Annotated in this window: 46 protein-coding genes, 6 tRNA genes and 1 riboswitch (1 of these 53 running past the window's edge); of the genes, 16 read left to right on the plus strand and 36 right to left on the minus strand. The window is 60.6% G+C overall.

All coding sequences use genetic code 11. The features are described from left to right. Positions 1–152: 152 nt before the first annotated feature. Positions 153–1,337 (plus strand): IS256-like element IS3503 family transposase, encoded by a 1,185-nt coding sequence (locus tag ADB08_RS08505; RefSeq protein ID WP_015382061.1) that lies wholly within the window; start codon positions 153–155, stop codon positions 1,335–1,337. Positions 1,338–1,450: 113 nt separating this feature from the next. Here ADB08_RS08505 and ADB08_RS08510 read toward each other — a convergent pair. The 11 genes from ADB08_RS08510 to ADB08_RS08560 form a co-directional block, all read right to left on the minus strand. After that, positions 1,451–1,536: transfer RNA gene (locus tag ADB08_RS08510), tRNA-Ser, on the minus strand. Between the two features lie 180 nt (positions 1,537–1,716). Next, a complete protein-coding gene (locus ADB08_RS08515) occupies positions 1,717–2,064 on the minus strand; it encodes a metal-sensitive transcriptional regulator (RefSeq protein WP_065421667.1) in 348 nt (115 codons plus the stop codon). Beyond that, on the minus strand, positions 2,057–4,267 hold the full coding sequence (locus ADB08_RS08520) for a heavy metal translocating P-type ATPase (protein WP_049172420.1): 2,211 nt from the start codon (positions 4,265–4,267) through the stop codon (positions 2,057–2,059). The genes ADB08_RS08515 and ADB08_RS08520 overlap by 8 nt, the downstream gene beginning before the upstream one ends. 20 nt (positions 4,268–4,287) lie before the next feature. Continuing rightward, positions 4,288–4,497, minus strand: a complete 210-nt coding sequence (locus ADB08_RS08525; RefSeq protein WP_049172422.1) for a heavy-metal-associated domain-containing protein — start codon at positions 4,495–4,497, stop codon at positions 4,288–4,290. A gap of 37 nt (positions 4,498–4,534) precedes the next feature. Then, on the minus strand, positions 4,535–5,713 hold the full coding sequence (locus ADB08_RS08530; RefSeq protein ID WP_049172423.1) for an HNH endonuclease signature motif containing protein: 1,179 nt from the start codon (positions 5,711–5,713) through the stop codon (positions 4,535–4,537). Positions 5,714–5,833: 120 nt separating this feature from the next. After that, positions 5,834–7,354 carry an AMP nucleosidase gene (locus ADB08_RS08535; protein WP_049172425.1) on the minus strand — a complete coding sequence of 507 codons (1,521 nt, stop codon included), beginning with the start codon at positions 7,352–7,354 and terminating at the stop codon, positions 5,834–5,836. 80 nt (positions 7,355–7,434) lie between these two features. Continuing rightward, on the minus strand, positions 7,435–7,788 hold the full coding sequence (locus ADB08_RS11405) for a hypothetical protein (RefSeq protein ID WP_080971506.1): 354 nt from the start codon (positions 7,786–7,788) through the stop codon (positions 7,435–7,437). Positions 7,789–7,798: 10 nt separating this feature from the next. Continuing rightward, positions 7,799–7,919: riboswitch (SAM riboswitch) on the minus strand. A gap of 116 nt (positions 7,920–8,035) precedes the next feature. Further along, complete coding sequence (locus tag ADB08_RS08545) at positions 8,036–9,274, minus strand: Nramp family divalent metal transporter (protein ID WP_049172430.1); 1,239 nt, start codon at positions 9,272–9,274, stop codon at positions 8,036–8,038. Positions 9,275–9,342: 68 nt separating this feature from the next. Next, entirely contained in the window at positions 9,343–9,795 is a 453-nt protein-coding gene (locus ADB08_RS08550) for a flavodoxin family protein (protein ID WP_016421860.1), read from the minus strand. Positions 9,796–9,819: 24 nt separating this feature from the next. Next, on the minus strand, positions 9,820–10,761 hold the full coding sequence (gluQRS, locus tag ADB08_RS08555; protein WP_053087324.1) for a tRNA glutamyl-Q(34) synthetase GluQRS: 942 nt from the start codon (positions 10,759–10,761) through the stop codon (positions 9,820–9,822). Positions 10,762–11,449: 688 nt separating this feature from the next. Continuing rightward, positions 11,450–12,727, minus strand: coding sequence for an MFS transporter (locus ADB08_RS08560; RefSeq protein ID WP_161798519.1), 1,278 nt, complete (start codon positions 12,725–12,727; stop codon positions 11,450–11,452). A gap of 201 nt (positions 12,728–12,928) precedes the next feature. Between ADB08_RS08560 and ADB08_RS08565 the strand changes: the two genes are divergently transcribed. Then, entirely contained in the window at positions 12,929–13,621 is a 693-nt protein-coding gene (locus ADB08_RS08565; protein WP_049172434.1) for an ArsR/SmtB family transcription factor, read from the plus strand. A gap of 22 nt (positions 13,622–13,643) precedes the next feature. Next, complete coding sequence (locus ADB08_RS08570; protein WP_049172436.1) at positions 13,644–14,420, plus strand: queuosine precursor transporter; 777 nt, start codon at positions 13,644–13,646, stop codon at positions 14,418–14,420. Positions 14,421–14,479: 59 nt separating this feature from the next. Here ADB08_RS08570 and ADB08_RS08575 read toward each other — a convergent pair whose 3' ends face one another. The 5 genes from ADB08_RS08575 to ADB08_RS08595 form a co-directional block, all read right to left on the minus strand. Next, positions 14,480–15,259, minus strand: coding sequence for an ABc transport system integral membrane protein (locus ADB08_RS08575; protein WP_049172602.1), 780 nt, complete (start codon positions 15,257–15,259; stop codon positions 14,480–14,482). A 13-nt stretch (positions 15,260–15,272) separates the two neighbouring features. Beyond that, positions 15,273–16,226, minus strand: a complete 954-nt coding sequence (locus ADB08_RS08580) for an ABC transporter ATP-binding protein (protein ID WP_049172437.1) — start codon at positions 16,224–16,226, stop codon at positions 15,273–15,275. A 266-nt stretch (positions 16,227–16,492) separates the two neighbouring features. Then, positions 16,493–17,794, minus strand: a complete 1,302-nt coding sequence (gene tgt / locus ADB08_RS08585; RefSeq protein WP_049172440.1) for a tRNA guanosine(34) transglycosylase Tgt — start codon at positions 17,792–17,794, stop codon at positions 16,493–16,495. 61 nt (positions 17,795–17,855) lie between these two features. Continuing rightward, positions 17,856–20,858, minus strand: coding sequence for an MMPL family transporter (locus ADB08_RS08590; RefSeq protein ID WP_049172441.1), 3,003 nt, complete (start codon positions 20,856–20,858; stop codon positions 17,856–17,858). Positions 20,859–21,279: 421 nt separating this feature from the next. After that, positions 21,280–21,370 (minus strand) — tRNA-Ser (locus ADB08_RS08595). 276 nt (positions 21,371–21,646) lie between these two features. Between ADB08_RS08595 and ADB08_RS08600 the strand changes: the two genes are divergently transcribed. Next, positions 21,647–22,627, plus strand: a complete 981-nt coding sequence (locus tag ADB08_RS08600; RefSeq protein ID WP_049172444.1) for a diaminopimelate dehydrogenase — start codon at positions 21,647–21,649, stop codon at positions 22,625–22,627. A 108-nt stretch (positions 22,628–22,735) separates the two neighbouring features. On the opposite strand, the gene ADB08_RS08605 is transcribed toward ADB08_RS08600, so the two are convergent. The 3 genes from ADB08_RS08605 to ADB08_RS08615 form a co-directional block, all read right to left on the minus strand. Then, the gene (locus tag ADB08_RS08605) at positions 22,736–22,924 is read right to left on the minus strand and encodes a CsbD family protein (RefSeq protein ID WP_048759178.1); all 189 of its coding nucleotides are present in this window, start codon (positions 22,922–22,924) and stop codon (positions 22,736–22,738) included. A 137-nt stretch (positions 22,925–23,061) separates the two neighbouring features. After that, entirely contained in the window at positions 23,062–23,505 is a 444-nt protein-coding gene (locus tag ADB08_RS08610; RefSeq protein ID WP_187403902.1) for a nucleoside deaminase, read from the minus strand. 112 nt (positions 23,506–23,617) lie between these two features. Beyond that, positions 23,618–24,175 (minus strand): tRNA adenosine deaminase-associated protein, encoded by a 558-nt coding sequence (locus ADB08_RS08615; protein ID WP_049172449.1) that lies wholly within the window; start codon positions 24,173–24,175, stop codon positions 23,618–23,620. 38 nt (positions 24,176–24,213) lie between these two features. Here ADB08_RS08615 and ADB08_RS08620 point away from each other — a divergent pair, with 38 nt between their 5' ends. Further along, entirely contained in the window at positions 24,214–25,239 is a 1,026-nt protein-coding gene (locus ADB08_RS08620) for a prephenate dehydrogenase (protein WP_049172451.1), read from the plus strand. 9 nt (positions 25,240–25,248) lie between these two features. Beyond that, a complete protein-coding gene (locus tag ADB08_RS08625; protein WP_049172453.1) occupies positions 25,249–26,097 on the plus strand; it encodes a CoA transferase in 849 nt (282 codons plus the stop codon). Between the two features lie 49 nt (positions 26,098–26,146). Here ADB08_RS08625 and ADB08_RS08630 read toward each other — a convergent pair whose 3' ends face one another. The 5 genes from ADB08_RS08630 to ADB08_RS08650 all read right to left on the minus strand — a co-directional run bounded on the left by ADB08_RS08630 (position 26,147) and on the right by ADB08_RS08650 (position 32,200). After that, the gene (locus tag ADB08_RS08630) at positions 26,147–27,136 is read right to left on the minus strand and encodes an LLM class flavin-dependent oxidoreductase (protein ID WP_049172455.1); all 990 of its coding nucleotides are present in this window, start codon (positions 27,134–27,136) and stop codon (positions 26,147–26,149) included. Positions 27,137–27,481: 345 nt separating this feature from the next. Then, positions 27,482–27,554: transfer RNA gene (locus ADB08_RS08635), tRNA-Arg, on the minus strand. Between the two features lie 232 nt (positions 27,555–27,786). Further along, positions 27,787–31,446 (minus strand): phosphoribosylformylglycinamidine synthase, encoded by a 3,660-nt coding sequence (locus ADB08_RS08640; RefSeq protein WP_049172456.1) that lies wholly within the window; start codon positions 31,444–31,446, stop codon positions 27,787–27,789. 583 nt (positions 31,447–32,029) lie between these two features. After that, positions 32,030–32,105, minus strand: a tRNA-Arg gene (locus ADB08_RS08645). Between the two features lie 3 nt (positions 32,106–32,108). Beyond that, positions 32,109–32,200: transfer RNA gene (locus ADB08_RS08650), tRNA-Ser, on the minus strand. Positions 32,201–32,411: 211 nt separating this feature from the next. On the opposite strand from ADB08_RS08650, the gene ADB08_RS08655 reads away from it, so the two are divergent. Continuing rightward, positions 32,412–33,551 carry a histidinol-phosphate transaminase gene (locus tag ADB08_RS08655; RefSeq protein ID WP_049172459.1) on the plus strand — a complete coding sequence of 380 codons (1,140 nt, stop codon included), beginning with the start codon at positions 32,412–32,414 and terminating at the stop codon, positions 33,549–33,551. 14 nt (positions 33,552–33,565) lie between these two features. On the opposite strand, the gene ADB08_RS08660 is transcribed toward ADB08_RS08655, so the two are convergent. From ADB08_RS08660 to ADB08_RS08680, 5 genes are all read right to left on the minus strand, one after another. After that, entirely contained in the window at positions 33,566–34,459 is an 894-nt protein-coding gene (locus tag ADB08_RS08660) for a hypothetical protein (RefSeq protein WP_239660051.1), read from the minus strand. Beyond that, positions 34,452–35,225, minus strand: a complete 774-nt coding sequence (locus tag ADB08_RS08665) for a hypothetical protein (protein WP_049172604.1) — start codon at positions 35,223–35,225, stop codon at positions 34,452–34,454. The genes ADB08_RS08660 and ADB08_RS08665 overlap by 8 nt, the downstream gene beginning before the upstream one ends. 290 nt (positions 35,226–35,515) lie before the next feature. Then, positions 35,516–36,244 carry a hypothetical protein gene (locus ADB08_RS08670; RefSeq protein WP_049172462.1) on the minus strand — a complete coding sequence of 243 codons (729 nt, stop codon included), beginning with the start codon at positions 36,242–36,244 and terminating at the stop codon, positions 35,516–35,518. 58 nt (positions 36,245–36,302) lie between these two features. Continuing rightward, a complete protein-coding gene (locus tag ADB08_RS08675) occupies positions 36,303–37,094 on the minus strand; it encodes a DUF11 domain-containing protein (RefSeq protein ID WP_049172464.1) in 792 nt (263 codons plus the stop codon). A 541-nt stretch (positions 37,095–37,635) separates the two neighbouring features. Further along, positions 37,636–37,720 (minus strand) — tRNA-Ser (locus tag ADB08_RS08680). A gap of 197 nt (positions 37,721–37,917) precedes the next feature. Between ADB08_RS08680 and ADB08_RS08685 the strand changes: the two genes are divergently transcribed. Then, the gene (locus ADB08_RS08685; protein ID WP_048732059.1) at positions 37,918–38,886 is read left to right on the plus strand and encodes an NAD(P)H-quinone oxidoreductase; all 969 of its coding nucleotides are present in this window, start codon (positions 37,918–37,920) and stop codon (positions 38,884–38,886) included. A 16-nt stretch (positions 38,887–38,902) separates the two neighbouring features. On the opposite strand, the gene ADB08_RS08690 is transcribed toward ADB08_RS08685, so the two are convergent. Continuing rightward, positions 38,903–40,171, minus strand: coding sequence for an aminotransferase class V-fold PLP-dependent enzyme (locus ADB08_RS08690; RefSeq protein WP_049172466.1), 1,269 nt, complete (start codon positions 40,169–40,171; stop codon positions 38,903–38,905). A 471-nt stretch (positions 40,172–40,642) separates the two neighbouring features. Here ADB08_RS08690 and ADB08_RS08695 point away from each other — a divergent pair, with 471 nt between their 5' ends. The 3 genes from ADB08_RS08695 to ADB08_RS08705 all read left to right on the plus strand — a co-directional run bounded on the left by ADB08_RS08695 (position 40,643) and on the right by ADB08_RS08705 (position 43,715). Then, entirely contained in the window at positions 40,643–41,611 is a 969-nt protein-coding gene (locus ADB08_RS08695) for an ABC transporter permease (RefSeq protein WP_080971508.1), read from the plus strand. 46 nt (positions 41,612–41,657) lie between these two features. Continuing rightward, positions 41,658–42,440 (plus strand): ABC transporter ATP-binding protein, encoded by a 783-nt coding sequence (locus ADB08_RS08700; RefSeq protein ID WP_005510871.1) that lies wholly within the window; start codon positions 41,658–41,660, stop codon positions 42,438–42,440. A gap of 168 nt (positions 42,441–42,608) precedes the next feature. Beyond that, a complete protein-coding gene (locus ADB08_RS08705; protein WP_049172468.1) occupies positions 42,609–43,715 on the plus strand; it encodes a glycosyltransferase in 1,107 nt (368 codons plus the stop codon). Between the two features lie 363 nt (positions 43,716–44,078). Here ADB08_RS08705 and ADB08_RS08710 read toward each other — a convergent pair whose 3' ends face one another. The 6 genes from ADB08_RS08710 to ADB08_RS08735 form a co-directional block, all read right to left on the minus strand. After that, a complete protein-coding gene (locus ADB08_RS08710; RefSeq protein WP_049172470.1) occupies positions 44,079–45,209 on the minus strand; it encodes a hypothetical protein in 1,131 nt (376 codons plus the stop codon). A gap of 174 nt (positions 45,210–45,383) precedes the next feature. Continuing rightward, a complete protein-coding gene (locus ADB08_RS08715; protein ID WP_049172472.1) occupies positions 45,384–46,580 on the minus strand; it encodes a hypothetical protein in 1,197 nt (398 codons plus the stop codon). A gap of 10 nt (positions 46,581–46,590) precedes the next feature. Then, on the minus strand, positions 46,591–48,513 hold the full coding sequence (locus ADB08_RS08720) for a glycosyltransferase (RefSeq protein WP_016421829.1): 1,923 nt from the start codon (positions 48,511–48,513) through the stop codon (positions 46,591–46,593). 18 nt (positions 48,514–48,531) lie between these two features. Continuing rightward, entirely contained in the window at positions 48,532–49,065 is a 534-nt protein-coding gene (locus ADB08_RS08725) for a GtrA family protein (RefSeq protein WP_053087276.1), read from the minus strand. 78 nt (positions 49,066–49,143) lie between these two features. Then, positions 49,144–50,127, minus strand: a complete 984-nt coding sequence (locus ADB08_RS08730) for a hypothetical protein (RefSeq protein ID WP_049172474.1) — start codon at positions 50,125–50,127, stop codon at positions 49,144–49,146. A gap of 51 nt (positions 50,128–50,178) precedes the next feature. After that, positions 50,179–50,832 (minus strand): hypothetical protein, encoded by a 654-nt coding sequence (locus tag ADB08_RS08735; protein ID WP_048732041.1) that lies wholly within the window; start codon positions 50,830–50,832, stop codon positions 50,179–50,181. Positions 50,833–50,851: 19 nt separating this feature from the next. Between ADB08_RS08735 and ADB08_RS08740 the strand changes: the two genes are divergently transcribed. From ADB08_RS08740 to ADB08_RS08760, 5 genes are all read left to right on the plus strand, one after another. Further along, positions 50,852–51,079 (plus strand): hypothetical protein, encoded by a 228-nt coding sequence (locus ADB08_RS08740; protein WP_005510976.1) that lies wholly within the window; start codon positions 50,852–50,854, stop codon positions 51,077–51,079. 113 nt (positions 51,080–51,192) lie between these two features. Next, on the plus strand, positions 51,193–52,662 hold the full coding sequence (locus ADB08_RS08745) for an FAD-binding oxidoreductase (RefSeq protein ID WP_049172477.1): 1,470 nt from the start codon (positions 51,193–51,195) through the stop codon (positions 52,660–52,662). 25 nt (positions 52,663–52,687) lie between these two features. Beyond that, positions 52,688–53,449 carry a decaprenylphospho-beta-D-erythro-pentofuranosid-2-ulose 2-reductase gene (locus ADB08_RS08750; protein ID WP_049172479.1) on the plus strand — a complete coding sequence of 254 codons (762 nt, stop codon included), beginning with the start codon at positions 52,688–52,690 and terminating at the stop codon, positions 53,447–53,449. Positions 53,450–53,559: 110 nt separating this feature from the next. Then, positions 53,560–55,581 carry a galactan 5-O-arabinofuranosyltransferase gene (locus ADB08_RS08755; RefSeq protein ID WP_049172480.1) on the plus strand — a complete coding sequence of 674 codons (2,022 nt, stop codon included), beginning with the start codon at positions 53,560–53,562 and terminating at the stop codon, positions 55,579–55,581. Positions 55,582–55,713: 132 nt separating this feature from the next. Beyond that, on the plus strand, positions 55,714–57,671 hold the 5' portion of the coding sequence (locus tag ADB08_RS08760; protein WP_049172482.1) for an arabinosyltransferase domain-containing protein. It continues 1,441 nt past the right edge of the window; the window shows 1,958 of its 3,399 coding nt (coding positions 1–1,958); it begins with the start codon at positions 55,714–55,716; its stop codon lies off the right edge, out of view.

The following is a 57,671-nucleotide window of genomic DNA, read 5'->3' on the forward strand; positions in this document are numbered from 1 at the left end:
GGGTTAAGTAAAGAAAAGTGTGTCCGCATGCCACCATAACCCCAGACCACACACCACAAATCACCAAAGAATAGCTCCCCGAAAGCTATTACCCACACCATCCCACACCTCCGGCCACATTTGTGCTAACCGCACACCGGTTGGATTAAAGGATGACCACCAACCGCCCCAGCTGCCCACTATGCGGCAACAACACAAAGAAAAACGGCACCACCAGCAAATCAACCACCCGTTGGCGCTGCACCCACTGCGGACACTCCTTTACCCGCAACACCCAAACCCACAACAAAAACACCGCCACCATGGCTTTGTTCATCCAATGGGCCACCGGCACCCAATCTCTAACCACCTTCGCCGCACACCATGGCGTAACCAGGCAAACCATGCACCACCGATTCCGATGGTGCTGGTGGATCATCCCCACACCCACCATCGACTCATTCCGCATCCATGACCAAATCTTCCTCGACGCGACCTATCTAAAGTCCGGATGCCTCCTGATCGCAGCCAGTAAAACCCACGTCATCAACTGGACCTGGGCCAGACACGAAACCACCGCCGCCTACACCGAACTCCTACGCCCCATTGCCGCACCACTAATCGCAGTCACAGACGGCGGACAAGGTGCCCAATCAGCCATCCACCACTGCTGGCCAACAACACGCATCCAACGCTGCCTCGTCCACGCCCAACGAACAGTCCGCCGCCACACCACCAGCAACCCCCGCACCGATGCCGGCAAAACCCTCTACCGCCTAGCCCTGAAACTCACTCGCATCACCGACCTTGACCAAGCATCCACATGGGTCGCCCACCTGCACGAATTCGACCACACCTACCGGGAATGGATGAACGAGAAAACCACCATCAAAGACCCCGTTACCGGCGCCTACACCAAGGTCTACACCCACCAACGCGTCCGAGCGGCCTATCAATCATTGCTATCTCTGCACCGCAGAGACCTGCTGTTTACCTACCTGCAACCCCCACCAACAACCATCGACCCCGACAACCTTGCAGCAACAACAAACAGCCTCGAAGGTGGCATCAACGCCCCCATAAAAGAACTAGCCCGCAGACACCGCGGACTATCACTACCGCATCAACGCACAGTGATGGATTGGTGGCTGTATCTACATACAGAAGTCCCTGACGATCCGGTCAAGATCGCCAGGGACCAACGATGGGGTCAAGACGCACTTTCCACAGCAACAGACCTGATCACCCACAACACCACAGCCACTACCAATGACATCGGTGCACCAGCAGAATACGACACCGCCATCGACACCAGCTACCAACACAACCTCGGCATCCAAAAAGGCTGGATCAAATAACCGCAACACGCCCGGAAAAGACACACTTTTCTTTACTTAACCCTACACTGCAAATCCACTCACCTGCATAAATACAAGAAAACCCCCGGCGTAAACCGGGGGTTTTCACTCTGCGGAGGATGTGGGATTTGAACCCACGAGGGATGTGACTCCCGCACGCGTTCCAGGCGTGTGACATAGGCCGCTAGTCGAATCCTCCAACGTCGTTAAAGACTACCCAACAAACCTCATTTTCCCAAAACGCGCCCCCTACCTGGGAAAACGAGGCATTTAAGCGACACTTCCGCGCAACCGGTGCCACCAACAGCAACCAACTCCGGTTGCCGGCTGCCGGCTGCCGACTGCTGTTTCGCCCCCACTCCCGGAATTTTTCCGGGAGTTACTTAGCCAGCCGAGCAATCGCCGCCGAGGCCTCCTCCAGCTTGGCGTCCAACTCCTCCGGGCCGCCCTCAGCCGCATGCACCACACAGTGATGGAGGTGAGCATCCAGAAGAGTTAACGCCAACGACTTCAACGCCGAATTCACCGCCGAAATCTGGGTCAAAACATCGATACAGTACTCTTCGTTCTCAATCATCCGACCAATGCCACGAACCTGCCCCTCAATGCGACGGATACGGGATTCATAACGCCGCTTCTCCACGAGATAACCGGGATCAGTGGTGTCATGGCAGCAAGAATCGTCGTCAAGCGAATGCGATTGCGACGAACAACAAGACTCACTCATGAGTTACTCCTTTTTGAATAGCTGGTTGACTCGGAGAAAAACCGCGCAGACGCAGACTGTTGCCGACCACAAAAACCGACGAAAACGCCATCGCAGCGCCAGCCAACATCGGATTCAACAACCCCAGCGCGGCGACAGGAATTGCCAAAACGTTGTAGAAAAACGCCCAAAAAAGATTCGAACGAATCGTGCGGAGCGTCCGGCGTGACAACCGCAGCGCATCCGCAGCCGCCAACAGATCACCACGCACCAGCGTGATATCCGCAGCCTCCATCGCCACATCGGTGCCCGTGCCCATCGCCATGCCCAAATCCGCCTGCGCAAGAGCCGCAGCATCATTGATGCCATCGCCGACCATCGCCACACACGCGCCGCCAGCCTGCAACTTCTCAATCGTCGCGACCTTATCCTCCGGCATCACTCCCGAAATCACATCCTCGCGAGCAATACCGACCTCATCTGCGACCCGAAACGCCGGGCCGGCGGCGTCGCCGGTCAGCAGAATCGGCCGCACCCCCCACTCCCGGAATTTCGCGACCGCAGCCGCCGACGTCGGCTTCACCGAATCCGACACCTCCAACGTGCCCAGGAGCTCGCCGTCGCGGCGCACCGCAACCACCGTCCCCCCACTCCCGGAATTTTCCCCGGAGCGGCCGACCTCGATGCGGTGGCCGTCTACGGTGCCCTCAACCCCCACTCCCGGAATATCCCGGAAATCAGAAACCGGGAGTAGAGAATCCGGATCCGCCGCGCGCACAATCGCCTGCGCAATCGGGTGGTGCGACGCCGCTTCCACCGAAGCGGCAAGTGGCAGCAGATTTTCGGGAGTGGGAGGGACCTCCGTCACCTCCATCACACCCGTAGTCACCGTGCCGGTCTTATCCAGCACAACCGTGTCGACCTTCCGCGCCGACTCCAGCACCTCCGGGCCGCGCAGCAACACACCCGCCTTGGCACCTTCACTCGTGCCGACCAGGAGCGCTGTGGGCGTCGCTAAGCCAAGCGCACACGGGCACGCGATGATGAGCACGGCGACCGCAGCCGTGACCGCCTCACTCGCGCCGTGCCCCGTAAACAACCACGCGCCCAGCGTGACCGCGGCGATCGCGATGACGGCGGGCACGAACACTCCCGAAACCCGATCCGCCAGCCGCTGCACCGGCGCCTTACCCGTCTGCGCCGCCTCGACCATCGCCGCCATCTGCGCCAACTGCGTCTCCGAGCCCACGCGCGTCGCCCGCACGAGCAGCCGCCCAGACGTATTGATCGTCGCCCCCGTCACCTCATCGCCAGGGCCGACCTCGACAGGCATCGGTTCGCCGGTCAGCATCGACGCATCCACCGCCGACGCGCCCTCCACGACAACGCCGTCCGTCGCGATCTTCTCACCAGGCCTAACGACGAACACCACTCCCGGACGGAGCTGTTCCACGGGCAGCCGCTTCTCCACTCCCGAACTTTCGAGAACGGAGACATCCTTGGCGCCAAGCTTCATCAACTCCCGGAGTGCCTGACCGGCGTTGCGCTTGGAGCGCTTCTCGAAGTAACGACCAATCAGCACAAACATGATGATGCCGGCCATCGCCTCGAGGTAGATGTTCATATCGGCATCACCAGGAGTGACCGTGAAGTGGAACTCGTGCTTGAGCCCCGGCAGCCCGGCACGCCCGAAGAACAACGCCCACACACTCCAGAGGAACGAAGCGGTCGTCCCCATAGTGATTAGCGTGTCCATGGTGACCTCGCCATGACGCAGATTCTTCAGTGTCGCGCGGTGGAACGGCCAGCCGGCCCACACAAAGACCGGCGCCGAGAGCGTGAGACACAGCCACTGCCAATTAGTGAACTGGAGGGCAGGAATCATCGACATTGCGATGACGGGAGCAGTGAGGATGACAGCGCCGATGACTCGGTTGCGCAGGTCTTCCAGCTCCCGGTCTTTCCCTTCGGGAGCAGCACCCGGTTCCTGTTCGGGCTCCTCCTGCGGAAGCTCAGCGGTGTACCCCGCTGCCACGATTGTGTCGATCAGTTGCTGCGGGTTGATGTCCGCCGGCGCCTCCACATGCGCCTTCTCGGTCGCATAGTTCACGCTCGCGTTAACGCCATCAAGTTTGTTCAGCTTGCGTTGGATACGGTTTGCGCACGACGCACACGTCATCCCGCCGACGGGGATATCAAGGGTGAGAAGTTGCTGCTCAGACATCCGCTTTCCTCCTTGGGGGTTTAGTTTGCGACCGCCTTGTAGCCAGCTTCATCCACTGCTGCGATTACGGCAGCGGTGTCAATGTCTGCATCCGAGGTCACGGAAAGGAAATTCCGGGAGCGGTCAACCTGGACATCAGTGATTCCCGGGAGTTCAGAGACTTCCTCCCGCACCGATGCCTCGCAGTGTCCGCATGTCATGCCAGTAACAGTAAAAGTTTGATTAGCCATACCCCAATATATACCCCCTATGGGTATATCTGTAAAGCTATTCGCGCTGACGGTAGCCCGAGTAGGCCCGCCCCGCGAGAGCTGTCGGGAAGGCAAGGTTGAATTCGGGCGGCGCGTGCGGAGACGGCGGGTGGCGGTAGACCGCGCCGGAGCCGTCGTCACGCTCGAGGTGCCCGTTGAGGCCTTGCCTGTCGTCATCGTTGGCGGCGTTGTGTTCTTTGCAGGTCATGACCATGTTTTCCATAGTCGTGGCGCCGCCGTTTTTCCTGGCGACCAGGTGATGGGCCTGCCCAGCGTGGGCGGGGCGCGGGCACCCGGGCCACGCGCAGATGGGGTTGTCGAGGATCATCGCGATGCGCTGTTCCTCCGTCGCCAGGCGCGGGTTGTGTATCGGGAGTAGGTCGGTCGGCGTGTTGTGCTCGTCGTAGACCAGCACCCAGCCGGTGTCCGCGAGCAATGCCTCGACGAATTGTCCGGGAGTGAGGACGGAGCCGTTGGAGGTCGCCGCAAACCGCGGACTGTACTCCACGATGTCTTGCGCGGTTACGATGAGCGCGGGCTGGTAACGGAGCTTGTCGACGTCGTCAAGCGGCCCCTCCGACCCGTGTGCCAAGCGTTCTGCCAGCGCCTGACCGACACACCGATCCCGGGTGTAATCCTCGTGCGCTTTGGCGATTTCAGCTGCGCGCACGGTCAGCGGCGCGACCAGGTCGTCAATCATGTTCGCCGGACCGGTGACCTGCAGATGCTTCATCCCGCGGATGTCCGGATTCCGGGAGACGTGGGCGCGCAGGTGCTGCGGCGGCTCGTCGGTGCGGTTGAGCTCCTTGACCTTGGTGCGCATGTAGGTGTCGAGGCCCTCGAAGTCGTAGGCCGCGGCAGCGCGGGTGAAGTCCAGGCGGTAGTACTCCCGGATTTCGACGTTGTTGAGTTGCCCGGAGCGCTTGTCGATCTGCATGACCGTGTCCAGCGACAGCTTCAGCTCCCGGGCGATCGCGACGGCCTTGTCGCGGGATTCGACGTCAACATCCTTCTCGACCGTGCCGAACAGCCGCTCGGCACAGCGCAGCAGGCGCTTGAGGCGGAAGGGGTCGAAGCCGATGCTGGCTGCCAACTCCCGGTGCCCGGTGGATTTTTCCGGGAGTGCGGCGCGCAGGTCGGCGAGCACGTCAATCCCCCGTGTCGCCAGCGCGCTGAGCAGTCCCAATGTCGTCATGGGGCTAAGGCTAGTTTCCGGGAGTGGGCGGCTTCAATCGCTTTTTGGCGTTGTCCACAGCCGTCGTAAAGCATGCACAATCTGCACAAACGGGCTTGACGACGCACTCCCGAAAGTGCCCTACCGGAACGCGACCTCTCCCACCGGCCGACGTAACTTCCGGGAGTGGAGGGTGTCGGGAGCCGCGGCCATGTCCTCGCACGCGCGCACGGCGGCCATGAGGTGCTCTTCCTTGGAGGACTGGTAGAACTCGCGGGCGGATTTCGGGAGTTTGGGTTTGTCGTGCAGCGGCATGTCGGAGACGCTGAGCAGCGCGCCGTAGGGCACCCGGAAGCGGTAGCCGTTGGCAGCGATGGTGGCGGATTCCATTTCGACGCCGATGGCGGTGGATTTCTGCAGCTCTCGGTAGAGGTCGGTCTGGGAGCGCCACTCCCAGTTGCGGTCGGAGGTCGACAGCACGGTGCCGGTGCGCAGGCGCTTTTTCAGTTCGTCGCCGGTGAGTCCGGAGACGCGGGCGAGCGCGTTAGTGACAGCGAGCTGAATTTCCGCAATTGGCGGGATGGGTTTTTCCAGGGGCACGTAGTTGTCGAGGACTCCGTCGGCGCGGTCGTAGCCGTTGGCGAGAATCATGTCGCCGATGCGCATGCGACCGTCGAGACCGGCGCAGTGTCCGACCATCATCCAGCAGTGCGGGCGCGTGACGGCGAGGCAGTCGGTGATGGTTTTGGCGTTCGAGGGGCCGACGCCGATGTCGATGATGGTGATGCCGCATTGGTCGTCGCGGAGCAAGTGGTACGCCGGCATCTGCGAGGCGTGCGCGTGCTGACGGCAAACTCCGGGAGTGGGGATGGCGCCGATGTCGTAGCGCTGCCCACCCGGGCACGCCAGCGCCGTGTACCCGTGCGGATTTCCGGGAGTGAGGGTGGCGGCGTATTCGAGGAACACGTCCGTGTGCAGCTGGTAGTTGGTAAATAGCACGAAGCGCTGGATGTTTGCGGCGTGCGACCCGGTGTAGTGCTCGAGGCGCTGGAGGGCGAGGTCGATGCGCTGGGCGGTAAAAAGGCTCAAAGGTTTGATGAGCAGGCCCAGGTAGTCGGCTTCACCGTCGGCGATGGTGTCGTCGATGCTGGCGGAGTCGATGGGGGTAAACGTCTTCTCCACTGCCGCCAGCATGCTTGCCGACGCCCCTTCCCTCCCCGCCGCTTCCTCGGCGGCCGCGTCGAATCCGCGGCACATCCGGAGTGGGATGGGCTGGTCGGAGACGCGCACCTCGACTTCGCCGCCGTGGTTGGCGAGCAGGTCGTTGATTTGCTCGATGAGGTAGGTGCGGAACATCACCGGGCGGGTGATGGTGGTGGCATACACTCCCGGACGGTCGACGAAGCCGTGTGACAGGGAGGGGTCGACATCCTCGACGGCGCTGCCGGCCGGGACGGTGAAGCGTAGTTCGGGGTAGTAGGCGCGCACCGGCCCACTCCCGGAATTTCCTTCGGTGGCGGCGGTGTACTGCTCGACTAGGTAGGCCATCCCTGCCCGGTGGATTTCGGTGAGCCGGTCGACGGCCGCGGTGGCGTCGGCGTAGAAGTCGCCTTCGCCTTCGGTGGGCCAGAACGGGGGTGTTGCGGAGTCTCGTACCTGCATAGCCCAAGGCTAGGCGGAGAGGTTCCCGCGCGCATCCGCGCCGCGCTCATCACGCCAGGCACGCGCACGAAACCAGCAGCTCAGTGCCGGCTCCACACTCCTTCGCGGCTGCGGCGGACCTCAAAGACCTGGTGCACATGGTAGCCGCCAATGGTGGGGATGGTGAGGAAGTGGCGGCCGTCGTCAAGCTCGTGCCAGAGGATGCGGCCGTAGCGTACGCCGTCGCGGACGTGGGCGCTGAGGTAGTCGGCGCGTTGCTGGCCGCGGAGGGTGGCGTAGAAGGCGGGGTCGACGGGTAGTTGGACGAGATTCCGGGAGTGGGGGTCGATGTCGGCTTCTTGCAGCCGAATGGCGACGGGTCGGCCGTCGACGAGAAGGTCAGCGGTGTGACGGCTCAGGTGGATGATGTGGACGTCGCTTATTGAGGTGTGCATTTGGCGCTCCTATTCGCTCTTCCCCGCAGGAGGTCTGTGGGGCTGATCTTCCTTTGGGGCACCGGGTCCGCGAATCGGGCGGTTGCCTATCGACGCTGTCAAAGGCCATTTCTCGTCGATATCTTGTGATCGTGTCGCCCACCCTAACACCAACTAGACAGCTTTGTCTACCATCGCACACACGCTTTACGACGAGGCCCCCGCCCCGCCACTCCCGGAAGCTACCGCCTTCCACCTCGCCCGCTGACTACCCCTTCCCCGTCAGCACCAGGACCACCAGCGCCACGTTGAGCGCGATGATGAGCCCGCAGATTACCCACGCGACCCGGCGCAGTAGTGGGGTGTTGGCCCAGATGCCCATCTCGGCACGCGAGGAGGTCATGCGCACCAGCGGGACCAGCGCAAACGGGATGCCAATCGACAGCACCACCTGGCTGAGCACCAGCGCCCACGTCGGCTCCACGCCGCTGGCGATAATGAGCAGCGCCGGAATGATGGTGACTATTCGGCGCACCAGCAACGGCACGTGCACCTTCAGCAGGTCGCGCATAATCAGGTCACCGGCGTAGCAACCGACAGAGGACGACGCCAGCCCGGAGGCCAACAACCCAACGCCGAAGAGCACGCCCACCACGGGGCCAAGCACGCTGGTCACGGCAGCGTGAGCGCCTTCGATGGAGTCAGTCCCCTCCACTCCCGGAAGTGCTTCGGCCGCGAGACACAGCATGCCGATATTCACCGACCCGGCCAGCACGAGGGCACCGAAGACATCGATACGCGTGGCCCGTAGGTGCTGACGCAGCGAAGCATCATCCTCCACCTTGTACTCGCGGTCGCGCACCAGCCCGGAGTGCAGGTAGACCGCATGCGGCATCACGGTCGCACCCAGCATGGATGCCGCCAGCACCACGGTGTGCGCGCCTTGGAAGCGCGGCAGAATTCCGCTGGCCATCTCCCCGAGACTCAGGCCCGTGACAAACAGCCCGGCCAGGAACCCCACGGTAATGACCAGCAGGAACGCCACAATCACGCCCTCAAAAGTGCGTTGCGAACGCCCACCCTGCAGCAGCAACAGCCCCAGCGAGACCACACCGACAATGACACCGCCAAGCAGCATCGGCGTCCCAAAGAGCAGGTACAGCGCCGTGGCGCCACCAATAATTTCCGCCACATCCGTCGCTGCCGCCACAATCTCGGCCTGCACCCAGTACGCCAGCCGCCCCGGCCGGTTCGAACCGAAGCGGTCGGCGACACCTTCGGTCAGCGACCGCCCCGTCACCAGGCCGTACTTCGCCGACAGGTACTGCACAACCATCGCCATGAGGTTGGACACCACCAACACCCACAGCAGCAGATACCCGTAGCTCGCGCCCGCGGACAGGTTCGCAGCCACATTTCCGGGGTCCACGTAGGCAATCGCTGCCACAAAAGCAGGCCCCAGCAGACTCATCATGGGCTTGCGGTTTTTCTCGCTTGACGACGTCACTTGCGACCCTTGTGCCCCTGAATCATTCACCCGGCCATTATTTCACGGCCTCGACACTAAATCTTCAATCAGCCCAAAATTTGGGCAGCCATGGTGCCACCGAGATTTACCAGGCGGTCGGAGATGTCGTCGTCAAGCGAACCGACAAACACGACGGGCTCGGCCGCAAGCTCCCACTTGTAGCCGGTCGTGATGGTTTTCATGGCGTTTTCCGCCCCGGTGGTGTCGAAGCCGCCGCGGATCCAGTAGGAAAATGGCAGCCCCTTGGTAACTTCCTGCGCCTCCCGGAAGGTGGTGTCGAAGAAGTGCTTGAGCGCGCCGGAGATGTATCCAAAGTTGGCGGAGGTGCCGAGCAGGATAGCGTCAGCGCTGGTCAGGTCATCGATGGTGGCGTCGAGAGCCTCGACAACCTTGACATCCACGCCCTCTAGCGCGGGATCGTTGGCGCCCTCGAGCGCGTGACTTAAGACCTCCTGCAGGAGCGGGGTCGGGGAATGGTGGACGACTAGAAGAGTAGGCATGTCCCGAGGGTAACGAAGCGGCCCCTAGAAAATCACCTGTTCGCGAGGAATTTCCAGACCCGCACGCAGGGCTTCCGGGAGGTCAGCGATGGAGTCGAGCTCTACGCCCCCGCCACCATCACTACCGTTACCGCCACTCAGCGAATCCAAAATCCACCGCTGCGCCGCCTCCACGGACACCTCGCCGAGAGTCACGTCGCCATCACGCTTGGACAACCGCCGCCCTTCAGAGTTCACCACCAGCGGCACGTGCACGAACGAAGGCGTCGCATACCCCAAAAGACCAGCTAAGTACGCCTGGCGCGGGGCGGAGGACATCAGGTCATCGCCACGCACAACCTCGGTCACCCCCTGCTCGGCATCGTCGACGACGACGGCGAGGTTGTAGGCCCACATGCCATCGGCACGCTGGAGGACAAAGTCATCAATCGGAGCGGTGATTTCTCCATGCAGCTCATCGGCCGCAGTCCCCTCACTCACCTGCGATTTCAGGCGTATCGACGGCCTTCTTCCCGCTGCCGCAAATTCGGCTTTCTTCGCGGAGAGGTGCTCGTCGTCAAGCGAACGGCACGTGCCGGGATACTGACCTGGCACGCCATGTGGCGCGGAGGAGGCGGCGAGGATTTCGCGGCGCGTGCAGAAGCAGGGATAGGTCAGGCCGCGTTGCGTGAGGTCGGCAAGCGCGGATTCATACAGGTCAGAGCGTTCTGACTGGCGGACCGGGGCGCCATCCCAGTCGATGCCGATGGCCTCGAGATCGGCGAGCTGCTGCGCCTCATACTCGGGGCGGGAGCGTTGGCGGTCGATATCCTCGATACGCACGATGAAGCGGCCACCCTGCGCGCGGGCGTGCGCCCAGGCGAGAACCGCGGTGCGCAGGTTTCCCAGGTGCAGCCGACCGGTCGGCGAAGGGGCATAGCGGCCGGTGGGTAAAGTGGAATTAGTCAACCGTTGGGAACTGGTCACAGGAATATGTTAGCGAGACCCCAAGATGATAGTTGAAATCTTGGGGAAAGATTTCCGGTTGAATAACTCAAATCATCTTGGAGGAAATTCATCTTTTACTCGAAAGACATTCATACCCTCTCAATAAAATCAAGGGTCTAATGTATGCGTGACTTTTGTAGGCGGATCTTTTAGAGGAGAACAATGTCATCACGTTTGCGCGTAAATTGGCTAGCATCGATTTCCATTATCGGACTAGTCGTGAGCCTCCTCTGTCTCCTGGGCATCGCAAATGGGATGTACACATTGAGCAAACTAGCTAACCAGACTGCCGTTATGAGTACAGCAGCTATTACAGCTAAGACAGATCGTGCGCTGCTCTACTGCCTAATTGCTCTTGCCGGCATGATTGTGAGCTGTTTTACATTTATTGTTAATAGGATTCGCAGTAAGCGTGGAGCCAAGAAAAAATAATTAAACCCGTTCATCCTCTAGCTCCCGCGGACTCGAGCTCACAGAGGAAAACAAATTCGATAGTCTTCGCGGAGAGGCGCTCACCGTCAAGCGAACGATACGTGACGGGGTACTGACCTGGCACGCCATGCGGTGCGCAGGTTTCCCAGGTGCAGCCGACCGGTCGACAAGGGAGCGTATCGGCCGACGATTGGATTAGACGACATGGCTACAACGATAGTTAATGTCGCGCGCTCTACGTAGCTGCCGTAGTTTTCGTAGCCGCCGTGGCTTTCACAGCTTGCCGACTACCCGCCACTGCAACCGCAACGGATAGCGCTGCGAATGCGATACACACAATTCCAACCACCGCGCTACTTCCGCCACTCAGCCCCGCCGCGAGCGGGCCAACTGCCGTTCCCACATAGCCCACGATGTAGTAGCTGGAAACAGTCGCAGCAAGATTCTCTCCACGTGCCGCTTCCGAAACTCGCAGCAACGAATACTTGAAAGAAATCCCTTGGCCGACACCACAGATAGCGGTTGCAATAATCAGCAAAACAGCAGTTGAACTAAGCAAACTCAGTGTTACGCCACCCAGCCCGAGCGCGAGAATCACCAACCCCACTGGATACGAAACCCGCTGCACCCTCCGCCCGAGCATCACCTGAGTCACTGCCGATACCCCGAGCATCAAAGCTGTAATCGACGCAATCTTCAGCTGCGTATCGAAGCCCATATCCTTCGCAGCCAAGGGGACTACGGACTGAAAGAGCCCGTTGACTCCATATGCACAGCCAATCGCTAACGCTCCCGGAATGAAAACTCGAATCACATCCCGAGCCACACCAAACTGCGGCCGCCAACTCACTGAATTTCTCTCGAAGCTACGCTCCCGCACCCGAGCGACACCAACCATCGACACCACGGTGAGCGCTGCGTAAATCCAATACGGCATCTGCAGCGGCGACGATGAAAACTGTGCCACCACAGCCGAGGCCAACGGCCCCAGCGCCAATGCCCCGGAAACAGCAACCGTGCTTGTGAGCGCACCGATCTGCGTGAACAATTTTTCCTGCAGTAAAGCAGTAAAAGAGCCGGTTGCTAACCCTACGGAAAAGCCTGACACAATTCGGGCGAGATATAAGACGGCCTCATGTGAATCGACCAGCGCCGCTGCCAAGAACATCAGTGTTGAGACCAAGGACAACCCCATGCTGGTAAGCGCAATGGGTTTTCGCCCGAGTGAATCGGACAAGTGGCCGTAGGTCAGCGTAACGATGACCCCTACTGCGTAACAGGCAAAAACCACCACGGTTTTATCGGTGCTCAGCCCCCAGTCGCGCTGGTAGATGGCATATAGTCCGGAAGGCATCGTACTGCCAATCACCACGATGACCAGCCCCAGCGCGAGCGCTGCTCCATCTCGGACGTTGGCGGTTTTTACAGCACCCGCAGCCTTTGTAGCGTTCACGCGAGTATCAGCAGCATCTGCTGTGCTCGCAGCCTTCGCGTCACCTGCCGTACCTGTCATCTCCACCCCTCCGGCCATTTCATACTTTCTGATTATAGAAAGTATGTTTTCACAAAATAGCTTGGATGACTAGACTTTCGACAGAACTAACCCGCAGCACCTTACGTCGGCACGCCTAAACAAACCGCAAAATGGCCGGTCATCCCACCCTTTCACTCACAGCCACTTGCCTCCATGACCACAAAGTGATTCGCTAACACCATGAAACAGCGCACGTACTTCGAGCAGGCAGCCGCAATCGCCGCGGAATGCTCGTCTCCCGTGCGCCTGGCAATCCTGGAGTATCTCCTCAAAAATGGTCCGACTCGCGTGCGCAGCCTCGCCGAGTCCACCAACATCGCCGAATCGACGCTGTCCAACAATCTTCGACGCCTCCGCGAAGCCGAAATTGTCGATGTCGAGCGACAAGGGAAGAGCGCGACCTACTCCATCGCTAACCCCTCAATACGCCAGGTAATTGCCAATCTTTTCCAGGCTGCCGGCGCCGACACTGCCGCACCCATCCCAGAGCACCAACCAGCAGTTACCTTCGCCCGGTCTTGCTACGACCACCTAGCAGGATCCCTCGGAGTACAACTCACTCGGGCCCTTTTCGCCAAAGAAGCACTCATCACCGACGCCGGGGACGTCACCTTTGGCCCCAACGCCGAGAAATGCTTCGCCTACCTCGGCACTGGCCTATCCAGCCTCGACGCAAGCAGGAAGACAGCGTTCCTCTGCAAGGACTGGACACACGCCGACTCTCACCTGGCCGGATCGCTCGGCGCCGCGCTCCTGCGTGGCCTCATTTCAAAGGGTTGGTTGACCCCAATCCCCAATTCCCGCGGACTCGAACTCACGGCAGAAGGCAAAGTCGGCCTCGAAGACTTCATCGGCACTCGCTTGGAGCCCTAGCCGGCAGGTAACATTCCCTCCCGTGACAAATAACGAAAACCTGCCCAAGTCTGGGCCGGGCAACGCCGAGGCTGCCGCTGTGAGCACCTCGCACGCGCCCGAGAACGCAACTAAGTCCGAATCCACAGCACACACGCCACGCCACATCCCGGTACCGAAATCGCTGTACCCGATGTTCACGGCCATTTTCATTGGCGTGCTGATTGTCTCCAACATCACCGCCACCAAGGGCGTGGAAATCTTCGGCCTGGCCACCGACGGTGCCTTCTTCCTCTTCCCCTTGAGCTACGTCATCGGCGACGTGCTTTCCGAGTGCTACGGCTACAAAGCCACCCGCCGCACCGTGTGGACCGGGTTTGCCATCCTCGCCGGCGCAATGCTCTGCTTCTTTGCCGCCATCAAGCTCCCGGCGGCACCGTGGTACGAGAATCAGGAAGCATTCGCCACTGTGCTGGGCACCGTCCCGCAGCTTGTTCTCGCAGGTCTGGCCGGTTATGTCGTCGGTCAGCTGCTCAACGCCTGGTCGCTCAACGCCATTAAGAAGCGCACTGGCGAAAAGGCTCTCTGGGCGCGCCTGATGGGCTCGACTGTGGTTGGCGAGTTCGTCGATACGCTCATCTTCTGCTCCATCGCCGCCACCGCGATCGGCATCGATACCTGGGGCACCTTCGTCAACTACGTCATCGTCGGTTTCATCTGGAAGACCGCCGTCGAGATTGTAGTCATGCCAGTCACCTACGCCGTCATCGCGTGGGTCAAGCGCCGCGAAGGCTACTACGACACGCACGTTCCCGCTTAACGACGAAAAAAGTGCCGCGACCTCACCTGAGAAGCGAGTAGTCGCGGCACTTTTCTGTTTTACTTCACATCCCGTTTGGCATTGGCCCAATGAGCAACGCCAACCGCCACAACGATCCAGGCCACCAGCACCACGATGTTGAACCACATCGGCTGCGTCATCCCAGCCTCAAACCCGAGGCGTGGATTCTCCGGGTTTGCCATCAGACCGCCCAGCTGCGTTGACAACTGCTGAATGCGTGCACCCGGCGTGACCAGCCACAGTGGCCGGAAAATTGCATACGCGAGCGCCGCGAACTCCAGCATGCTTTCCACCACCAGGATCCACACCAGCGGAATGGCGACAGCGGCCACGCGCGAGCGCGTCAACACTCCCAGCGACATCGCGATTAGTCCAAACACTACAAAGCCAAGCACTCCGGCGAGCATGTCCGTGGCAGCGTCGCCGCCCTTGAACTCCACGCGCGGGGAAACCGTCACCGATAGCCAAGCAAGCGCCACACCAATGACCCAACAGACAGCAATCAGCACAAGGGTCAGCGTCATCCGTGCCGAAAGCCACAGGCTCCTTCGGTCCTGCGTCAAGAACGCATGCGCATTCATCTGATCGTTGTACTCACCCGCCAGGGTGGAGCCACCAAAGGCAATCACGATCATGTTGAAGATCACGGTCCCCAACAGCAGCAATTCCCAATCAGCGGTCGCACCAGCATCCGCCGCCATGCTGAAAGCCGCCATCGGCCCAGCTATCGAGCCCACCAACAACACCACATACACCCACGTGCCACGCAGGCTGGCTAGCTTCGTCCACTCCGACCGCAAAGCGTTTCCAAAACTCATCTCAGTCACTCCCCTACTGCCCAATCGCCTGCGCGCGGTACTCCTGCGATTCCTGGGTCGCAGCCAGGAACTTCTCCTCCAGGTTGTCGCGCTTCGTGTGCAACCGCGTCACCAATAGCCCCTCACGCAAGGCAGCAGCCGCAATGTCGCGGCGGAGTTGCTGCTCGCTGATGCCGTCGTAAAGCTGAATGCGCAATTGCTTATCGACGTCAACCCCACGCGCGACCGGCCCTAACGCCTGCAGCAGCCGAGCGGGGTCATCGACTTCAACTTCGATGACCGTGCCGTCGGAAAGGAATTCATCCATGCTGTACTCGCCGATCATGCGACCGCGGCCGATGACGACGATGCGGTCGGCGGTGAGCTGCATCTCGGAAAGGAGGTGCGACGACACGAGAACTGCACAGCCCTGAGCGGCCAGCGCCTTGATGGTGTGGCGCATCCACGAGACGCCTTCGGGGTCCAGGCCGTTGACCGGCTCATCCAAAATCAGATGCTGCGGCTTGCCGAGCAGAGCCGCTGCCACTCCCAGACGCTGCTTCATGCCCAGCGAGTAGCCGCCGACCTTGTCCTTCGCCGCCTCGGTCATGCCGACCTGCTCAAGGCACTCTTCCACGCGGGTGTCGGGGATGCCAGCGCCGCGGGCGAGGGCCCGCAGATGAGAGCGGCCCGAACGAGCCTTGTTGTGCCAACCGGCATCCAGAATTGCGCCGGCGACGCTGGGCTTATTCTTCAGCGTGGAAAAGGGCTGGTTGCTGTAGGTGTTGCCCTGGGAATCCGTCCCGGTGAACAAGGCCTGGCCCGTGGTCGGGGTATCGAGGCCCAGCATGCAGCGCATGGTGGTGGACTTGCCGGAGCCATTTGGGCCGAGAAAACCTGTCACTACACCGTCGGGAACGGTGAAGGACAGGTCATCGACGGCTAATTTCGAACCGTACTTCTTGCTGAGTCGTTCAACCGTGATCATGTCCTCCATGATGCCGGTTGAGACTGCCCCGCGCAGTAGAGCTAGGTCTAGTTTTGGGCTTCCCCCGGGCCCGCCCAGCCGCCACTTCACGCCACTGGACTGATTCGGGTGTTCCCTGCCACTTCACGCCACTGGTGTCACCTCATGCCACCTCCACAGATGGCACGAGGTGACATGGCTGTCGTGAAGTGCGAAAAGGCAGAAGCCTAGCCCCAGCCCAGCCACAGCCCAACCGACCCAAGCACACCCCAGCCCCCAGCCGAGCCCTAATTCCCCACCGCACGGCCACCGTTGGCGTAGTAGCGGCCCATAAACTCATCGCGATACTCGAAGAACCGGTCCTCCAGGATCGCAGCGCGAATGTTCTCCACCAGCTGCACCATGAAAAACAGGTTGTGAATCGTGCACAGCGTGCCAGCCAGGTACTCCTTGGCCTTCAACAGATGATGCAGGTAGGCCCGGGAATAATTCAGCGAAGTGTAGGAGGGCACCTCCGCATCCACGGGGCGGAAGTCGTTCTTGAAGCGGGCATTCGTCAAGGTCATCCGGCCATCGAGCGTGTACACACCACCACGGCGGGCAAGCCTCGTCGGAGCCACGCAGTCAAAGGTGTCGGCACCGGCCTCGACAGCGGCAAAAATATCGTCCGGCTCGGAAATCCCCAGCAGGTGGCGGGCGCGGTCGTCGGGAAGCTCGTCGTTGACCCAACCGCAGATCAGGCCCAGATTCTGCTTCTCAATCGCCCCACCAATGCCATAGCCGTGGAAGCCGAGCTGGCCGGCATCCTCGAACTCGCGGGAGAGCTCCACCAGCCCGCGGGCGGCCTTGCGGCGCAGGTCTTCGTACTGCGCACCCTGCACGACACCGAATAACTGCTGGATGGGCAACTGGCCGTCGTCAAGCGAATGAACATGCGCATCGACCTGACCGCGCGAAATCGTCAGCTCGTTGTGAGCCTCCAGGCAACGGCGCGCCCAGCGGTGCGTGCGCTCGACGGATGCCTCCTGGTAGCCGCGGGTGTTCATCAGCGTGGTGAGCTCGTCGAACGCCATCATGATGTCGGCGCCCAGCGCGTGCTGAATACGCATGGACACCTCCGGCGTGAAGCGATGCTCGGAGCCATCGATGTGCGAGCGGAAAGTCACGCCGTCCTCGTCGACAAACGCGTTGCGCTCTTTGCCCTCGGCGACGATGTCGTCTTTCTGCATGCCGGTGACGTCCATCGCGAGGGTCTTTTTAAAGCCCGCGCCGAGGCTGAGCACCTGGAATCCGCCGGAGTCGGTGAATGTCGGGCCGTTCCAGTTGGAGAACTTTGCCAACCCGCCGGCCTGGTCGACGATTTCCTCGCCGGGCTGCAGATACAGGTGGTACGCGTTCGACAGCATGGCCTGCGCGCCGGTGGATCGCACCTGCTCGGGCGTGAGCGTCTTCACGGTCGCCTTCGTGCCGACCGGAATGAACGCCGGCGTAGCAATATCGCCATGCGGGGTGTGGATGGTGCCAGCACGTCCGCGCGCGCCTTCGATTTGCTTTACGACGTCAAAGCCCGTCGTCCTCGACTGCGACATGAAGCTCCTTGGTTGTGGTCCAGTGCTAATGCCTTGAGGTTACCTGGGTGCTATTCGCGAGTTACTCAGCGCTGTCGTTTTCCTCGGGTTGGGCAGCGTTTTCCGGGTCCCACACGGCGCGGCTACGACGTGGCGCTTCCTCTTCGAGTCCTTCGCGCTTCATCAGTTCCGCAACCGTAATCTTCTTCCGCTTACGAGCCGGGCTGTAGTACGGGCGGACCTCGACGTCCTTGGCATTTTCCGGGTTCGGCTGGGCGTCGGTTGGTTCAGCTGGCGCGGGCTGCATGAGCTGTTCGGTCGGCTCCGCCTGCTCTGGCTGCTCTGGCTGTGCCGGCTGCTCCGGATCAAAAGGCGCCGTAGGGGCGGACAGTTCGGCCTGCTCAGAGCGTTCGGCCTGCTCAGCCTGGTCAGCGGGTTCGAGCTCCTTCAGCTTTGCCTTCTTCCGCTTCGGAATCCAGCGGTTACGCTTCTTGGTCGCGACAGCCACAGCAGTACCACCAGCTGCGCCCGCCGCGCCCTCTGCACCAGCACCGACTTCACCATCGGCACTGTCTGCTTCGTCCTCGTCAGCGTCAGCCCCGCCAAAGCCACGCCCAGCGCCTTCGCTTTCGGGCAACAGGGACTCACCGCGAGCCATACGCTCGCGGCGGCCCTTCTCCACCAGTTCCTCGGAAACCTCTTCCAGGGCAGAGCCTTCGACATCCACAGAAGGCAACACCTTGTCCAGCCACTTCGGCATGTACCAGGTAGCGCGGCCAAGCAGGAACATGGCTGCCGGGATGAAGGTCATGCGGATAACGAAGGCGTCGAAAAGCACTGCGGCACCCAGCGCGAAACCGAATACCTTGATGATCGCCAGGGGTTGCCCGGCGAACGCCGCGAAGACGGAGATCATAATAATCGCAGCGGCCGTGACCACACGAGCGCCGAGAGTAAAGCCTTCAACGACCGATTCTTCGACCGCGTTGTACTTCGATTCTGGCGAGGATTCACCCTTGTTGTGGGTGTAATGCTCGCGCATGCGGGAAACCAGGAAGACCTGATAGTCCATGGCCAAACCGAACGTCACACCAATGAGGAAGATTGGCACAAAGCTGACCAGCGGACCCGGAGTGCTAATCACACCCCAGAGGCCATCCTGGAAAAATGCCACCGTGACACCGAATGCGGCTGCGACAGAGAGCAAGAAGCCCACACCGGCAGTCACCGGCACCATCAGGGAGCGGAAAATCATCAGTAGCAGAATCACTGCCAGCCCCACGACAACGCCCAAGTAGAGCGGCATTGCGCCCTGGAGACGGTCGGTGATGTCAATTTCGATAGGAACCAGGCCAGTGACACCGGTGAATAGGCCGGTGGTTTGCTCAATCTGCTTCTGCTGATCGCGCACCGCGTTCATCAGCTGCTTGGTCGCAGGATCGAGCGGACCCGACTTCGGGGTCATAATCATCTTGACCGCAGTGCCGTCATGATTCATGCCAATCATCTGGATGTGCTCGACACCGACATTGGATTTGAACTGGTCGACAGCGTAGCTATAGGAAGCCTTACGGGCGGCCTCGATGTCAGAGAGTTCCGGGTTGGTCTGTTTCAGGGACTCGATAAGTGGTTTGAGCACCGGTGCGTCGGGCTTCACATCATCCGACTTGGCAATAATGATGAGCTGTGAATTACGTCCCGCGCCGAAGCCCTCTTCAATCATGGTGATGGCCTTGCGGTTCGTGCTGTCCTTCGCCGCAGTAGAGTCCGACGGCAGCGCCAGCTTCAAGTGCATGGCCGGGTAGGCCAACGCCAACAGCAAGACGATACAGCCGACCAGGAACAACCCTGGGGCCTTGTGCACGAAGGTGACCCAACGGCGCCCCATCGTCATCTCGCCGAAGAAGGAAGAGCGGCGTCCCTTGCGCGCATTACGCGAGGGGTTGCCGGCAACACCGGGCACGCGACCAGCGAAGACCTTGTCGCCCAGCAGAGACATAACTGCCGGCAGCAGGGTCAGAGAGACCAGCACTGTGAAGGCCACCGTAATTGCCGCCGAAATACCCATCAGAGACATGAACGGCACCTTGGCCACCGTCAGCGCTGCCAACGCGACAATCACGGTGAGGCCGGCGAAAACCACAGCGGAGCCAGCCGTACCGGTAGCCATGCCGATGGCGTCTTCGTTGGTCATCCCTCGGGCTCTTTCTGCCCTGTAGCGAGAGAGGATGAACAGTGCGTAGTCAATACCGACAGCCAGGCCGAACATGACGGCAAGTACCGGGGTAATCGAGTTGACGTCGGTGAATGCGGTCATCAATGTCACGCCGAAGACACCGATGATAATGCCCACTACCGCCGTCACAATAGGCAGGAACGAAGCGACCAGAGATCCGAAGGTGACAACCAGCACGATAAATGCCACGGTCACACCGATAATCTCCGAGGTCGGAGCTACCTCAATCGCGGGCTGCATGCCCGGGCCAGAGGCCTCGACCTTGATACCGGCGTCACGACCGGCCTGCATTGCGTCGAGAAGCGCCTGCATATTCTCCGGTTCGATGTCCTGCGGCATCTTGGCGTCGAAAACGAAGGTGGAAATACCGTAGCGACCGTCATCGGACACGGTACGCAGGGCATTGGCGTCGGCCTCGGCAACATCCTTGGGCAGGCCGGCAGCCATGCCCTGTTCCTTGACCATCGCCTGCATCTTCGGATTGAGGTCTACCGGGTTGTGGAGTTGCAAATCATCGGAGATTTGGCCGACATTGTCGCGAATGCCATTAATAACCTGGTCAACAGCTTCTTTATTTTGTGGGTCATCGAGCCTCTGCCCCTCGGGAGCCTCGAAGGCGACATAGACACGCTGCTCTCGAATTGGGTTCGGAACATCGGGGAACTTTTCCTCAATCACGTGAGAAGCCGTTGCCGACGGCATGCCGGGGATCGAGAACTGGTCGATGAACCCCTTCTGGAATGCGGCAACTGCACCGCCCAGCCCCGCCAAAATCAGCAACCACACGATGATCACAGTCCATTTATGCAGGTAGGAGAACCTGCCGAGTTTGAACAAGGCCTTTGCCATGTCAAGTTTCCCTTACGTCTAATATTCGCCTGGACCGCCCCCAACTGCCGCTTCCCCGAATTCGCGCTAACCACGCACTCCCTCGGACTCCACCTGCAGTTTGAAGCCTCTTCGCTACTCCGATGCTAGCGACCACCCCGGATTGGCCAACATCAACTCTGGCGCTGACATGGTCATTGGGGGCGGGCACGACATAAAAACCGGAAATACTTTTGCTAAGAGTAGCGGACTTCCCGGATAAACGTGAACAATGGGGTGTGTGTTACTGATGTTATTTTTGTGATTTAGGCACTCCAGGTCGGGTGCCTCACCATTCACCGCTTTACGACGGGCACCTCTCCCCACCGCACTCAGGCAATCAGGGCCGATTAAATGCAAAACCCCCGAGGCTCCTACTTAAAGGAACCACCGGGGGTTTTATTGGCGGTGACGGAGGGATTTGAACCCTCGGTACGGGGTTACCGCACAAAGCATTTCGAGTGCTTCACCTTCGGCCGCTCGGACACGTCACCGCTAGAAAACGTTACAGGTAGCCCCTTTATCTACCAAATCCCCAGGTCAGAGGGCTCAGCTGTCCACACAGTCGGCACCGCCGGTCCTTCGCCAAGCCGTTCGCACAGAACCACAACCCCCGCCATCCCAAATCACTCCATCTACTGCACCATCCGCTTAAACGACCGCGCTATTCGGGGTGGCCAACGCCCGCTGAGATATGAAGGAATAGTCTGTAGCTTGAAATCTAGAAACTTAAACACAGAAGTGCAGCCACACAGAAAGGGTTCTCCCTCATGATTCGTTCCGCCATCATCGGCTACGGCAACTTGGGCCGCAGCGTCGAAAAGGTCATTGCCGACCAGCCGGATATGGAACTCGTCGGTGTTTTCTCCCGTCGCGATTCGCTGGACACTGAGGCCCGCGTGCTCCCGGCTGCAGATGTCGAAAAGTACAAGGACGAGGTAGACGTGCTGTTCGTGTGCCTCGGCTCGGCCACCGATGTCCCAGAGCAGGCCCCTGAGCTGGCAAAGAGCTTTACGACGGTCGACACCTACGACAACCACCACGAGATTCCGAAGCACCGCGCGGCCATGGACGCCTCCGCTCGTGAGGGTGACAACATCGCCATGATTTCGACCGGTTGGGACCCGGGCCTGTTCTCCCTGAACCGCGTCCTGGGCGCTGCCATCCTGCCGGGAGCAGACCAGATGACCTTCTGGGGACCAGGCCTGTCGCAGGGCCACTCCGATGCCGTGCGTCGTGTGCCGGGAGTGAAGAAGGGCGTCCAGTACACCAAGCCGAACCCGGAAGCTATCGAGGCCGTGAAGAAGGGCGAGGGTGCAGACCTGAAGGGTAACGAGTGCCACCTGCGCCACTGCTTCGTCGTCGCTGAGGAAACCGGCGACGCCGACGAGGATGCCAAGCTCAAGGAGCAGATTCGCGAAACTATCGTGACCATGCCGGATTACTTTGCCCCATACGAGACCATCGTGGACTTCATCTCTGAAGAGGAGTTCGACCGCGACCACCAGGGCATGCCGCACGGCGGCCAGGTCATTACCCGTGGCCAGGCCGGTACCTCCGGTCACGTCATCGAGTTCGGTCTCGAACTGGAGCGCAACCCCGACTTCACCGCTGCCGTCCAGGTTGCCTACGGTCGCGCTGCCTACCGCCTGAAGCAAGCTGGCGAGACTGGTGCCCGCACCGTCTTCGAGATTGCCCCGTACCTTCTGTCCGCCGAACCACTGGATGACCTGGTAGCTCAGAAGCTGTAGCCAGCCCCAACGCTGACAGCCGGCCAGCGAAACACAAAGAACCCCAACCATCTCCGCATATCAAAAGCGGAAATGGTTGGGGTTATCTCTTCCCGAGAGCTAAAAGCTTTACTTGTCGGTCAGCTTGCCCAGGGCCTCAGTAGCCTTGTCCTTCAGGTCCTCAGCACCCTGCTTGACCTTCGAAGCAGTCTGCTCGCCCTTGCCCTGGTTCTCCAGGTCCTCGTTGCCAACGGCGTCGCCAGCAGCTTCCTTAACCTTGCCGCCCAACTCGTCGGCCTTGTTCTGCAGCTCGCTCATTATGTAAGCCTCCTACGTAAACGACTTATCTAGTTTCTATAGAGCCACCGTCTAGCAGCCCCACTACTTCCGACGGTACGTGAAAATGAAGGCTCGTCACGGCCACAGCGGGAATTGTGACCTAACTGTGATTCCGTTCACTCATCCAACTGCCGTTGCCTTTCGAAGAATTCCCGCAGGTAAACGGAGCATTCGTCGGCAAGCACACCCCCGCGCACCTGCGGCGTGAAGGCGTGGGCGGGATCTCGGATGACATCGGCGATAGAGCCGCACGCGCCGGTCTTGGGCGACCACGCGCCGAAGACCACGCGCCCCACGCGCCCCATGACGCACGCGCCGGCGCACATCACGCACGGCTCCAGCGTCACGACCAACGTGCACTGCTCCAGCCGCCAACCGTCACCAACAGCGCGGGTGGCCTCGCGCAACGCAATGACTTCGGCGTGGGCAAGCGGGTCACCATCAGCTTCCCGACGGTTCGAGCCCCGGCCCACAACCTTGCCCTCGGCATCCACGACCACTGCTCCCACAGGTACATCCCCGGGTGCCGTGTGAGCAGCTTCAGCGATAGCCAGGCGCATCCACTCCTCGTCGAGAATGTCCTGTTCGCGGCGGGGAAGAGCACTTGGCCGACCAGCTGGTTGGCCGGCCGCAAGGTCGGTTGGTCGCTCGGTCAGATGACCTTTCTCAGAGTTAGTCGTCATAGGGGTCGTAGTCGTCATCGTCACCGTCGTAATCCAGGTCGGCGACATCGGCGAGCTCCTCGGCACACCCCAGTTCCTCGGCAATGGCCAAGATCTGCTCGGACGCCCACAGCGACTGATCGTCACAGATGGACTCCAGGGCTTCCTCCGAACAGCCCAGGTCAGCGAGGATATCCATATCTCCTTCGGCCCAGGCGTCGACATCGTCGAGCTCGTCCTCGTCGAGGTCGGGGATATCCAGATCCAGCTCGTCGAACACATCTGCCGCAATGTCGTCGGTGACGGCGGCGGTGGCGTCGGAAAGCACAACGCGCAGCGACCCAACGCCCTGGCGCACGAGAATAAAGTAATCGTCGTCGATATTGAGCATTCCGACAGCGGCGCGTTCCGAACGCAGATTGCGCAGCGCCTGTGCAGCGTCGGCGAGGGAATCGGTGGCGTCGTCCCCAAGATCGACGACGCGCCAACCGCGCTCCCCCATAGTTACGGCAACCGCGAAGGAGCGGTCGTCATCGGAGGTGTACCCTCCGGAAAAGGTCGTGCTCATAACCCACAACGCTAGTCGCTGTATGTCATGCTTGTCAGGTGAGCAATTTCGAGTCCCCCTCCCCTGCTTCGTCCTCCCTGTCAGCTGCACAACTACCCGCGGTATGCATCCTCGGTTTGGGCCTCATCGGTGGCTCCATGATGCGCGATCTGCGGGCCCATAACGTCGAATGCTTCGGTTGGAATCGCTCGTCCGCAACGGTCGAGGAAGCCACGAAGGAGGGATTCGACGCCAGTACAGATCTTCAGGCCACGCTCGAACGTGCTGAGGCTAGCCGCGCGCTCATCGTGATCGGCACCCCCATGACAGTCGTCGGCACGATGCTCGACGCCATCAACGAGCACGCCCCCAGCTGTGGCATTACGGATGTGGTCTCCGTGAAGGCGGCCGTCGCCGCCGAGGTCTCCGCTCGCGGGATGGAGGAACGCTTCGTCGGCGCGCACCCAATGGCGGGGTCCGCGCAGGCGGGCTGGTCCGCCACGCTCGAAGGGCTTTTCGACGGCGCCCCCTGGGTCATCACCTACGACCTGGCAGCCGCTGCCGACGTTGCGGGCGAGCCCGCCCCGGAGCGCTGGATTGAGGTCTTTTCGCAGGTCGCCAACTTGGGAGCAGCTCTTGGCAGTCAGCTCATTCCAGCGCTGAGCGACCACCACGATGCCAGTGTCGCCCGCATCTCCCACATGCCCCACCTAGCGGCCTACGCAATTGCCGCCGCCGGTGAAGCCGGTGGCCCCCTGGCCATTTCGCTTGCAGCCGGCTCTTTCCGCGACTGCACCCGCGTCGCCGCCGCTGCTCCTGACATGGTCATGTCCTGGTGTGAGAACAACACCGAACCCGTGCTCACCGCGCTTGACGACGTCATCGAGCGCCTCACCGCCGCGCGCACCCAGTTGGCCACCGAGGGAACCGCTATGGACCTGGCCAAAACCGGTCAGATTGCCCGTGTCCGCTACGAGGCCCGCCCTGCTCACCGCCCGATTTTCCGACTGCGCGTCGGCGAGGGCGGCTGGATCAACCAGTTGAAGTTGGCCGAAAGCGTCGGCGGACAGATAGATGTGTTCTAGTGTGGAACTATGTTTTCCCCCGAGCTGCACACCAGCCTCGCAGGCATCACTGTCGTCAACTTCGCCATTAACGTACCGGGACCACTGGCCGCTCAGCACTTGGGCCAGCTAGGCGCCCGGGTGATTAAGGTCGAGCCACCAACAGGCGATCCGCTCGGCGCCTTCGGCCGCTCCTGGTATGAAGCTATGTCCGCAGGTCACGAGATTATCCAGGCGGATCTGAAGAGCAATGAGGGTCGCGCACAGCTGAGCTCGCTGATCGATGAGGCCGATGTGGTCATCACCTCGGTTCGCCCCTCCGCGCTGGAACGCATGGGGCTGGCGGGCCTCCACGAGCGCCCGAATGGGCCGGTACATATCGACATTGTCGGTGATACCGAAGCTCCAGAAACCCCTGGCCATGACCTGACCTACCAGGCGGAGGCCGGAACCCTCACGCCTCCGGCGATGCCGCCGGTGCTGTTGGGCGACATTCTGGGCGCGCACTTTGCGGTCACCGCTGCCCTTGCCGGGTTGATTAAGCGGGCGGGTGCTGGGGCGGACGTCGTAAAGCAGCCTGGACTGCACTGCCGCATCGGCCTAAAGCAGGCGGGCGAGGCCGGTGCCGCGCCGCTGAAGTACGGCATGACGGCGCCCGGCGGACTACTCGGTGGCGGCCTGTGGACGTACGGCCTCTACCCCAGCGCCGACGGCTACGTGGCCGTGGCAGCGCTGGAGCCGCACTTTGCCGCCGCCCTGACCGAGGCCACTGGCGCGAGCAACCGCGAGGAACTTGCGGATTTCCTCCGCGAGCGCACCAACGCCGAAATCATGCAGCTTGCCAGCGAAAAGGCGCTGCCACTGGCTGCGGTGGAGTAAGAGGGCGACTTAAGGCCGCGTGCCTCGACGTACTCCTGGGCCTGGAGCCTTACGCGGTCAGCCCCGTGGCCTCCGCGGTGAGCTCCACCGAACGCAGTCGGTCAGGAACCTTCAACGACTGATGAGCCACGATCAGCTCATCCGCCGCCGAGTACTCACCGAACTGCGCAATCTGCTCACGCACCTGTGCCACCGTGCCGACTGCCGTATGACGGAACATATTCTGCACCTGGCGCCCCTGCGGGGTATCCATCAGAATCTCTGCCTCATCGTCGGTGAGGTGGTGACCACCGCGGCTGAGGAACCGCCTGACCATGTTCCTGCGGGTAGCGAAGTACTGCTGCTGCGCATCCTCTTCGCTTTCCGACGCAATCACGTTCATGGCCGCAAAAGCGTACGGCTTATCCAGCTGCTCAGAAGGCTGGAACTGCTCGCGGTAGACCGCGATGGCATCGCGAAGCGCGTCCGGCGCGAAGTGCGAAGCAAACGCGTACGGCAAGCCGAGCGCCGCCGCGAGCTGAGCACCAAAGAGCGAGGAGCCCAGGATGTACAGCGGCACGTGGGTGCCGCGGCCCGGAATCGCGTTGATGCCCTTAATCAGCGACTCGTCGGAGAGGTAACCGCGCAGCTCCTGCACATCCTGCGGGAAGGAATCAGAAGAGCGCGGGTCACGACGCAGCGCACGCATAGTGGCCTGGTCAGTGCCCGGAGCGCGGCCAAGCCCCAGCTCGATGCGATTCGGGTACAGGTTCGCGAGCGTGCCGAACTGCTCCGCGACCGTCAGCGGTGCATGATTTGGCAGCATGACGCCGCCGGAGCCGAGGGTGATGCTCTCGGTTTTTGCAGCCACGGCTGCGATAAGAACTGCCGGCGACGAGGACGCGATGGAGTTCATATTGTGGTGCTCAGCGTACCAAATACGCTTATAACCAGCCTTTTCCGCTGTCTGCGCCAAATCGATGGAGCCCTGTAGGGCGTCGGCGTGGGACTGCCCCGAGGCTACGGTAGCGAGGTCAAGAATGGACTCAGTACGAATCATGGTTCCACAGTCTAGACCGTTAGTCGGATATTGCGAGTTTGAGATGCTTCGAATACTGAGGCGCTGGGTTTTGGGGTTTGGGGATTCGGGTGCGGGTGGCTCGTGGGTGGCTCATGGGTGGCTCGTGGGTGGATCGTGGGCGGCTTGCGGGCGTGGGTGGCTCATGGGTGGTATTCACTCATCGATGAGGTATTCACATATCGATGAGCTATAGCCTGGCCACAAGTGAATAGCTCATCGATATGAGCGCAGGCAGAGCCAATACCGCGCCCATAAGTACCGGAAAACCATCGATAAGTCAGGCAGACAAAAAGACCCGCACCTTATCGGCGCGGGTCTGCATTGTGCGCCCGAAGGGATTCGAACCCCTAACCTTCTGATCCGTAGTCAGATGCTCTATCCGTTGAGCTACGGGCGCATTTTGTTGTTATTCAGCGACTCTGGGGTAATCCCCTCGGCCCCTGCAACGAATAGATACTTTACTCATCCTGCTAAGTTTTACAAAATCGCCTGTTCAAGCAACCTTTTCGGCACTTATTCAAGTACATATTCGTTGCACATTAACAACAGGTTTCGTAGCGGTTACCCCGGCCTATCCGAACAGGACCGACCGAGGTACCCCTGACCGAGGTAACGAAGAAACCGAGGAACTACTCGCCGCGGACCCAGCGGACAGCGTTGCCAAAGATGTCCTGCTCACCAATACCCGGAATGTTGCGCATCAAGCCCTCGCGGAAACGCTCAGGGTGACCCATCTTGCCCAGAATCCTGCCGTCAGCACTGACAATGCCCTCAATGGCGTAGGAGGAACCGTTCGGGTTGGCTGGCGCTGTCATCGTCGGCACGCCCTCGGCATCGCCGTCGGCATCGACGTACTGGAAAGCGACCTGACCGGCCTCGAACAGGCGGCGAGCCTCGTCCTCGGAAACCACGAAACGGCCCTCACCGTGAGAAACCGGCATGAGGTGGGTCTGGCCTGGCTCGAAACCGCGCAGCCACGGGGAATTCACGGTCGCGACGCGAGTGGTGGCGATGCGGGACACGTGACGCAGCTGGCGGTTGTGGGCCAGGGTCGGCGAGTCCTCGCGGAGCTGCGCAGGGTCGCCGTACGGCAGGAAGCCGGACTTGACCAGCGCCTGGAAACCGTTACAAATACCGAGCACAAGACCGTTGTCGGCCACGAACTCCTTGACGGCGGCTGCGACATCGTCGGAACGCAGGAACGCGGCGATGAACTTGGCGGATCCGTCCGGCTCATCACCCAGGGAGAAGCCACCGGAGAATGCCAGGATGTCGGAGTCCTGAAGCTTCTCGATGAACGCCTTCGTGTCCTCCGCCAGCATTGCCGGGGTCAGGTTGCGGATTACGTGGAACTCGTAGGTAGCGCCCGCCGCGACGAATGCCTCGGCCATGTCGTACTCGGAGTTGGTACCCGGGAAGACCGGCAGCAACACGTGGACATCCTTCTTGCCCGGGCTTTGCAGGTCGGTCTTGGTCTCGTTGACCTGGTTAGCGAACTCCGGCAGGGCCTCGCCCTCGTAGTCATTGAGCGGGAAGACCTCACGGTAACCGGACTCCATTGCCTCCAGAGCCTCGGCGACAGTGAAGGACTCCTCACCGAAGCGCAGCGTGCCCGACTCGTCGGTGGCACCGATCTTCACAGCATCCTCAACAGCGCCCTCAACATCCTGACCAGCCGGAACAGCCACAACGATGGAGCCCAGCGGAGCCTCCGGAAGGGATGCCTCCAGGCCCACGCCATTGCCCACAGCCATATTGACCAGGGTCGCAGCCAGATCCGCATTGGTAACAGCCGAGGCCGCAGCCGGGCGCAGCTCGCGCACAGCAGCAAATAGTTCGTTGAGCTGCTCGTAGTTCGGTTCCCCGGACTCGAGCGGCTTGTGCGCAAACAGGTAGAGGTCGAAGTTACCTGCCGGGATTGCAGCGGATACGGCGTCGGTCTCGTCCATCGCGGCAACTGCGAAGGTCACCAGGGTCGCCGGCACGTGCAGGTCCTCGCCGTAAGTGCCGGACATGGAGTCCTTACCGCCAATAGCCGCAACCTGAAAGCCATCCTGAGCCTCCAGCAGGCCAAGCAGAGCCTGCGCGACCTCGCCCCACCGCTTCGGATCCTGGTCCAGGCGCTGGAAGTACTCCTGCACACTCAGCCAGGCGCCGCGCGGATCGCCACCGGCCGCTGCGAGCTTAGCTAGTGCCTCCACGACGGAGTAGGAACCCATGAGGTACGGGGACTCGTCGGCAAGCGATGGCGAGTAACCCCAGGTCATGACGGACGCGGTGCTCGTGCCGCCATCGACCGGCAGCGTCTGGATCGACGCCTGCTCGTCGGTCTTCTGCGTCGCACCGCCGTACGGCATGAGCACGGTGGAGCGGCCGACGGTCGAGTCGAACTGCTCGATCATGCCCTCCTGGGAGCCCGCCGTCGCCGCACGCAGCGACTCCAGCACGCTCGCCGGTGCCTGCTTTACGACGCCGCCCTCCGCAGCAACCATCTCGACGTTCTGGGCGCGGTCGGCGCCGTTGGTGTCGATGAACTCACGGGAGAGGTCGAAGACGACCTCGCCGCCCATGAACATGCGCAGCCGACCGGTGTCGGTGATGTCTGCCAGCGCGACGGCCTCGATGTTCTCTTCGGCAGCGGCGGCGATGATGAAGTCGGCGTCCTCCGGGCGCACGACCAGCGCCATGCGCTCCTGAGACTCGGAAATCGCGATTTCGCGGGCATTCAGACCGGCGTACTTCAGCGGCACGCGCTCGAGGTGAATGTCGATGGAGTCAGCCAGCTCACCGACCGCAACGGACACGCCACCTGCACCAAAGTCATTACAGCGGACAATCTTGGTGGCGACGTCCTCGCGGCGGAACAGGCGCTGAATCTTGCGCTCGTTGACCGGGTTACCCTTCTGCACCTCGGCACCGGAACGGCCCAGCGAGTCCTCATCGTGAGCCTTGGACGAGCCAGTCGCACCGCCGACACCGTCACGGCCGGTGCGGCCACCGAGCATGATCACCACATCGCCCGGCGCAGGTTCGAGGCGCTTGACGTTGTCTGCCGGGGCAGCGGCGACGACGGCACCGAGTTCCATTCGCTTAGCGACGTATCCCGGGTGGACCAGCTCGCGCACACCAGTGGTGGCCAGACCGATCTGGTTGCCGTAGGAGGAGTAGCCGGCTGCGGCGCGGGAGGAAATATCGCGCTGCGGCAGCTTGCCCTCGAGGGTCTGCTCGCGCGGAGTGTTGATGTCACCTGCGCCAGATAGACGCATGGCCTGGTAGACCCACGAGCGACCCGACAGCGGGTCGCGGATTGCGCCACCGAGACAGGTCGAGGCACCACCGAATGGCTCGATCTCGGTCGGGTGGTTGTGGGTCTCGTTCTTGAACATGAGGAGCCACTTGCGGTCATCGCCCTCGACGTCGACGTAGACGGAGCAGGCGTTGATTTCTTCGGAGACTTCCTGGTCATCCATGACACCCGTGCGACGCAGTTCGCGGCCCATGATGGTGCCCATGTCCATCAAGGAGCGTGGCTTGTGCGTGCGACCGTTGAGCTCACGCAGCTCGTCGTAGCGACGCAGCGCGCGGTCGAGCTGTGCGGCAAAGCGCGGCTCGTTGTTCTCGATGGAGGTCAGCTCGGTGTTGAAGGTGGTGTGGCGGCAGTGGTCCGACCAGTAGGTATCCAGCGCGGACAGCTCTACCTCGGTCGGGGTGCGGCCCTCGGAGCGGAAGTAATCCTGGATGGTCTTCAGGTCGGCCAGCGACATGGCCATGCCGTCGGCTGCGAGCAGCTCGGCCAGGCCTTCGTCATCCAGCTCGGTGAAGCCCGGGTACTCCTTCAGCGGCTCAATCTCGCCCATGCTCGGACGGCGCAGGACGCTCAGGTTCTTCTCCCCCGATTCGACCGGGTTGATGAGGAAGGAGCGCACGGCGTCATTCACCGGAGCATCGAAAACATACAGCGTTGCCGAGGTGATCTGCGCCTGCGTTTCCGGGCGGAGCAGGCGCAGGGCCTGCTCGGCGGCATCGGCACGCTGGTCGTACTGGCCAGGCAGCGGCTCGACAGCAAGGTAGTTCCCCAGCTCGGCGGGGGCCGGGAGCTCGACCAGCTCGTCGACACGCGAATCAGCAACTACCGACTCACGCAGCGCGACAAGATCCTCCTCCGTCGCATCGAAAGCATCGTAGAGATAGTAGATTGCCACCTCGCCGTCCTGGCCGATCGAGGACAGCAGCGTAGCTTCCTCATTGCGGAACTCGGGCTTACGGCGAACGGCTAGACGGGCGTCCATCAAGGCTCCTATCGAAATACGGGGAGGGCAACCGGGGTCTAAGTCTATTGCAACTGTTCAGGATAGGAAAATGTCCCCCGGTGCGCGAGGCGGCGCGGGGCGGCGCGGGGCGGAAGCGGCGCGGGGCGGAAGCCCCGATTGACCAAGTACAAGGCCAGGCTAATCGGATTCGGCCAGGCAAAGGCTGCGCGGGGGTGTTGGAGGTACGGCCGTGGCGGCTCAGGGAGGTGGTGAGTCGGGCGGCAGGTCCGGGTTGGTGCCTGTTGTTGCACGTTGCTACCTGTTGCTGCGCGTTGCTGAAGCAAGGGAGCTGGTTCGTTGTCTTATCGATGCATAGTTCACCCATCGATTCGCTATAGCCTGGCCACAAGTGAACAGCGCATCGACAAGTGCACACGTAGCACCCACAGCGCGCGCATAAGTGGCGCAAAACCATCGACAGGCCACGAGAAACCATCGATAAGTGACCGAACCCTGGCCACAAGTGAAGGACCGCGCTGCCCCGCCCCGCAATGCCCCGGCTCGCGCTGCACTGCCAGGTAATAAAACAAAAAGACCCGCACCTCCACGGTGCGGGTCTACATGGTGCGCCCGAAGGGATTCGAACCCCTAACCTTCTGATCCGTAGTCAGATGCTCTATCCGTTGAGCTACGGGCGCGTGTGGCGGAGGCGAGAGGATTCGAACCTCCGGCCCGTCGCAAGACAGGCAACTCCTTAGCAGGGAGCCCCATTCGGCCGCTCTGGCACGCCTCCAAAACCACTGGCATCGATCCCGCTTCAGCAAAGCTGTTCGCCATTGCGTGGACGAGACCAAATAACCGCAGCCAATCCTACAGAACACAAGAATTGAAAAGCAAAACACCCGCGGAGCCACCAAATACGGCGCCACAAATAGCGACCACACCTTGGGATTTTGCGGGGATTCTGTACTGCCCAATCCGGGCCATGTTCTACAGTTAGGCCTATGACCAACGATGCATCTTCAGTTCAGCCCAAAACCCGTGCCGACCTCGAGCAGGTTCCGGCCTATGTCCCGGGCAAGGCTGTGCCCGGCGCGCTGAAGATCGCGTCCAATGAAATGACCCAACCGCCACTGCCCTCGGTGGTGGAGGCCATCTCGCAGACCATCGCTGACCCAACCACCAGCCCGAACCGCTACCCGGACATGGGCGCGGTTGACCTGCGCATTAAGCTCGGCGAGCATCTGGGTCTGCCCCTGGAGCAGGTCGCGGTCGGCTGCGGCTCCTCTGCTCTGTGCCTGCAGCTCGTACAGGCCACCTGTGCGGATGGGGATGAGGTCGTGTTCCCGTGGCGCAGCTTCGAGGCCTACCCCATTCTCGCTCGCGTCGCTGGGGCTACTCCGGTGCCGGTGCCGCTGGATGCGCAGGGTCGCAATGATCTTTCGGCAATGGCTGCCGCTATCACCGGCCGCACACGCCTGGTTTTCGTCTGTAATCCCAATAACCCGACGGGCACGACCATCACTCGCGAGGCATTCGCGGAGTTTATGGCGCAGGTTCCGGGCGATGTTGTGGTCGCTCTCGACGAGGCGTACATCGAGCTGGTGGACGAGGCCACTCATGCTGCTACCCCGTTGGCGCATGAGCTGCTGGATACCTACCCCAACCTGGTTGGCCTGCGCACATTCTCCAAGGTCTACGGTTTGGCCGGGCTTCGTGTGGGCTACATGTTCGGCCCGGACAAGCTTGTGGAGGCCGTGAATAAGGTCGCTATCCCCTTCTCCGTAAACACTCTCGCGCAGATTGCCGCGCTCACCTCGCTCGACGCACAGGAAGAGCTCACCGCCCGCATTGCTGAGGTCCGCGCACAGCGCGTCGCCGTCACAGAGGCCATCAACGCCGCCACCGGCCGCGAGACGGTGCTGCCGAACTCGCAGGCCAACTTCATTTGGATTGACGAGGGTCGGATTGCGGATCTCTCTTTGCTTGACGACGTCTCGGTGGCCACCACCACGGATCTCGGTGACTTCTTGGCGCAGCGCAACATTCTCATCCGCTGCTTTGCCGGCGAAGGTGCTCGTATCACCATCACTACTGAGGACGAGACCTCGCAGTTGCTGGCTGCGCTAGGAATTGAGCGCTAACAGCTATCGCTCAGCTAGCAGCTACCGGCGCGGCCGGTGGTCGCGCCACCGCTGCGCTCAATCGCCTTTGCGATGCGGTCAAGCATTTGCTGGCCGGTCTCATAGGTGCCGTCGTCAGGCTGGGCTGCGATAGCTACACCAACGAAGGTGCCCGGCTTCTTGCCCGGCAGATAGCCGAACTGCCGCACAAGGTAGACGCCTTCATCATCGGGACCCCAACCGCCCTTGAAGTGGGCGCCGCGGATGCGTCCGAGGCCGTAGGACTGCTCGTCGGCAATCTGTCCCATGAGGTCAGCGACCTTTGGGCCCGCCTCGATGCACTGCAAATTGGCGCCGAAAATAGCCTGGTCGCGCAAATCCCACTGCGTCTGCCCGAAGACGGTGTATTCCGCACGGATGCGGTCAGTGCCCATGACGGTGCGGGTGTCGTGGCCCTCTCGGAGAATCTCGTCGGTGGTCGCGCCCGCGGTCGCGTCATCGCCCAGGGAGTACCACATGGACTCAGCCGCATCGTTATCGGAAACCGTGATTGCGTCTTCGACCAGGGAATCCACGCCCGATTGGCGCACATAAGCCACCGCAATCGGCACCTTGGAGGTCGACCAGGCCGGACCCGTTTTGAAGTCACCTGTGGCAACCACTTCGGAATCCTTATCCGGCGTTGCCAGAGCGGCGCCGGCCAAACCACCGAGTTCCTTTTGCGCGGATTTCACGGCCTCGACAACTTCGCGAGGCATCTCACCGGGCACAACTTTCCCGTCGGAGGATGCGCCGCCGGGGCCGTCGTCAAGCGGATTGGACAGCGTCGGCGACGGCATGTCCGCCGAATCGGTGCCAATGGTGCAGGCGCTAAGGCCGAGCGTGACGACGGCGGTTGCGGCCAGAGCTACTCGGAGACGTTTAGACAATGTGCACCGTCGCATTCGTACCGCCGGTACAAGTGACAACCTCACCGTTATCGCGGCAGGTCATGCTGTATGTCTTGCCTGTTGTTGGGCTGCTAGCGGTGACAGTACCGTTAAGCTTCTTCGTAAGTTGGTACTGCTCAACGAAGGAATTGCGGACGTTGGTGGCAAACTGACAGGTCGTCGTGTTACCGCCGACATCTTCTGCATATACCAAGTTCAAATCACCCGGATCGCCCGAGCCGGAGCAGTGACGCCAGTTCGATGGCGGCTGGAACCCTTCAGCGCGACGCTTCTGCTCAGCGGTCGACGAGGTGGAGGAACCCTCAGCACTAGCGGACTGAACCGACTGGGACGAGTTGCTGCCAGCCGAATTCACTCCCTTCGAATCGGAGAAGTAGAAGTATGCCATTGCGCCGACGAAGAGAGCGACCGCAACGAGTGCCAGGACAATAACCGCGATGGTCAGTCCCTTGTTGTCATTGCGCGGCGCAGCAGCCGGACCAGCTTGCGGACCTGGAACATAGGGGGCAGGGCGGTATGGTTCAGGCTGCTGGGACTGTGGATACTGCTGCTGCAGATACTGGGTTTGCTGGTTCTGGGGCTGATAGTCCTGCGTTTTCCCCTCAGGCTGCTCCCACTGTGACTCATCCACAGCGCTCCACGCATTTGCCGGCGTATCAGCGGAGGGTTGATCATCTGACGTGCCCGGATTTATGCTCCACTCACCGAACGAGTCGTCCGAGTGGTTGCTCCGATTCGTTGCCATTGTTCGACCTTTTCCCTCAATACCGTCCGCCAGCATGACGCTGGGTTTGTATTACAGCAAGACCGAGCTTACCGGTTTTAGCAATTTGCCCGTATTGTTTCAGGCCACAGTACACGTTGGTCGGAGCAATTAAATTACCTCCGCAAAATTACCTGTGGCAGATTTCGGACACACGAAACCCCCGACCGCATGCGACCGGGGGTTTACGTTCTGCAATTCGCTCTCTATCTGGGGAAGTTTTTACTTATCCCTCAGAGAGAACTGCCGCTAATCGCGACCTCGAACAGTCGTTAGAACGGCCACCACGACGGCTTCGCATTCTTGTTCACGACTACCTTTTCGCCGCCAACGACCCAGTTCGCGGTCGGGTTAAAAGCCGCGCCCAAGTTGGCGTAGCCGCCGTTGTCGAACTCACCTTCATAGCCTGGAGCCCTGTACGTGAAGTCAACGGAGACAGACTTCGAACTGCTGACAGTCGGGTTGTCCTTGAAGACACCGAGGAAGCCGCCCTCCGTCCAAGACAGGCGCACCTGACGATTACCGTTGCGCTCGGTGTTGACGTACTCCCCCTCCTTCAGCGTGTAAATACCGCCACCGAGGATATTGTCCTGCGACTGGCGAGTCACACGAACGAGCTCAAAGTCAGCCGGGATGTTGTGGCCGATTCCCCGCAGTTTGCCTTCGCCATTGACGCCGACGACCTCAATACGGATGGTGACCTCGTCACCCGGTCGGACCTCCTTACCGCGGATAATCTGCGAGTAAACATCAGCAGACCAAATCGGGCCACCGACAGTGCCGAGCTTCACCTTCGGGGCGCTCGAGCCCGGCAGGGTCAGACCAGGCGAATTAAGTCCTGGCGAGTTCAGACTCGGCGAGGGCAGACCCGGGGACTGCGCCATGGCAGGAGCGCCGAAACCGAAGGTCAAGCCAGCTGCGAGGGTAACTGCGGCAATGGCGGTACGGGAGCGACGTCGCGGACGAGAGGCCGCGATGTTCTTGGAGTGCATATTGCGCATGATGGGAAAACTTTCTGTGAAAACCTGAAAACAGGCGCGGTGGAAAAGCTGGAATTACTTAGCGGTTAATGCCCGGCGACGGCAGCCCCGGGGACTGGAAGCCCGGTGACGGCAGGCTCGGCGACTGCAGGCTCGGGGAGCCCAGCGAGCCACCTGGGACATCCGGAATACCCGGAATATCCGGAGCTGGCGCCTCCCGCTTCACAGTGAGCTTCGGCCCCATGTCATGCAGCTTCTCCACCGAATTGCTCGGGTTGAAGTGGATTTCGGTTCCCGTATTCAACGCACCGTCGGCAATTGCGTTCGTGACGCGGTACTTCCACTTGAAACTCACAGTCGACGTGGTCGGGGAGCCCCATGCCTGAAAGATGGTGCCGGCCTTAAACTCCACCGCACCGTTGTTAACGATTTCCAGCCACTTATCCGACTCGTTCGGATTCGCCCACTCATCGTTGCCGACCTTGTACGTCGCCGAGTTGGCCACGTACTGCAGACCATTCGGAATGACATCGGTCATGCGCTGAATGTAGGACTTCGCACCCCAGATGTTGTTGTCCGTGTAAGTCAGAGTAAAGGTCACGACATCGCCAGGCTTGACGACGGCACCCGCGACACCATTGACCTCAACGGATCGCGTCACATTGGAGTTCTTCCAGCTATGCGTCGCGCTGGAGGAACCAGTACCGGTGACTTCACCAATGGCGTCGGTGACAGTCTGAGTGATGGAATCAACGCTCAGCAGGTCCTGAGCATGTGCGGTATTACCGAATCCCGCAAAGGTCATACCTGCAGCTAGAGAGAGTGCAGCAATGCGAGCAATGCTGCGGTTACGTACGGTGCGAGTTGCCATCTGTCACGGGCTCCTTTTAACGATGCGAAGACTTGTGGTCGGAGTAGGCCAAACATGGCGGTTCTCCAGTAGGAATGCACGCGTGATGCATCGGCGTGCGGTTCACTTGGCGATAGTTAATACGACGCCTATCGACGGCGGCAACAAGTAGCCATTTTTCGAACATCGCCCTAAAAATCGAAAACCATGTCGCCACATCAGTCACACCAGTCACATGTCCGCACATGCGTTACAGGTTTGGGCCGGCTGGAATACTTTTAACTATAGAAATACGCACTGCCCTGAAATGGCTGTTCCACACCGCTGCCAAAATTGCCCCCATTTTCCATCCCGCGACAAAACACCCCAGCTTGCCCCCCTGTAACGCTGTTCAGGAGTATCCAAAGAGCCCAATTACATGCCCGTCCGACCACCCCATAACGGGGTTAACCACGAAAGCCCCCCAAAGGTCCGACTATCCGTCGCTGACCTCAGCACATACGCCAACTTTTAAGAGAAATGAAGAAACCCCCGGTAGAAAATCTACCGAGGGTTTCATCTGCGGAAGCAGGGGGATTTGAACCCCCGGAGGTGTGACCCTCGCTGGTTTTCAAGACCAGTGCATTCGGCCGCTCTGCCATACTTCCAACGCCAACATCATAACCGCATACCGCCGTAAGGCAGCAAACGCCCTCATAACACCCCTTGCCAGCACCTTTCGCAAGCCCTTCATCGGAAACCACACCCCAAGCATCCACCTCTACAGACATAACTATTTTTGCTAATTGCAAAAGAGGTTGAAATACCGCGTGCATAACCAGTTTTTGCATTACCTTTGAAGACTATGAAGGCAATCATTCAGACTGATCTTTCCAACCCCCGCGCCCTGGAATGGGCCGATGCTCCGGAACCGACTCTCGAGGATGGGCAGGTGCTGGTCAAGGTCAAAGCCGCTGGCGTAAACCGCGCTGACCTACTGCAGGCCGCTGGCCACTACCCGCCACCGAAAGGCGTGACCGACACCCTCGGCCTGGAGTGCGCGGGTGTCATTGAAGAGGTCAAGGGGGACTCCCAGGGCTGGAAAGTCGGCGACGAGGTCTGCTGCCTTCTCTCCGGTGGCGCTTACGCCGAAAAGGTCGCAGTCCCGGCCGGCCAGATTCTCCCCCTGCCACATGGCTACTCCTTCACCGAGGCCGCATCCATCGTCGAGGTTGCCTGCACGGTGTTCTCGAATGTCGTGATGATTGCCGGCCTCAAGGAAGGCGACCTACTGCTGGTCCACGGTGGCGCGGGTGGCATCGGCACTTTCGCTATTCAGATGGCCAAGCGGCTCGGTGCTCGCGTCGCAGTCACCGCCGGTTCGGCGGAGAAGCTGGCTAAGTGCAAGGAGCTCGGCGCCGACATCCTCATCAATTACAAGGAAGAGGACTTCGAGGAGATCGTTGCAGCTGAGGGTGGCGCCAATGTCATTCTGGACATCATGGGCGCAAAGTACCTCGACCGAAACGTCAAGGCCCTGGCGAAGGACGGCCACCTGGTCATCATCGGCATGCAGGGAGGCGTTAAGGGCGAGCTCAACATCGGCCGCCTGCTGAGCAAGCGCGGCTCCATCACCGCCACCGGCCTGCGCTACCGCGATCTCGCTGACAAGGCTCGCATCGTCAACGCCACAGAGGACACCATCTGGCCAATGCTTGCCGACGGCACCGTCACCCCTCAAATTCATGAGGTCATGGATATGCGCGACGCAGCCAAGGCCCACGAGCTGCTCGACAGCGGCGCGGTCAGCGGCAAGATTGTGCTGACCGTCTAGTTAGCTGACTACCTAGCTAACCGAGCGAGGCAACTGCGCGCACGAGCTGGTCAATATCGTGCGGCGTATTGAACGGCTGGAGGCCAACTCCCACGGCGCCTCCAGCCTCATCGATGCCCATGGCCTCCAGCAGTGGTGATTCATATGCATCAACAATGCTGGTCACGAGGCCATTATCCAGCAGCCTGTCCACAACCACCTTCGCCGACACCCCATCGACGAGGAAGCTAACGCGCGGAATGTGCTGTGCCCGCGACACACTCGCGAAAGAATCATCTTCGGTATCCATGCCGATGATGTACACCCGCGGCAGGGTCATCAACGCCGCAATCAGGCGTTCCGACAACGTCGTCAAGTAGCGAGAAACCTGCGGCATCGCCGTTTCAATGCGATGCCTACGTGACCCCCTCGCCGTGCTATCCAGCGATGCCAGGTGCAGCACCGATTCCGACACTCCGCCGAGCAATGCCGGCGACACCGGGGAAACCTCGATCCGCTCGACGCCGCGCACATTCGGCACATAGCTTAACGACGTCATGCGCTCGAACATCTCGGGATCCTTGAACACCAATGCTGCGACCTCAGGCCCGCCCAGCACGGAGGCATCAACCAGCATGATGTCGGCGCCCAGCTTGCTCATCGACACATCGCGGTAGGCGACAATATCCGAGGCATCAACCAAAACCCAGGCGTTGGAGTACTCATGCACCCGCCGAGAAATGTCAGCTACCGGGGCAATGGTGCCAATGAACGGATCCGCGGCCGGGACGACAACGAGGCGAGTGTGCTCGTCTACGAGCTCGTCGAACTGCCAGGACGGCAACGTACCCGAGGACAAGTCAGCCTCAGCAATGCGGACTTGAGCTCCGTAGAGATTGGCTGCTCGGCGTAGTGGTGCGTGTACGACCTGCGAACCAATGCGAGAAATCACCAGGTTAGAGCCGAGCGTCAAGCGTCGACTCATTGCGGACGTGAACTGCTCCATGAGCACCTCACGCGAAGATCCCAACACCACGCCGGCGACCGGGCCGCCAGTGAGGTCGGCAAAAGCCCGGCGCGCACTGGCGGTTAGTTCCGCTGCAGCGGGAACGCCCGAGCTGCGCGACTGGCCATGAGCCCCCGCCCCAGTCTCACCAGGAAGGGACTTCTGCGCATTGCGAAATGCAGAAATCATCGCGGCCTGGACACGCTCGGGTACCTGGGTGCGTTGACCCGCATTGAGGTATGCCCAACCGTCGGAAAGCGACGAGTAAGCACCCCTGGTTGTCGGCACATCGAAGGCCATGAAAACCCTTTCCCGGTTTCGAATTCAAGCTGCGATATCTATTTCAGAGTTAACTGTGCAATCACCCACGAATCGAGCATCCATGCCCCGAACCGTGTATCGATTGCACATCTTAGTTGGAGCCAATTCTATCGGAGCAACCCCATATAGGATAATCTTTATCCCTTTTTAGCAGTTGCTTAAAATTGGCCGAACTTTTCTTGCCTGTAGCCATGCGCAAGCACTCCCGATGCGTGAACCATATGCACCAGCTGCATGCCATAAAGCAGTTACAGCGGCGATTGTATGTAAGTTTTCCAGGGTCACATAACCAGTCGCATAACCAACCGTGGAAACAGCCTCAGAAGCACCACGTCACCACCAATGACGACCACCCCACGCGACGGTTGTTCGCCGTCACGACGTGGAATAATGGCTCGCCCGGTGCCGTCGGTATTCAATCTAAACCGCCCTAGCTAGTAGTTTGGAGACGTGACTAACGCAGAAAATGATCGCCAATCCGCAGCTGCAGCCGACCAGCCGGCCAATACTGTGCGCAATGGCTCCGCTATCCGCACGGAGGAAACTCTCCGTCGCAACATTGCGCGCATAACTGACGCAACAGGCGAGGCACCGGCTTTCAAGTCGCGTTCCCGCACCATGGGCGCTGCCTGGCGGGATCTAGCTATCGGCTTCGGCCAGCGCGAGCTGTGGCTGCAGCTGGGCTGGCAGGACATCAAGCAGCGCTACCGCCGCTCCACGCTTGGCCCACTGTGGATCACCATTGCCACCGGCGCCATGGCCCTCGCTCTCGGCCTGCTGTACTCGCTGCTGTTCCAGCAGGAGCTGGCGTTCTTCCTGCCACACGTGACCGTTGGCCTGATCATCTGGGGATTCATCTCCGGCTGCGTGCGCGAGGGCGCAACCGTCTTCATTGAAAACGAAGGCCTGATCAAACAGTTGCCCAGTGCGCTGAGTGTTCACGTCTACAGGCTGGTATGGCGGCAGCTGCTCTTCCTGGCCCACAACATGGTGATCTGGCTGATCCTCGTGCTGGTCTTCCGGCCGGATTTGGGCTGGAACTTCTTCCTGGTCATCCCCGCGATGGCGCTGCTGGTGGTCAACGGCGTGTGGGTGACGATGTTCTTCGGCATCATCGCTACGCGCTACCGCGACGTGGCACCACTGCTGGATTCCCTAATTCAGCTGGTGTTTTACATGACTCCGATTGTGTGGACCACCAAGACGCTGGAGGAACAGGGCGGTGCCGTCGCCGAACGCGCACGCATCGCAGAGATCAACCCGCTGTTCCACTACCTGGAAATCATCCGCGCCCCATTGACCGGCGAGCCGGTGGATACCTACCACTGGTGGATAGTCCTCGCCTGCACCGCAGTCGGCCTGCTGCTGGCACTCGGGGCCATGCGCCTGTGGCGCTCCCGCGTGAGCTACTGGGTTTAGGCCGCAAGGGCCGTCGTAAAGCGAATAGAACTAGCAAGGGATAAGCATGGTCAGCATTGATACTTACAACGCGTGCGTTGACTTCCCCATTTTCGACGCCAAATCGCGGTCGATGAAGAAGGCGTTCCTCGGCGCCGCGGGTGGTGCGATTGGCCGCAATGACTCCAATGTCGTGGTCATTGAAGCGCTGAAGGACATCAACATTCACCTGCGCGAGGGCGACCGCGTCGGCCTGGTAGGTCACAACGGCGCGGGTAAGTCCACGCTGCTGCGACTGCTGTCGGGCATCTATGAGCCCACGCGCGGTGCCGCCGATGTGCGCGGCCGTGTGGCTCCGGTGTTCGACCTCGGTGTCGGCATGGACCCGGAGATCTCAGGCCTGGAAAACATCATCATCCGCGGTCTGTTCCTGGGGCAGACGCGCAAGCAGATGAAATCCAAGCTCGACGAAATCGCAGAGTTCACCGAACTCGGCGACTACCTGCACATGCCACTGCGCACCTACTCCACCGGTATGCGCGTGCGACTGGCGCTCGGCGTGGTCACGTCCATTGAGCCGGAGATTTTGCTTCTCGACGAAGGCATCGGAGCCGTCGACGCCGCATTCATGGCGAAGGCCCGGACGAAGTTGACCGAATTGGTCGACCGCTCCGGTCTGCTGGTGTTTGCGTCGCACTCGAATGAGTTCCTGGCGCAGCTGTGCGACACGGCGCTGTGGATTGATCACGGTACGGTTCGACAGGCAGGGCTTGTCGACGAAGTGGTCGAAGCCTACGAAGGTAAAGAGGCCGCCGACCAGGTGCGCCGCGTGCTCGCGCAGCGACGGTAGTAGCTTCGCGGGGAGTCCGGGCGCGGTTCCCCCCATCGTGGCCGAGCGAGCGGCTCGCGGGCAGCCGGCCGGCGGCTGGCGGGCGGCACGGATGCTTGGAATTGCCCACCCGGAGCAACATGGCAAGATAGACAGCAATAAAAACAGTAATAAACGGTACTTCCCCCGATGGAGAACGAAGTGAGCGAAAACTCGGCTGACCACCCAAAGCACGATGAAGCAGCAACGGCCGCAATCGTGGTGACTCACAACCGCATCGAGGACCTGCGTCAATCGCTTCCCATCGTTGCCAGCCAGACCCACATGCCGAAGTGGCTCATCATCGTCGACAACGGCAACGACCCGAAGGTCAAGGAACTCGCCGAGCAGGTGGCGGCGCAGCAGTCGTCGGAAAGCGGATCGGCGCCGGAAATTCACTACCTCGGCTCCAAGACAAACCTGGGCGGCGCTGGTGGTTTCGCACTGGGCATGCTGACCGCGCTGTCGCTGGGCGCGGAGTGGATTTGGTGCGCCGATGATGACGGGCGCCCGGAGGACTCCTACGTGCTGAAGGCGCTGCACAGCTGCGCGCGACGTCACCAGCTCGACGCTGTCTCGCCGGTGGTCTGCGATATTAAGGCTCCGAACAAGCTGGCATTCCCCCTGCGCCGCGGGCTGGTGTGGCGTCGTCATCGCGAGGAGCTTTTCGAAAGCGGAATCAACCCCAAACTCCCGGCAGTGAACGACTCTGAGGGGCGGAGATGGTTCACCAATTTCGCAGATCAGAAGGCTGCGACCGGACTCGAACTGCCTAGCGACCTCGAAACCATCGACGGCAACCACGACCTCCTGCCCGGCATCGCATCCCTGTTTAACGGCGCACTGTTTAGCGCCCGCTCGCTGGAACAGCTCGGCGTTCCCGACTACCGCCTATTCATCCGCGGCGACGAGGTCGAATTCCACCGCCGCCTGGTCCGCTCCGGCCTCCGGTTCGGCACATGCTTGACGACGGCCTACCTGCACCCCTCCGGTTCGGGTGAATTTGTGCCCATTCTCGGCGGCAAAATGCACACGCAGTACCCGACCAATGACTTCAAGCGCTACTTCACCTACCGCAACCGCGGCTACCTGATGAGCCAGCCTGGCATGCGCAAGCTCATGCCACAGGAGTTCCTGCGCTTCGGCTGGTTCTTCCTGGTCCAGCGCCGCGATGTCCGCGGCTTCTACCGCTGGTTCAAGCTACTGAAGCAGGGGCGCAGGGAGAACTTCGAGCGCTTCGATCCAAAGTCGAAGTAGTTCGGGCTGGCGTTGCGGCTGGTGGGGCTGAGGCTGTGGCGCTGGCCTGCATATTTGATCTCGCCCGGGTCGTGTAGTCCGCATTTCGAGTGCTCAGTGCGCAAAAGTGTTACCTAACCCCTGGTTCCCTTCTCCTCCACTGACATATCGATGAGGTATTCACTCATCGATGCGCTACAGCCTGCGCATAAGTGAATAGTCCTACGATAAGTGCGCGGGCCAGGCCAACAGCGTGGCCATAAGTCCTGAAAAGTCATCGACAAGTGGCGGAAAGTTGGCCATAAGTCGCTGGAAATCCGAGCCAGTCCGCTCGAAATCGTTCCAAGTCCGGTGAGCACAATTGCAATAGGTCAGCAGCTGAACTTAGCCTGAGTCGCGCGAGGCCGGTGCATTCTCCAGAAGCTGCAAACGCTGCTTACGCTCCTGGATTCTCGACTCACGGAGCTGCCGATCTTTATACGGGACAGTGGCTTGACGAAAACGCCCAACTCCGGACGAAAATACCAACCCACCTGCCTGAATGCGCTGCCTCTGCCGAATAGCGAACTGTCGCAAGACCTCCACGCAGTCCCCATTAATGACCTGTGACCATTGGAAGCGGAGTACATCTAAGTGGAGGTTTCGCAGACGCTTCTCGCGAGCTTGCTCTTTCAGAAGCACAGTCTCCGTAGCTGCTACCCCGCCACCGGAATACTTAGTCAGCCCATCGAACTCAATGATCAAATTCAGATGAGGCACATAAAAATCGACGCGCCCAATGAATCCTTCACTGTCATAGAACTCGACTTGCTGCATGAGCACGCATTTTTCGTCGTAAAGCGTGGCAATTCCTGAGTCGATTATGCATTTCTTTGTGATTGACTCACCGATGGTTTCGCTGTGTGCGCTGGCAGTTCGAAGTAGCTCGCGGGCGCGGCGGGTACCCGGCGAACGTGGGTAATTTGTGAGGACAGTGTGCAGTTCTTCGAGGTCACACCACTGTCGCAGTGCGGTGTCAACGATGATTGGCCCGTTTTCGGACTCGGCGGTGCGGCAGATATCGATGACGGTTTTCGGCACATCTGTAACGCAGCGCCCACCAATGCGAACGATGTCTTGTTCGAGGATTCTGCCACCGACATGGCGCAATCCGCCGCCAGGTCGGCGCAGGCCGGAATTGGCAAGCGCGATTGTGGCATTTCGAACAAGCAACGGGATGCCATGCAACGCAGCGGCTGCTTCGCCCGTAATGATTGTCCCGGAACCTGGCTTGACCAGTGCCTTTATCTGCAGTTGAAAACGTTCGAATGCTGACAGCGCATTCCAGCGAGAGCACTCGATGTAGGTGCCGTGCGCCAGTCTGAGCAGGGATCTATCTCGAATATTTGTGCTTTCGACGTGGCCGTGCAGATTATCCAGCTGTGACGTGGCACTGACGTATTCACAAGGATGCTTGATTTGCTTCTGCGCAGCCGCATGGATGAGGCCATCGGAATCGTAAGTCCAGGTAGGCATTGGTTTGGACACACTCCCCGCGGTCGGCTACAGGAATTCACACATTGGAATTAGTGCCTTCATTTATGGCCGACTCCGTGAATATTGGCAGAAGAAAAGCCGCCGAATTGCCCTTATCTGTGGACAATTTGGCGGCTGTGGATAACTAGCTGCGGACACCCAGCTGTCGCTTACTTAATACTTGGCGCCGTCCTCAACTGCGAGACCGAACGGAATGCCGGTGTCTGACGGCCAGTACTTCTCGTCAGCTGAGAAGCTAATCGTTGCCCTTTCCCCATCGCTGTGGCGATTTGGGTTAATCACGACATGGCCGATAGTGCGTGTCTCAGTTTCATTACTTCCTGCAAGCGTTGCTGTCACTTCAGTTGGCTGGTCGAGAACCAAAATCGCAAAGTGTCGATCGTCGGCAAGATGGGGGTTCGGATCCTCACGCTGCTGATAAGCGAGAACCTCGGCTCGATTCTGGAAAACCTTCACAGTACCGGTTACGGTCTGCTGGCCGCTGGTCCCGTTGCTCGACCCCAGCGAACTAGAATCCGAAGCCCCAGACTGCGAACCCGAACCAGACCCCGACCCCGAAGCCGACCGCCCCGCCGTCGGATTCGGGCCGCCGTTGCCACCGTTACCACCATCAGCGCCAGCACCATTCGAGCCCGAGCCCGAGCTCGGCGCGCAGTCATTACCAGCAGCAATGGCCTCGACGACATCCAGGTTGTCAGCCGGAATCCAGTTAAACTGTTCGAACTCCCCGGCACCCGGATTCGCAGGCGTTTCCACCAGCTCATTGCCCTGGCGCGTCACCAGCAAATCTTCCTGATCGCGCCCCATCCTCTCTGCAGAAAACGAGAACATACCCGGCTGACCAGTAGCTCGCTGAAGAGCGCGACGTACACCGCCCACAGAAGTCACGCCGTCATGGTAGGAATTCTGAAACTGAATTTCCTGACCATTCTCGTCAACGCCGTAGACACCAATCGCATCAATTTCGGCGCTCATCGCACTTGTGCCATAGTTCAGCACCAGCTCGGGCACGCACCCATCATCAAGATGCACGAGCGCATATTTCATCGCCCCACCAGGACTAACTTCACCGACAAAAGTCTGCAGCGGCGCCGGGTTCGCCAGCACCTGCTTGTACACTACGACGGCCTTCTCCGCCTGCGCCTGCGCCTGCGCATCGCCATTTTCGCTTGACGACGACACACTGCCCTCAGCAGCCGCCGAATCGCCACCTCGATCCCCAGAAACCTGGAGGAAAAGGAACAGAGCCAGCAACAGGATAATCAGCACCAATAGCACCAAAATGGCGATGAGCTGCTTGCGGGTTTTGCCACCTGAGCTAGTCGAAGGCGTGGGTGTGTGCGTGGTCATGATTGAAGAACTACTCGCCCTGGAAGAACTTTTCCCAGTTGTCTTCGCTGGTCAAAGATGGCACGGCGGCACGCCACTGCTTCGCAAGGTCGTCCCACTTGGAGGACAGTTCGCGCATGAGGCTGATGGTCTCGGCGCGCATGGACTTTTCCTTATCCAGGTCGCGGACCAGGTGACGCACACCGTTCTGGGAGGCATCGGTGACCCAAACATCGTCGAAGGTGGAAATGTGCCACCAGAAGGAGTCCTCGAAGGCCACAGCCACCGGCCCCGGGCGCTTCTTACCCATCTGGGTGTACGCAAGCCGCTTGGCCATCGTCTTGTTTTCGCTGGAGATCTCGTGTGACGGCGGGCGAACTGGGGTCAGACCACCCGGCATCTCGTGCATCGGCAGCAGCTCGGTCTCCGGGAAGTTCTTTCGACCAGCAGAAATGCGAGCGAAGTCGCCCTGCGATGCGTTCTTCAGCACCTCCGGGCCACGCAGCAGGTCACGAACAGCTTCCATCTGCGTCCAGGCCAGGCCGTAGCGCATGGAGACCAGGTTCGAGAGGATTCGTCGTGAAGCGACGTTGACCATGTCCTTTGCGGTGACATCGCCGTGCATGGTGGCGGCGATGAGGGAGTTGCGCAGGCCGAAGTACTGGGCGGCGTTTTCGATGTCCTTCCAGTAGAAATCGGCGTGCCAGACGGCGGCGCCCGGAATGGTGTCAGTCGGGTAGCCGGCCTTGGCGGCGCGGAAACCGTAGTCGATGTCGTCGTACTGGAAGAACAGCGGCAGCGCCAGGCCAATCTTCTTAATGACCTCGGACGGCACCAGGCAGGTCCACCAGGCGTTGTAGTCAACGCCCAGGCGACGCAGCTGGTGGTACTTGCGCACGTCCACGTCGGCGTAACCGAACTTGGGGTCGTTCTCCTCGACGGTCAGCGCCTTCCAGTTGTAGGTCTCGCCGGTGCGGAAGAGGCTGGTCGGGTTGAACAGGAAGAGCATCTGCGCGCCGAGCAGCATCGGCTTTTCCGCGCATACGGCCAGGGCGGATAGGCGCAAGGTGGTTTCGGGCTCGGGGCGGATGTCGTCGTCGGTAAGCAGAACCATGCAGTCGCCCGCAGCGGTGGCGTCGCGCATGCCGCGGGAGAAACCGCCGGCGCCGCCGAGGTTCGGCTGGTGGACAACGTTCAGACGCTCGCCGAGGATCTCCTTGGCCTGGATGAAGTCGGCTTCGTCGGCCGGGTGCTGTTCGCCCTGGTCAACGACGCGGATGGTGCGAACGCGCTCAAGGGCTGGCAGGTCCTCTGCCAGCGTGGCGACGGTTCGAGCACAGTCAACCGGCCGGTTGTAGGAACAAATGACCAGGTCAGTCGGAATATCGCGCTTGATAGCCGACTTGGGCACAACATAGCGGACATCGGAAATCTTTGCGCCTGCGTCCTCGGTGTCGAAGCGCAAGTGAATGGCACCGCCATCGGCGAAGCGGTCCAGCGGGACGGTCAGGCGCACCTCTTCATTGGCAGAACCTGACATCGGCGAGTGCTCACCGGTCCAGTTGCCGTCGGCATCCGAGCCGCCCGCTGCCCAGGAGTCCTCCAAGCGGAGGTGGCCCCCAATATCTTCGGTGTAGGCCAGCACACGCGCGGAACCGACCACGCGCGCACGGATTTCGACCTGCTTAATTGAGGTCCAGCGCTGCCAGTAAGAGGCTCTGAAGCGACCGAAGTAGGTGTCAGTGCGCACTACGGTGTGGCGACCGAGCGTGATCGAGTTACGGGTGGCCTGCACCGAGCTGTCGTAGGCGCCAACGCCTTCGACTCGGTAGTACAAATCCGGCTCCACCCAGTCTGCGGGCGGAGCAAACAGCACGCGCTGAATAGTCAGCATGTCAACATCGGTTTCGGCGGTCAGCTGAGTGGATTCCTTATTAGAAGCAGTCGAAGTCACGTCCCCCAGCGTATCGCGCTATTTCACACGGAAGATGAATACACGCTGAATGATGAAGTTAATTACCGTCGCAACGCCCTGCGCGACAACGAATGCGCCGAACTGTGCCCACTGCGCGTTCCAGTCCCAGGATTCGACGAGCCAGGGCTGCAACACGTTGAAGATACCGACCTGCGTGGCGTAAGTAATCAGGTACAGCACCGCAACTGCCAGCACCTTCTTCGCCGAGGACTTCGACTTGAAGGTCCAGCGGCTGTTAATGATGTACGCCGTAATCGTGCCGAAAACCCAGCCGACCGTCTTGCCCCAGAAGTTGGTCGCCCCGAAGGCGTTGAGCATGATGAACGTCAGGCCGAAGTCCACCACCGCCGCGATGACGCCGGAGATGATAAAGCGCATCATCTGCACTTTCAGTCCGTGCTCGTCCTTGGTCTCCGTCGCCATTGGCACTGCGGCCGAGTCCTCTACGACAAAACCGTTTTCGTGGGAGCCGTTTCCGAGCTTGCCGTTGTCGCGGTTCGGGTTTTCATTTGCTGTTTCATTCGCTGACACGCCTAGGAATTCTAGGCCACCGGCCAGCTAACAAACAGCCAGCGCGAACATAAACAGGCAATAAAGAGGAGAAAAGAACTAACGCCGCAGCGCCTCACGCAGCAGATCCAGCCGCTCCACCGGCGAGAGCGCATCCTCCCCAGCTAGCCCCAGCGCGCTCATCTCCGCCCAGCTAGCCGCTGCCAATTCCTCCACGTCCTCGCCGGATAGCGGGATGCCCTCGTCGCTCTCCCAGCCGAGGCGCTCCATGACATGCGCCGCCACATCATGCCGCAGTTCATCCGAGGTCAACGCCGCCAAGCACAGCAGCTCCACCAACGCCGCATCGTGCCCGGCCGGGTCTTTCTCAGCGTCTTCTATAGGCAATGCGCGCAATCGCTTAACGACGCTCTCCCCCGCCTCCCCGGTCAATTCCAGCGCGGTTGATTCCGACCTCTGCAGGTCCAGAGCCTGTAACAGGGGCACGAATTCAAACACCCCCGACCGCTCGATGATGTCCACCACATCAGCACGAGCGGTGGCCAACGTATTTTGAATAGAGTCCCGTCCGGTCAATTCCCTATTGATTGCGGCAATATCTACCGGCTCCTCCGCGTCCACATCCCCCAGTGCGCGGATTGAACCCGAGCCACCGATACACAGGGCATCCGGGGTGGCCTCATCGCGGGCAAAAGCTTCTCTGACCTGCAAGGTATGTTCCCACAGGCCCCACTGCCAGATAAGGGTATCGCCGGGACTTTGCAGCACTTCGGCAACTGTGGTGGACAGGGGAACATCGACGACTCCGACCGCTGCGGGTCTGCCGCCAGTCACCAGCTGCGCCGCAGACTCCACCGCAGAGCCGGGCAAATGGAACTTCGTCGGCACGCTTTCCTCGCCCCACCCAAAGATGACCGCTAACACGCGGGACAGGCTTCGCAGATCCATCTGGTCATTGACCCCGAAGACGCGGTGGGCACTGCACGGTTCTTCCTCTAAAGAGGCACCGATAATGAGCGTGGCCGGTTCCGTGGCCACGCGAACGCCCGGGAAGGCGACTACGTTATCGGTCTGTGCTGCCATACCTCACAGCGTACGCAGGAAAAACAATGTGGCCTGGATAGCAAAAACTCGCTACAATGCGCGCGTTTTTACCAGTGGAATCTGGCGCGGCTCCGCGCCCCACGGCTCTACCAAGTACTTGCGACGCAGGCGCTGCGACTCCACCGCGGTCCACTGCGCCACCAGCTCTTCTACCCCGCGGGCAAGCCCCAGCACCGGCCCTGCGACTTTTTCGCCAACATGCGGAAAATCAATAACCTCCACGTCGTTGACCTTGGGAAACCGCGGCTCCGTCAGATTTCCCTTGCCGGGCTTGGCCTTCTCTTCCTTCGCGGCAGCGCGCAGCTGCCCGATGTGGTCACGAATGCCGGCCACGGATGCCGGCAGGTCAATCACCGTGGCCCCCGCCTGCTCAATCGCTTGCGATAGCAAGTCCGCACCCTCAGCACCCTCAGCGCTCTCTGCCGCAGCGTCACCGTCACCATCGCCCGCGGTCACAGACGCAACAAAGCAACCGGTGAGCAGATTGGTGGCGGTCTCCAGGGCTCCGTCGTCAAGCGGATCCACCAGCCATGCACCCGACAACCTCTCGCCTGCAAAGGACGGCGAGAGCTCCACATGCCAAATGACAACGGGCGATGTGGAACTACATACGGCAAGGGTCTGCGGAGTAGCAGCAGGCGTGGAAGTCATGAGGTTGATGGTATCGCGAGTGACGGATCCCACGCGGGGTAGCCTGTATCGCATGTTCGACTTTTTCAAGAAGAAGCCGCGTGAAACCATCAACATGGCCGCCGAGTACACCAACACCCCGCTGTCGAACCAGATGGTCATGCTGTTCGCCGAGGAACTGCCCATCCTCGACAGCAAGGAACGCGCACAGGTCTACCGCGCACTCGAGGCGTACGACGGCCCGCAGATCACCTCGCAGGAAATGCTGCCGGAAGAGATCCGAAAAATTATGGATCTATAGCCTCTTCGTACATTTCGTTCGCTTTCCGACGGCCCGTGCGCAGCCTCAAGCGTGACCAACACCTCGGAGCGTCACGGGCGACGGAGCCGGTGCAAAGGGGTAGCCTAGCCTTGATGTCCACTAACACTAACGGCAAGTCCAGCACCGATGCTTCGAACGGTGCCTACGGAGCCGTACACACAGAAGCCAGGACCCTGACCGGTTGGGGTCGTACCGCCCCCGCTAAGTCCCAGGTGCTGTCGACGCCGGACTTGGATGAAATCGTTAACGCCGTCAAGGCTGTCGCAGACCAGAACTCCGACAAGCCTGACCACCTGCGCCGCGGTGTAATTGCCCGCGGTATGGGCCGCTCTTACGGCGACCCCGCCCAGAACTCGGGCGGTCTTGTCATCGACATGCAGAAGCTCAACAAGATTCACTCCATTGATCAGGAGTCGGCGATTGTTGATGTCGACGGCGGTGTCACGCTGGACCAGCTGATGAAGGCCGCGCTGCCCTACGGCCTGTGGGTGCCGGTACTGCCGGGTACTCGCCAGGTCACCATCGGTGGTGCCATTGGCCCGGACATTCACGGTAAAAACCACCACTCCGCAGGTTCCTTCGGCAACCATGTGCTGTCGATGGAGCTGCTGGTCGCCGACGGTCGTATTCTGCATCTCGAGCCGGAGGGCTCCGCAGATGACCCGGACGGCAAGCTGTTCTGGGCAACTGTCGGCGGCATGGGCCTGACCGGCATTATTGTCCGCGCTCGGATCAAGATGACCAAGACCGAGACGGCGTACTTCATCGCCGATGGCGACATGACCCACACTCTGGACGAAACCATCGAGTTCCACTCCGATGGCTCCGAGGAGAACTTCACTTACTCCTCCGCGTGGTTCGATGCCATCTCGCCGGAGCCGAAGCTGGGACGCGCCGCAATCTCCCGCGGTTCGCTGGCAACCCTGGCTCAGCTGGAGGAATACGCCCCGAAGCTGGCCAAGGACCCGCTGAAGTTCAACGCTCCGCAGCTGGTGACCGTGCCGGATATCTTCCCGTCCTTCACCATGAACAAGCTGACTATGATCAGCATTGGTGAGCTGTGGTGGCTGAAGTCCGGTACCTACCGGAACCAGGTGCAGAACCTCACGCAGTTCTACCAGCCGCTGGATCTCATCGGTGAGTGGAACCGCGGCTATGGCTCCAAGGGCTTCCTGCAGTACCAGTTCGTTGTTCCGCGCGAGGCCGTCGAGCCGTTCAAGGAGATTGTCCGCGATATCCAGCGCTCCGGCCACTACTCGGCGCTGAATGTGTTCAAGCTGTTCGGCGAGGGTAATCGCGCTCCGCTGTCTTACCCGATGCCGGGTTGGAACGTCTGCGTGGATTTCCCGATTAAGCCGGGTCTCGGCCAGTTCCTGGACGACCTCGACCGCCGCGTCATGGAGTTCGGCGGCCGCCTCTACCTGGCCAAGGAATCGCGCACTTCCGCCGCTAACTTCCACCAGATGTACCCCGAGATGCAGAGCTGGCTGGACACCCGCAACGAGATCGACCCGCACGGTGTCTTCGCCTCTGACATGTCGCGTCGACTGGAACTGCACTAAAAGAACCGAGAGGATTTAAGCCCCAATGATTAATGCTGTAGGCGCTGCCCAGTCCATCCTGCTGCTCGGCGGCACTAGTGAAATCGGCCTGGCTATTACCGCCGAGTTCCTGAAGAAGGGCCCGGCCAAGGTCATCCTGGCTTCCCTGCCCAACGATCCACTGCTCGAGGCCTCCGCTGAGAAGATGAAGGCCGCCGGCGCTTCCGAGGTGGTCACCCTCGACTTCGACGCAACGGACTTCGACTCCCACCCGGAGGTCGTCGAGAAGGCATTTGCCGACGGCGACGTGGATATCTGTATCGTCGCGTTCGGCATGCTTGGCGACGCCGAGGAGCTCTGGCAGAACCAGCGCAAGGCCGTCCTGGCTGCGAACATCAACTACACCGGCGCGGTGTCGATGGGTGTTCTGGTTGGTCAGAAGTTCAAGGCGCAGGGCCACGGCCAGTTCATTGCCATGTCCTCCGTTGCTGGTGAGCGCGTGCGTCGCTCCAACTTTGTCTACGGTTCCACCAAGGCCGGCCTAGATGGTTTCTACCTAAACCTGGGTGAGGCCCTGGAGGAGTACGGCGTCAAGACCCTGGTTATCCGCCCGGGTCAGGTCCGTACCCGTATGTCCGCTGACGTGGACGAGGCGCCACTGACTGTGAATAAGGAAGATGTCGCCAAGCTCGCGGTGAAGTCCGTCGAGGCCGGCAAGACCCTGGTCTGGGCTCCGCCAGCATTCCAGCTGGTGATGATGGTGCTGAAGCACATCCCGCGCCCAATCTTCAAGAAGCTGCCGATTTAAAAGTGGGGTTCGAGGGACTAGATAGAACTCGGCGGGGCTTGACGGGCTGACGTACCCACCTTTAGCTCCGCCGTTCGTCGGAGTCCGGTTCCTGTGCAAAACTTGAGGGCATGGTAGACAAGCAGGCCGAAACCTCGAGCGCTGACACCACGGGTGCCGACAACACTAGCGCCAACACAACGGGCGCACGATCCTATAGTGAGCTGGTTGACGAAGATCGCTATGAGATCTTCAATGATGACCAGCTCTCCCTCAAGGCTGCCTTCCTCTACCTAGTTGCTGCGCTTGTGGGCGGTTCAGTTATCGCTCTGGCGTCCTGGTTTGTGTTCCACCGCCTGTCGCTGCCGGCCTTTGGCGGCTCGCAGCTGACCAGGGCAGTCGCAACAGCGCTGATTGTCATCACGCTGACGCTCACCACCGTCCTGCTGTATTTCTTCGCCACCAAGGGCAAAGACAATCGCCCCCGGTGGCTAACGTGGTTGACATACCTGATGGCTTACATGTCACCGGCCATTCTGGTGGTCTCTGCCGTCGGCCTGCCGCTTGGCTCGACCAGACTGTGGTTAGACGGTCTGTCTGTCGACCAGGAGTTCCGCACTGAGTACCTCACCAGGATGGCCGCGGAGCCTGGCCTGCATGACATGTCGTACATCGACATCCCGTCTTTCTACCCCGCTGGTTGGTTCTTCCTGGGCGGACGCCTGGCCAATATCCTGGGCATTGCCGGCTGGGAGGTTTTCCAGCCCTGGGCGTTGATGACACTCGCCGCTGCTGGCTGTGTTTTGGTTCCGGTGTGGCAACGCCTGAGTGGCTCCCTGCCAGTAGCCACTGGCATTGCGCTGACAACCACGGCCGTCGCCCTGGCCACTGTCGCCGATGAGCCCTACGCCGCAGTCGTTGCTATGGGTCTTCCGGCGATGACCGTGATGGCCTGGCGCGGTCTCACCGGCGCTTGGTCCGCCATGTTTGGCGTACTCGTCTTCCTGGGTATTTCTGCGACTTTCTACACTCTTTACACTGCCGTAGGCGCGCTTATTGTGGTCGTGTTGGCCGTGGTCGCGTGGACGTCGTCAAGCTCGTGGATTCCCGTAGTGCGCCTGATCATTATGGGCGTGGGATCGATGCTGATTGCGGCGACGGTGTGGGGTCCGTACATGCTGGCGGTTGCGACGGGGGCACCGCGCTCGGGCGCGACAGCGACGCATTACCTGCCGCCGGAGGGTGCGCAGCTGCCTTTGCCGATGCTCGCCGCCAGCGTGATCGGTGTGCTGTGTTTCATCGGTGTCGTGCGCATGCTGGTCAGCGCCACAGAGCCGGATGCGCGCGCGCTCGGCTTGGGCACGCTGGTGCTCTATGGCTGGGTAGTGGCCTCGATGGTGGCGACGCTGCTCGGACGCACGCTGCTGGGGTTTCGCCTCACCGCACCGATTACGTTCATGTTGATTGCGGCTGGTGTGGTCGCGCTTGCCGACGCCCGTCTCAACGGCATCGAGAAGTACTGGCCGCAGGCGGCACCAGCTCACATTGCCAAGCGTGTTTCCGCGGTAATGGCGGCAGTCTTGCTGCTGGCGGGCATTGGCTACGCGCAGTCGATTCCGAATAAGTTGCATGGCGCCATCGACTTGGCACATACCGACACCGACGGTAACGGCGAGCGCGCGGACCGCTTCCCACCGAATGCCGGGGCGTGGTACTCAGCGGTGGACCAAACGCTGAAGGAGGCTGGGCTCGATCCGGCCCAGACGGTGGTGCTGACGGATGAGAAGAATTTCCAGGCACTCTATCCCTGGTACGGATTCCAGGCACTGACCAGCCACTACGCTAACCCTCTGGGTGAGTTTGACCGCCGTAATCAGGCGTTGGAGGAATGGTCGGAAATTCGCGACCCCGATGAGCTCGTGCAGGCAATGGACGAAACGCCGTGGCGCGGACCAGATGCCATTGTGCTGCGAGGCGAAGTTGAGACGCCTGATGGCGAGGATGCCGCTCCGCTGACGTTGGACATCGCGGATGATATCTATCCGAACAATCCGAATGTGGTCTTCCGGAGCCTGAATTTTGCCCGCTCTGCATTTGAGAAGCACTGGGAGCTAAACCAGGTCGGCCCATTTGTAGTGGCGGTTCGCAAGTAGGTGTTGGCAAGTAGGTATTGGGCGGCTATCCCCTGCCGTAAACGTGATTCCTGTTACTAATGTGGAAACTGTGATGTAACTTTCGCGTTGCAAACTCAAAGAAAAACGCCAATTACCGTAGTATCTTTCCTTGTGACTGCCGAAACTAAAGAAATCAAAGAAAGTGTCGACGGCTCACCCGAAGTGACCATCGACCGCGTGGAGAGACCGCCTATGGACGGCCCCTCTCCTACGACGCTGACTCGTTGGACAGCGATTATCGCTGGAATCGTCGGTTTCATTTGCTTTGTCATCACACCGTTCCTCCCGGTCGTGAATACTCAGTCCTCCGTGTCTTGGCCTCAGCGCGACACACTGAACTCAGTGGATGCGCCACTCATGGCGCAGGCACCGTTGGACCTGAGCGTCGATTTGCCTCTGTCGCTGACGGATGAACTTTCCGACAAGCGGACAACCCTATTGTCGACTATCCCGCCAACCGCGGATAAGCCGACCAAACGGGGCTTGATGGTGCGTTCGGGCAAGGACGGCCTCGACGTCATTCTGCGCGACAGCGTGGTGATGAGCCTGGATAAGAAGGAGCTTGCCAGCAACAAGGGCAAGATCCTGGAGATCCGCTCAAACGAGCATGAGACCACCGTCAACATCGACGGCGCCAAGAACTCAGATGGTGAGAAGCTCACCGCCACCGCACAGGGCGATTACCGCCCGCAGGTCACCGGTATCTACACTGACCTGCCCGCTGACGGCGACGTGGCCAAGGCCGTAGCCGATGGACTCGATGTCCACATGAACATCGACTCCCGCTACACCTCACACCCGACAGTGGTGAAGTACATCGTCATGTACTTGGGTCTGCTTCTGACGCTGGCTTCTCTGGTCGCGTTAGCTCGCATTGACCGTATCGACGGTTCCTCCTTCACTCCGCTGTTCAAGCGCGGTGCGTTGAAGCCGACTCCGCTGGACATCCTGGTTGGCACGATTTTGGTCGTTTGGCACTTCATCGGTGGCAACACCTCCGATGACGGTTACATCTTCACCATGGCGCGCGTCTCCGACGAGTCGGGCTACATGGCGAACTACTACCGTTGGTTCGGCGCTCCTGAGTCACCGTTCGGCAGCCCCTACTACGACCTGCTGTCGCTGATGGTGAAGGTGTCCACCTCGTCTCTGTGGATGCGACTTCCTGCGCTGCTGTCCGCACTGCTGGTGTGGTTCATTATTTCCCGAATGGTTATCCCGCGCCTCGGCGAGAAGATTGCCCAGCGCCGGGTGGCCTACTGGTCTGCTGCTGGTGTGCTGTTGGCCTTCTGGCTGCCGTACAACAACGGACTGCGCCCGGAGCCGGTCATTGCTCTGGGATCCCTTCTGACCTGGGTATTTATCGAGCGCGCAATTCTAACTCGACGCCTGCTGCCAGCTGCAGTCGCAGTGGTTATCGCCACGCTGGCACTGGGCTCGGGCCCAACGGGCCTAATGGCAGTTGCTGCCCTGCTCGCAGGCATCCCGATGCTGGTGCGCATTGTCGTTGAGCGCCATAAGGCTCTCGGTGGTGGTTGGCAGGCCCCACTGATGCAGATTGCACCGTTCCTGGCTGCGGGCACCGCCATCTTGGTCGGTGTCTTCGGCGACCAGACGTTGGCCACGGTCCGCGAGTCCATTCGCGTCCGCAGCATCATCGGCCCGTCGGAGCCTTGGTACAACGAGTACGTCCGCTACTACTGGCTGGTGCTGCAGTCGGTCGACGGTGCCTTCCCGCGTCGTTTCCCGGTTCTGATTGCACTGGCGTGCTTGAGCATCACGATTGCCGCGCTGCTTCGTCACCGCACCGTTCCGGGGGCTCTGGCCGGTCCGTCGGCACGCCTGGTGTTCATGTTCATCGGCACCATGTTCTTCCTGACCTTCACGCCGACAAAGTGGACGCACCACTTCGGCGTATACGCGGGCATCGCGGCTTCCCTGGCAGCACTTGCCGCCATGGCCATTAGCCATTGGGTGGCAGGCAACCCGCGCAACCAGCTGTTCTTTGCCGGTGGTTTCACCTTCATCCTTGCCTTCTCGCTAATGGGTATTAACGGCTGGTGGTATGT

Origin of the sequence: Corynebacterium sp. 239_CJEI (genome assembly GCF_001055995.1) — a bacterium.
GTDB classification, from domain to species: Bacteria; Actinomycetota; Actinomycetes; order Mycobacteriales; family Mycobacteriaceae; genus Corynebacterium; species Corynebacterium jeikeium_D.

Coding starts and splice junctions, on each gene's coding strand:
- ADB08_RS08505 (WP_015382061.1), top strand. CDS start 153: ATGACCACCAACCGCCCCAGCTGCCCACTATGCGGCAACAACACAAAG.
- ADB08_RS08515 (WP_065421667.1), bottom strand. CDS start 2,064: ATGAGTGAGTCTTGTTGTTCGTCGCAATCGCATTCGCTTGACGACGAT.
- ADB08_RS08520 (WP_049172420.1), bottom strand. CDS start 4,267: ATGTCTGAGCAGCAACTTCTCACCCTTGATATCCCCGTCGGCGGGATG.
- ADB08_RS08525 (WP_049172422.1), bottom strand. CDS start 4,497: ATGGCTAATCAAACTTTTACTGTTACTGGCATGACATGCGGACACTGC.
- ADB08_RS08530 (WP_049172423.1), bottom strand. CDS start 5,713: ATGACGACATTGGGACTGCTCAGCGCGCTGGCGACACGGGGGATTGAC.
- ADB08_RS08535 (WP_049172425.1), bottom strand. CDS start 7,354: ATGCAGGTACGAGACTCCGCAACACCCCCGTTCTGGCCCACCGAAGGC.
- ADB08_RS11405 (WP_080971506.1), bottom strand. CDS start 7,788: ATGCACACCTCAATAAGCGACGTCCACATCATCCACCTGAGCCGTCAC.
- ADB08_RS08550 (WP_016421860.1), bottom strand. CDS start 9,795: ATGCCTACTCTTCTAGTCGTCCACCATTCCCCGACCCCGCTCCTGCAG.
- ADB08_RS08560 (WP_161798519.1), bottom strand. CDS start 12,727: ATGACAGGTACGGCAGGTGACGCGAAGGCTGCGAGCACAGCAGATGCT.
- ADB08_RS08565 (WP_049172434.1), top strand. CDS start 12,929: ATGAAACAGCGCACGTACTTCGAGCAGGCAGCCGCAATCGCCGCGGAA.
- ADB08_RS08575 (WP_049172602.1), bottom strand. CDS start 15,259: ATGAGTTTTGGAAACGCTTTGCGGTCGGAGTGGACGAAGCTAGCCAGC.
- ADB08_RS08580 (WP_049172437.1), bottom strand. CDS start 16,226: ATGATCACGGTTGAACGACTCAGCAAGAAGTACGGTTCGAAATTAGCC.
- tgt (WP_049172440.1), bottom strand. CDS start 17,794: ATGTCGCAGTCGAGGACGACGGGCTTTGACGTCGTAAAGCAAATCGAA.
- ADB08_RS08590 (WP_049172441.1), bottom strand. CDS start 20,858: ATGGCAAAGGCCTTGTTCAAACTCGGCAGGTTCTCCTACCTGCATAAA.
- ADB08_RS08600 (WP_049172444.1), top strand. CDS start 21,647: ATGATTCGTTCCGCCATCATCGGCTACGGCAACTTGGGCCGCAGCGTC.
- ADB08_RS08605 (WP_048759178.1), bottom strand. CDS start 22,924: ATGAGCGAGCTGCAGAACAAGGCCGACGAGTTGGGCGGCAAGGTTAAG.
- ADB08_RS08610 (WP_187403902.1), bottom strand. CDS start 23,505: ATGCGCCTGGCTATCGCTGAAGCTGCTCACACGGCACCCGGGGATGTA.
- ADB08_RS08615 (WP_049172449.1), bottom strand. CDS start 24,175: ATGAGCACGACCTTTTCCGGAGGGTACACCTCCGATGACGACCGCTCC.
- ADB08_RS08625 (WP_049172453.1), top strand. CDS start 25,249: ATGTTTTCCCCCGAGCTGCACACCAGCCTCGCAGGCATCACTGTCGTC.
- ADB08_RS08630 (WP_049172455.1), bottom strand. CDS start 27,136: ATGATTCGTACTGAGTCCATTCTTGACCTCGCTACCGTAGCCTCGGGG.
- ADB08_RS08640 (WP_049172456.1), bottom strand. CDS start 31,446: ATGGACGCCCGTCTAGCCGTTCGCCGTAAGCCCGAGTTCCGCAATGAG.
- ADB08_RS08655 (WP_049172459.1), top strand. CDS start 32,412: ATGACCAACGATGCATCTTCAGTTCAGCCCAAAACCCGTGCCGACCTC.
- ADB08_RS08665 (WP_049172604.1), bottom strand. CDS start 35,225: ATGGCAACGAATCGGAGCAACCACTCGGACGACTCGTTCGGTGAGTGG.
- ADB08_RS08670 (WP_049172462.1), bottom strand. CDS start 36,244: ATGCGCAATATGCACTCCAAGAACATCGCGGCCTCTCGTCCGCGACGT.
- ADB08_RS08675 (WP_049172464.1), bottom strand. CDS start 37,094: ATGGCAACTCGCACCGTACGTAACCGCAGCATTGCTCGCATTGCTGCA.
- ADB08_RS08685 (WP_048732059.1), top strand. CDS start 37,918: ATGAAGGCAATCATTCAGACTGATCTTTCCAACCCCCGCGCCCTGGAA.
- ADB08_RS08690 (WP_049172466.1), bottom strand. CDS start 40,171: ATGGCCTTCGATGTGCCGACAACCAGGGGTGCTTACTCGTCGCTTTCC.
- ADB08_RS08700 (WP_005510871.1), top strand. CDS start 41,658: ATGGTCAGCATTGATACTTACAACGCGTGCGTTGACTTCCCCATTTTC.
- ADB08_RS08705 (WP_049172468.1), top strand. CDS start 42,609: ATGGAGAACGAAGTGAGCGAAAACTCGGCTGACCACCCAAAGCACGAT.
- ADB08_RS08710 (WP_049172470.1), bottom strand. CDS start 45,209: ATGCCTACCTGGACTTACGATTCCGATGGCCTCATCCATGCGGCTGCG.
- ADB08_RS08715 (WP_049172472.1), bottom strand. CDS start 46,580: ATGACCACGCACACACCCACGCCTTCGACTAGCTCAGGTGGCAAAACC.
- ADB08_RS08730 (WP_049172474.1), bottom strand. CDS start 50,127: ATGGCAGCACAGACCGATAACGTAGTCGCCTTCCCGGGCGTTCGCGTG.
- ADB08_RS08740 (WP_005510976.1), top strand. CDS start 50,852: ATGTTCGACTTTTTCAAGAAGAAGCCGCGTGAAACCATCAACATGGCC.
- ADB08_RS08745 (WP_049172477.1), top strand. CDS start 51,193: ATGTCCACTAACACTAACGGCAAGTCCAGCACCGATGCTTCGAACGGT.
- ADB08_RS08750 (WP_049172479.1), top strand. CDS start 52,688: ATGATTAATGCTGTAGGCGCTGCCCAGTCCATCCTGCTGCTCGGCGGC.
- ADB08_RS08755 (WP_049172480.1), top strand. CDS start 53,560: ATGGTAGACAAGCAGGCCGAAACCTCGAGCGCTGACACCACGGGTGCC.